Here is a 57,671-nt window from a genome sequence, read left to right on the forward strand (position 1 = left end):
GGAATCCGGTGGGTGCGCCATCCGTCACACCGAGTATGTCGGCCGGCACAATCAAGCCGGCGAGCAGCCCGGTGATCGTGCCGAGCACGAGACCCACCGTCACCGCCTTGAAGATGTCGCGGGTGAGGAAAGCCACGATCAGCATGATCGCGATCGGGATGAGCATGACGAGGGCGATCGGGTTGGAGCTGGCGTCGAGAATGGCGGATGCGCCGCCCTGCGCTTCGCCGCCGCCACCGAAGATCAGGAAGAGAATCGCGCTGATGCCGGCGGCCAGCAGTGCGTAGCGGGCGCGGGAGGAGACAACACCGGAGATATCGGCGACGCCTTCCTTGCGACGAAAGCGCTGGGTCGATGACGAGATGATCGTGGTGTCGCTGATCGGGGCCAGGTTGTCACCGAAGATTGCGCCGGAGAGGATGGCACCGGCGAGCAGTGCCGGGTCGGCACCGAGTAGAACACCGGCCGGGTAGAAGATCGGGAATGCGGTGAACATGGTGCCGATCGACGACCCTGTGGACATCGCGACGACACAGACCGTGACGAACGCGAACAGGGTGAAGCCTGCACCGCCGATGCCCAAGGTCGTGCCGATCCAGACGAATCCGCCCGAGACGTTCGTGGCCTTGACGAGCGCCGAGAACATGCCGATCACGAGCAGGATGACGACGATCGAGACCGACGTCGGGCTGCCGATCCCGCGCATCACCGCGTCCCAGAATGCACCGTAGTTGCGGGCGAAGACGGCACCGATCAGCAGGGCAACGATGCCGCTCATCGCGAGGGCGGTCATGTCGAACGCCTTGAAGACGACGAAGAACAGAACACAGAGCGAGAGGAAGACGGCGATGGGCACGAATGCCATCAGCCACCCTCCTCGGAAGGTCAGGCGCGGGTGCTGGGTCATACAAGTTCCTCTCGTCACTGCACTGTGAGCTCCGAGCGACAATAGCCAGGAGTGTGCACTCAGTATCCACAAGTCGAATAGAAAATGCAATACAACTGCACATCGTTTATTCTTGAGCTCATCGAGCGACTGCGCTCGCGAACCCTTAAGTTCGGCCATTTTTGAGCAGTTTTGCGTCGTCAGGCGCGTCTTTCCGGCCTTTCCGATGCTATCCGCTGTCCGTTTTCGTGCAGTTAGAGTGCACATGAGTGTGCAGCATGTGTGTAGAGTGTCGTCATGATCGGAACCAGATTGAGAGAGCTCAGAACCGCACGTGGCCTGAGCCTGCGCAGTCTCGCTGCGGAGACCGGCCTGTCGGCCACCCTGCTCAGTCAGATCGAGCGCGGGGTCACCGAACCGAGCCTCAAGTCGCTGCGCCTGGTCGCCGATGTCTTCGGCCAGTCAGTCGCGATGCTCTTCGACGAGGACGCCGTGCCGGCCGTGCATATCAGCCACGCCGGCGAACGCTCGAAGATCACCTCACCCAGGGGGCACATCCAGTATGAACGCCTGATGCCGGGCAACGCCCAGCTGGCCGTTCTGCGCGGTGTGCTCGAGCCGGGTGAGTCGTCGAGCGACGAGCCGTGGTCGCACGTGGCCATCGAATGCGCCTATGTACTGACCGGCGTGCTCACCGTGATGGTCGGCGACGCCGCCCACGACGTGGTCGCCGGTGACGCGATCACGATCGATTCGCGCCAACCCCACCGCTACTGCAACACCACACACCACACGGTGGAGTTCATCCTCGCGGTGAACCCGCCTACGCCTTAGGAGGATCAGAGTGGATCGCAACTCAGTTCAGTGGACCGGATACATTCCGGCCATCACCACCCCATTTGATGAAGAGGGTGCGCTCGACTTCGGCGCCTTCGAGACCCAGCTGGGCTGGCTCATGGAGCAGCGCATGCACGGCGTCATCCTCGGCGGCACGACCGGCGAGTGGTTTGCCCTCAACGATGACGAGCGCGCGCAGCTATTCACCGAAGGCGCCAAGAATGTTGACGGAGCCATGTGGGTGCTCGGCGGATGCAACGCGTTCACTCAGCAGGAAGCCATCCGTCACGCGCACGCAGCTGAAAAGGCCGGCCTCGATGGAATCCTCATCACTCCCCCGCCCTATGTCGTGCCCACGCGCCGCGAGATCGTCAAGTTCTACCAGGATGTGTCTGACGCCAGTGACATCCCGATCTGCATCTATAACTGGCCGCGCGGCTGCATCGTCGACCTCGACACCGAGCTGCTCACCGAACTGGCCGCGATCGACAACGTCGTGGCCATCAAGAACTCCACCGGCGACACCAAGGCGTTTCTCGACGGTCTCTACGCGCTCAGCGGCAGCGTGCGCTACTTCGGCATTCCGACGAGCCCGCTCGGCGCCGACCTGGTCGAGCTCGGTTACGGCGACGGCCTGATGGGATCGGGCGCTCCGCTCGGCTCCGACCACCCCGACTTCTGGCGCGCCCTCGCCGCCGGCGACAAGACCCGTGCCCTCGAGCTCGGCGCCCGCGACCGTGTCGTGATGCAGCGCTGGTTCACGCAGGACTACGGCGCCCAGTTCGGCAACGCCCAGGCGATCATGAAGACCGCGCTGCGTCTGCAGGGTGTGCCGGCCGGTTTCGTGCGCGACCCGCTGCTCGAGCTCACCGTCGACGAGGTCAGCATCGTCGAAGAGACTCTGAACAGCCTTGGCATCGAGACCGTTTCCCTGTGATGACTGAGCACCGCGACGTCGTCGTCGTCGGGGGTGGGCTGTTGGGCGCTGCGCTCAGTTGGATGCTCGCCCGCGACGGCGTCGACGTGGCCCTGCTCGAGCGCGACCAGCTCAACCAGCATGCCTCCGGGCAGAATGCCGGCAGTCTGCACTTTCAACTCGAATACCGCATGCTCGAGCACGGCCTCGAAGCCGCCCGGCAGGCCGCCGAGGCGATGCCCCTGCACCTGGATGCGGCCCGGCTCTGGGCCTCCCTCGGCGACGAGCTGGGCGAGAGCCTCGGCGTCGTGCAGAAGGGCGGGCTGATGCTCGCCGAGACGGCCGCGCAGGCGGCCGTGCTCGAGCAGAAGTCCGAGCTGGAGCGCTCGTGGGGTCTCGACGTGACGCTGCTGAGTGGCGATGAGGTGCGTGAGATTGCGCCGTACCTCTCCGATTCCGTCGTCGCGGCGGCCTATTGCCCGATCGAGGGCAAGGCCGACACCCGCACCGCGGGGCCTGCTCTGGCGCGGGGTGCCGCGCGACTCGGCGCAGACATCCGCACCCGCACCCGTGTGGTGTCGATGACGCGCGCGGGTGCGTCGTGGCTGGTCGGCGTCGAGACGACTTCGCCCGACGGCACGTTGCTCAAATCGGAGATCCGCACGGAGGCCATCATTCTGGCCGGAGGCGTGTGGACCACGGAGCTCGGCGAGATGCTGGGTGCGAGCCTGCCGACGATCGCCCTGGCGCTCACCATGACGGTCACGTTGAAGACCGAGAAGTTCATTCCGCACCTGGTGCAGCATGCCGGCGCCAAGTTGTCGCTCAAACAGTCGCTCGACGGCAATGTGCTGATCGGCGGTGGCTGGCCGGCCCGGCTGCCGGTTGATCGCCAGGGCAATCCCGATCTGAATTCTCGGCCGGAGTTGCTGCGGGCTTCTGTGGCCGGCAATGCGCGTGCGGCGATCGGTGTGGTTCCGCGCGTCGCTGCGCTGCCGGCGCTCCGCACCTGGGTGGGCACCACCACGGTCACGCCCGACCAGCTGCCGCTGGTTGGTTCGGTGCCGGGCTGCCCTGGCGTGTTCGTGGCCACGGGTGGCTCGGCGTTCACGCTCGGGCCGAGCTTCGCCCGAGTGCTCAGCGAAATGGTGCAGGGGCGCCCGCCGAGCATGGATCTCTCCCCCTACGACCCGAGCCGCTATGGAGGTGTTCATGTCTGAGGATGTTCGTGTGACCGAGGGTGCCGTGTCGGTAGGTGCAACGCCTGCGAGTGGTACTTCGTCGGCGGGTGCTGCTCCTGCGAGTCGCCGGCTGGACGCCCACCGCGGCGTGCCCGTCGAGATCACGTTCAACGGCGTCGCCGTGTCATGCTTCGATGGTGAAACCCTGGCCACCGCGCTGCTCGCCGACGGTGTCACCGAATTCGGCACCACGCGCACCGGCGCTCCCCGCCAGCCGCTCTGCAACATGGGCACCTGTTTTGACTGTGTCGTCGTGGTCGATGGCGCTCCGCTCACCCGCTCCTGCCTGACATATGCCGTCGACGGCATGAACGTCGAATCGTCCCGAGGTGCCTGAGTTGTCTGATCACATCACGTCGTCTCCTGCGTCGGTTCCTGCTGTGTCCTCTCCCTCTGAATCGCCTCAGGCCATGTTCGATCTCGCCATCGTCGGCGCCGGTCCGGCCGGCATTTCCGCCGCCCTCGCCGCATCTGCTGCGGGCGCCCGTGTCGTCGTCGTCGACGAGCAGCGTCGCCCCGGCGGGCAGATCTTCCGCCAGCCGCCGCGCGAGTTCGTCGGTAGCAAACCCAAGTTCTCGGCCGGCTACCCCTGGGCGTACGACCTACTCGAGCAGGCGGATGCTGCACCCGGCATCACCTGGAAGCACGAGTCGACCGCGTTCGGCGTCTTTCGCGACCGCGCCGAGGGCAGCCTGCAAGGCAACGCCGACCCAAGCCCCGAGGGCATCCAGCTGGCGATCAGCGGACCCGGCGGCGCCGAGCGCCTCCCCGTGCGCCGCCTCCTGATCGCGACCGGTGCCTACGACCTGCCCGTCGCGATTCCGGGCTGGACGCTCCCCGGCGTGATGATGGCTGGCGCCGTTCAGGGCTTCATCAAGAGTCAACGTCTGCTCGTGTCGGAGCGCCTGGTGTTGGCCGGGTCGCATCCGTTGCTCCTCGTGGTCGCCGACCAGCTGCGCGCATCCGGGGCCGATATCGCGGAGATCGCGTTCGCGCGCGGCCTCCCTTCGATTCGTGAGGCGTTCGGCGCCCTTCCCGCGGCGCCCGGACACACGCGACTGTTCGCCGAGACCGGCGTGGCCGTGGCCCGCCTGCTCGCGGCCGGAGTGCGCATCAGCACGAACACGATCGCCACGAGTGCGCTCGGCACCGACCGTGTCGAGGGTGCCGCGCTCGCCCGCATCGACAAAGACTGGAAGGTCACGGGCGCCCCGCGCTCGGTTCAGGCGTCAACCCTGGTGCTCGGCTACGGCTTTCAAGCCTCGACCGAGCTTGCTCGGCAGGCCGGCTGCACCATGCTCTACAACTCGGCCAAGGGCGGGTGGATCGTCGCGCATGATCAGAACATGGCTACTTCGAGCCCGGGCATCTATGTGGCGGGTGAGCCGACCGGGGTCGCCGGGGCGGAGCAGTCGCGGGCGGAAGGACACCTGGCCGGTCTGGCGATTGCGCAGGAGCTGGGGTTCGGGCGTGCTCGTACCCGTGCCCGCGCTCGTGCCGGTGATCGAGCGGCGCCGCTGACTCAGGCCTCTGACGACCTGACGAGCGCCGTGGATACTGCCCGCAAAGACGTGCACCACGCGCAGAGGTTCTCGACGGTCGTGCAGCGCATGTTCGCGCCGAACCGCAAGGGCCTGGCCGCACTTGCGACGCCGGAGACGATTGTCTGCCGCTGCGAGCTGGTGACGCAGGACGACGTGTCGACGGTGCTCGCGCACAACCCGCATCTCTCGTCGGCAAGTGGCGTCAAACTGGAGTGCCGAAGTGGGATGGGTCCGTGTCAGGGGCGCTATTGCGAGACGACAGTTGCCTCGTTGGTGGCCGCAAAGCGCGGGCGTTCGATGGCGGATGTCGGCAGCTTCACGGCGCATGTGCCGGTGAAGCCGGTGCCGGTGAGTGCGTTGATGGTGTTGGACGATCAGTAGGCACTTAAGCCGCTACCTACTGGCAGACATCGAGAAAGGCAGATAGTCGCCGACGTACTCTTCATGCGCCGCATCGCCCGCGGTGACCCCGCGAACGAGCGTGCATCGGCTGCCTAAAGCTGTTCAACGAACCATTCCAAAGCCTGCTGAATCTCTTGTCGTGCGCTCTTCGAGCCCAGAATCTCGATGGGAAAGGTCGGTCGTTTCATCAATTTGTTCGCAGTGATTTCAATGCCTCGGATTCCCAAAAGGTGAGTCCGGAACTCCTCACGCAACCCTTCGGAATCGAACGGATGACGCGCAGCCATATGTTGAAACACGACCTCGACAGTGCCAGATGGATAGATGGCAAAGGGCCACACTCGCTTGTGGCCCGGGATCTCTGGTCCCATTAGAAACGCAGTCACTTGATCGGCGACTCCGAAGGTGACTTCCCCTCCGAGTTCTTCCCAAGAGCGCAGAAGTTCGATCACTCCATGAACAGCTGCGGCATCAACGTTTTCACGCAACTGCGACAAAAATCGTTCTTCGTCCCCCGTTGAAGCAACCACCTCGTCGGCCGCTGCCCCGATGCCGATCGCTGCGGCCAGCGCCGAGGCGTGCAGTCGGCTCGATTGCTCGGCGCGACCCATGGCATCGAACCGCAGTCCTTCTAATTCCAATACTTCTTTTGCGTCGCGGCGATCCTTTGGGTCGATCCACTGGAAGCCGGGTGAAATTGTGCCCGCAGCTTGCAGTACCCGCCAACCTCCCGGAATGAACACGGTCGCCAAATGTTGTCCCATCGGCACCGGGTGGGTGCCGATGAGCGCGGCGAGGTCGCCATAACTAGTCCAGCTTCCGGGCGGTATCGCCATCACCGCTTCGTGCGCCACTGACCACTGCACCCCGGTGTCGACTAGGTCGAGAGCCTCCGCTGGCGCTTCCCACTCCAAGATCGCGCGCTCTGCAAGCTCCACACCTCGCTCGAGGATCTGCTGACGTCCCCATACTTCCTCGTCCGCAATCATGCTGTTGAGGCGGATGCCGCTCAATCGAAGTTCATCACGCTTGTGAGAGAACTCCCGGTTACTGAGTTCAGAGTTGTAGGCCGTCAGAGTGAGATTGCCCAGGGTGTGCACGAGTGATTCATGAACCTCGTCGACAGTCTCCCCCTCACCGAGACACTCATTCAGCGCTGCACGCCAGCCCGGAGTTAGCGTCTGCGGCAGTACGTGTTCGATCGTTGCCTTACTCACGTCAACCGCTTCTTTGCTACCGAAGGACTCATCCAGCCATTTAAGGATCAGCTTCTGCTGGTTCGCCCGACCGTGAAGGTAGAGAGGCTGCTCTAGCACAGCCTTGCGCACGCGCTCGTCACTTCCGTAGTGTTTGCGGCCGCTCGCGAGGTACTCCATCATCGTGCGATTAACGGGGACGCCTGGGCGTAGCTCGGCCCCAGCTTGCAAGAGAACTCGGTTGATTCCTGCACCTGGTCCTCCAACAAGAACTCGGCGAACGAGGAACGATTCGATGATCGCCATCGCCTTGGAAACTTCCAAAGTGGTCGCTTCATCTCGGTCACGCATCGCGAGCAAACGGAGGATTACCGGATCAACTGTCGTGGTACCCCACTCTTTGAGCCGTTGAAGTCGGAGACGAACTGAAATGTCTTTCTCCAGCTCAGGCTCACGCATGGACATAAGGAGCTTCGAGAGAGCCTCAAAACGAGTAATCTCCGCCTCGATCTCAATGGCAGTCAGCTTCTGTAGTCGAGCGTGCTGAAATGTGTAGATCTCTGCTTGTTTGAGAGTTGGCGCATCTGCGACAGCGTCGAGCCAAAACAGAAGCTCGAGATCGGAAGGACTCAGGCGTCGCTGCATCGGTAGCCACCACGAGTTGTAGACGTCCTCACCTCGACGCCCGAGCCGCATAAAGAGGTAGTTCCGAAGCAAGTCACCTTGCGTAAGCCGCAGGCCCGTGTTATTCAATGATTCAAAGATGCGGTAGACGTTGTCCGCATCCTTCGCTGTGATTGACACGAAAGCCAATCCGTCGAGCACAGCATCTTGAATCCGCTGAATATCGTGCGGGTCGTCGGGATCGTCGGCAATCTCCAGCTGTCGGCGAAAGAATCGGTAGGCGTCGCCCACGCCAGATCTTGAGTCAGCCCCACTAGCACGATCGACAACAGCTCGGAAATTGTCGCGATCTGCTTGAGTGGGCAGCAGTTTGAGTCGGTCGTCGCCTGACTTGTACCGATCTGCAATGTACTGCTCGTGGATCTGATCAGCGAGCATGGGCTGCCCAGGATTGTGGTCGCGCACATAGTCCCTGAGCGCGCAAAGCAGGATCGACAGCGTGGTGAGGCGCTGCTGACCGTCGACAACCAGAAATTGGAGTCCGTTCGGCCCGACATCACCCAACGCAAGCACCAACGAACCCATGAAGTGTGACGCTGTCGGATCAGTTTGGCGGTCATCAGCCAGCTTCAGGATGTCGTCCCACAGGCGGTCTCGTTGCTTCGGCTCCCAGGCGTAAGGCCGCTGATACAAGGGCACGAGATACTGTTTTCCGCCCTCGAGGATCTGTCGAACTCGGGTTTCCTGCACGTCCAATTTGAGTCCCTACTTCTGGTTGCGTGTGAGTAGAGTATCGGCGTTCTTGTCGGAAGCGGAGAAGACTCGAGTCGTAAGGCAAGAGCGGACGACCATGATGCCGAAGAGTCCGGCGAGGCAACCGTTCGTTCCGCGCGGCCTGCGGCAAACGGGACGATCGAGGCTGCGGCGATCAGGGCGAGTGCGGATTGACCTTCGAACGGTGCGCCGCCGGCATTGTGGAGGTCCCGGGTATCGCAAGCCTCGAAGGAAGTGTCTGCTCGCCGAAGGTGTGTTTTCAGGATCTGCCGCTGGCGACCGCTCGATCAAGCGCAGCCGATCGCACGATCTTCCCCTAGCGATCGATCTGCTTGCCGTTTTGTGCATCAGCATCGGTGCACTCCAGCCCGAAGCCCTGTCCTGCACTCGGCAAACCTTGACGGGGCGCGCACGTCGCCCCTCGACTCCCGGCGACCTATACTTCCCTAGCGGATGAGGACGTTCTGAACCCGCTCCGCATCCATAGCGCTGGCCGGCGTAGCAGCGACTTCACTGATCTGGTGCCGAGCGCTTTGCGCACCATTTGCACTGAAATCGTTGTCTCGTTTGAGGCCGCTTGGGCGTGAATTCCGTCGTAACTCGTTGCCATCGATGCTCGAGCGATATGTCGATCCGATCGATGAAACGACGCACCCACGTTGGCGTCCGGGCTGCCTGCCACACTTGGCTTCTCGAGTCGGCCGAACGGAGCTAGAAATAAAGTTCACAATATTTACTTCACAGACTTGACACGCGAACCTGGGCATCGTACTGTTGTTCACACAGGGAAGTTCACATGAAAGGCGGGAAAAGAAATGAACAATCGCGGGATTCATCTCATCGATATTGAGAACCTCGCCGGACACTCTGCGCTGACGCCCGCGTCGGCGCGGTGGGCGGCCGCGGGTTACCGGAAAGAAGCCGAGCTCCACCGCGGAGACCTCGTCATCATTGCGACGAGCCACCGAAACGCCTTCGCCGCCGCCGCAGCGTTTCCCGCGGCCAGGTTGCTCCTTGGCAGCGGCCCGGACGGCGCAGACAAAAAACTACTCGAAGTTATGCGTGAAGAAGCGCTTAATGTTCGATTTGACAGGCTTGTCATTGGGTCGGGCGACGGGATCTTTAGCTTCGAGGCAGCTCGGCTCGCCGCGCACATGCACGTTGCCGCGGTGGGACTCCCAGGACATGTCGCGCCCCGGCTCCGCATGGCCTGCCACGCCACTCGGTACTTTGGTTCACACCACGATAATTTCAGGATGTCCGCATGAGTAGCAACAGCCCTCAGGGTTCATTTACCGACGACGAGCTCGTAACATTGAGCTGGCTTGCAGAGACTGCGCTTGCCCAGCCCTCGACGGTGAGCAACTGGCGGAGGCGCGACCCCAGTTTTCCCGAGCCGGCAGGAGGAACGAGCGCGCGACCTCTGTTCAAGAGGAATGAGTTGCTCGAGTGGGGGCGCCGTACCGATCGCCTTGACCCGTCACGGGTAGTCGCGGACCGTACAACTGCAGAACGGGCTTCGGCGGTACTCAATGCCTTCCGTGGAACGGTGGCTCCCCGAGAGTATCTGGATGCGGCGATCGCCGTATTCGAGAATTTGTACGGGACGGCGAAGCACCCATATGCGGGCGTGTACGGCGCATTGTTCGACAGTCCAGTGGTCGATGAACTCACCGCTGCAGCGCGGCCAATCATCAATGGAGTGGAGCCCTCGGACCTTTTCGAGGCAATTCTTCAACAGGTCGCAGCAAAGGGGCTCGGGCGCGAAGATCACCAGACGCCGGTGTGGCTCGCCGGCTTCATGGCAGTTCAAGTGGCGGCCTCGGCCTCGTCTATCATCGACCCGGCAGCCGGGATAGGAACCTTGTTACTCACGGGCTTGCGTTCGCTGGGGGCCACCTCCGCTACGGCATTCGACATCAACTCGGCCGCACTTCGCATCCTGAGGCTTCGTGCGATGCTCGCGGGAGCCGATGTCACTGTTGAGATGCGAGATATTGTCGGCGACCCGCCTTTCCCGCTTCCGAAGGCGGAGGTAGTGCTCCTCGACCCGCCATTCGGATTGAGGAATCTCGGAAAGGAGCTGCGGGATGACCCACGATTCGCTGCCTTCGCCCACGGTTCCGCCTCCGGTGACGGTCTCTGGGTGCAGATCGCGCTCTCGCATCTCCGTGGGGGAGGCACGGCAGTGGTTCATGTCATCGGGTCCGCTGCTTTCAGCCCACGAGATCGACAATTTCGCGATGAACTCGTATCTTCGGGCGCAATACTGGCCGTCATCGGGCTCGAAGGCGCGCTTGCCCCGCGCAGTACGGTTCGCTCGAATATTTGGGTCCTCGGAACGCCAACAGGAACCCCATCTTCCACGGTTCGATTCGTGGATGCAGGGCGCGTTCGCCCTGAGGAGCTTGTCGGGTTACTTGGAAATGCGCTTGATTTGGACTTGTCTATTCCAGCGGCCGAGTTCGACTGCGCCGACGTCAGTCGACTGGAGCTGCTCCGCGCAGAGTCAGTGCTCAACCCGACGCGTTGGACGGCCACCCAGTACGCGGAGCGCGAGGCGCTGACCGACATACGTCGGGCCAAGATCATGCTCGAAGACATCGAACGAGAAGCGCGCGTGCTGGGCGACACTCGTCTGAACGTCGCGGTGCCTGACTTTGCCGAGCCGCCGATTCGGGCCATTTCTCTGCGAGAACTTCGAGATCGAAAGATGGCTCGACGACTTCGCCAAGTGAGTGATTCGCGACCCGCTGGCGAACTCGCTCACGTCGAGTCGTTGCCCGTGATCACGACTCGAGAACTGCGCGAAGGATTCAACTCTGACGCGGCCGGGCGGGTTCCGAATACAGCCGTTGGCGAGGAACTCCGTTACGGAGACATACTCTACGGAGAGGTCGGCGAGAATTCGCAGATCAAGGTCTGGACGAACAGCGACGCATGGGTGCTCGGCCGAGGTGTAGGTGCTTACCGACTCGACACTGACGAACTTCTTCCCGAGTATGTCGCAGCACTGCTGACGAGCACACAGGCCGGCGCGTTCAACACGGGCACCACAATATCCAGGCGAAACGTGGACCTGGTGCCAATCCCGCTCATTCCCATTGCACAGCAGCGCGAGATCACAGAGACATTGCGGGCGCTCCGCGGGGCGGAAGAGCGAGCAGCCACCCTTGCGGGTCAGCTCGCTACGGTGCAGCGGACGCTCATCGATGTCGCTGCTGCCGGATACCTTTCAATTGCGCACCAGGGGCAATCATGACGCCTCAGACTTCGCGACTCCCCGTCGCCGAAAACCTCTATCTTCAGAACTAGCCCGAAAGGCCCACATTGAGTAACAACCACGCGACCTTCATTTGGTCGATCGCGGACATCCTCCGCGGTAGCTTCAAAGCACACCAGTACGGCGACATCATCCTTCCATTCACTGTGCTGCGGCGACTCGACGCCGTGCTCGCACCTACGAAGAAAGCCGTGTATTTGGCAGTGACCGAAGCGAAGGAGCAGGGGATGCCGGTGCGAGCCGCGCTGCTCAAGAGCAAGGCCGGCCACAGCTACAGCTTCTGGAACGAGTCCCGCTTCGACCTGAACGCGACACTGGGCGATGCCGACAACCTGGCAGACAGCCTTCTCGAGTACATCAACGGCTTCAGTGAGAACGTGCGCGACATCTTCGTGAAGTACAAGATCGACGACCGTATCGCCGAGCTCGAGGAGCACGGTCTCCTCTTCCTCGTGACGCAGGATTTCGCCAAGGTCGACCTCAGCCCGGCCGTTGTGCCGAACGAGGAGATGGGCCACATCTTCGAGGAGCTCATCCGCAAGTTCGCCGAAGCCTCGAACGAGACGGCCGGTGAGCACTTCACCCCGCGTGACGTGATTGAGCTCATGGTCGACCTGCTTCTTGCGCCGGATGCCGAAGCGCTCGCGACCCCGCACATCGCCCGTTCCATCTACGACCCGACGGCGGGAACTGGCGGCATGCTGAGCGTGGCCGAAGACCACATCCGGGCCATGAACCCCACGGCAACCCTCACCCTGGCCGGGCAGGAGATCAACCCGCAGTCCTATGCGATCTGCAAGGCAGACATGACGGTGAAAGGCCAGTCGGTCGACGCGATCGTCTTCGGCGACACGCTGCGCAACGATGGTCACGAGGGCAAGACCTTCAACTACGGCCTCTCGAACCCGCCGTTCGGCGTCGATTGGAGAAAGCAGCAGAAAGACGTCGCCGAGGAGCACGACCGCCGCGGATTTGCGGGGCGCTTCGGGCCGGGCCTGCCGCGCGTCTCGGACGGGTCGATGCTCTTCCTCATGCACCTCGTCTCGAAGATGCGGCCTGCGGATGCGGCGGGCGCCGGTGGACGCGCCGGCATCGTGTTGAACGGCTCGCCGCTCTTCACCGGAGGAGCGGGGTCGGGTGAGTCGAACATCCGCAAATGGATCCTCGACCGTGACCTGCTCGAGGCGATCGTCGCCCTGCCGTCCGACATGTTCTACAACACCGGCATCGCCACCTACGTTTGGATTCTCTCCGCGGCGAAGAGCCCCGAGCGCAAGGGTAAGGTACAGCTCATCGACGGCACGAAGCTGTTCAAGAGGATGAAGAAGGGTCTCGGCTCCAAACGCAACAAGCTGGGCGCCGCCGACATCGCCGAGATCGTTCGCCGCTACGGCGCGTTCGAGAAGTCGAAGACCTCGAAGATCTTCGACCGGGAGGCGTTCTTCTACCGCACCATCACAGTGGAGCGCCCACTCCGCCTGAACTGGGCGCTCACCCCCGAGCGGCTGGCCAGTGCCCGCGACGTGAAGTCACTGGCCAAGATCGACCTCGACTGGAACGCCCTCGCTGATCGAGTAGTGACCGAGCGAGGCGAGGTCGCGTGTCGAGAGTCCGCAACCGACCTGCCGGCATTCACCAAGCAAGTAAAGGCCTTCCTTACTGGCGCCGGCGTTACACTCACTACGGCACAGCTCAAGGCGTTCATCGCCGCACTGAGCGAGCGCGACGACACCGCCCCGGTTGTCACCGACGGCAATGGGAAGCCCGAGGTCGACTCCTCGCTGCGCGATACCGAGAACGTGCCGTGGAACGAAGACATCCACGAGTACTTCGCCCGCGAGGTCGCCCCTTTCGCCACCGACGCGTGGATCAACGAGTCAAAGACGAAGGACGGCTGCGAGATTTCATTCACGCGGCACTTCTACGAGTACGTGCCCCCACGCCCTCTCGAAGACATCGACCGCGACCTCGACGCCGTCCTCGGACGCATTCGCGCTCGCCTCGAGCAGGTGCGCGCGTGAGCCTGAAGCCCTATCCGGGGTACAAGGACAGTGGACTTCAGTGGCTCGATTCAGTCCCAATCGATTGGTCGATCGCCAAACTGAATCAGTTCTTTCAGCTTCAGCATCGCGCGGTACGCAAGGTAGACAACACTGTCACTGCGTTTCGCGACGGACAAGTGACTCTTAGGAGCAATCGGCGGTTGGATGGATTTACCGAAGCCGACAAAGAGATTGGCTATCAAGGGGTGCGTCCGGGCGATCTCGTTATCCACCAGATGGATGCGTTTGCCGGTGCGATTGGTGTCTCGGATTCCGAAGGGAAGTCCACTCCGGTGTACTCGGTCTGCGCTCCAATCGGAGAAGCGTCTTCGTACTACTTCGCGTATCTTCTGAGGCATCTCGCGAGGACTGGGTACATCGAGGCGCTGGCAAGAGGAATCCGCGAACGTTCGACTGACTTTCGATGGGCAACCGCAAAACAACTGGAACTGCCCGGACCACCGCCAGCTATTCAGCAGGCAATCGTGGAATTCCTCGATCGGGAGACTGCGGAGATCGATGCGTTCATCGCGGATCAGGAGGAGCTGATCGCCCTGCTGAATGAACGCCGCGCCGCTACGATCTCCCACGCCGTCACCAGGGGTCTCGACGCATCCGCTCCGATGAAAGACACTGGCGTCGAATGGTGGGGCGAGATACCGGCGGGTTGGAGACTCACTCCATTGAGGTTTGCGGCGAACTTTCAAGAGGGCCCAGGAATTGGCGCGGTGGATTTCCGCGACGAGGGCATCCCGTTGATTCGGGTCAGCGGGGTTCGTGCGCGCTTTGCGTCATTGAACGGCGCAAATCATCTCGAACCCGAAATGGTTCGCGCACGATGGCAGCACTTTCAGATTCGGGAGGGAGACCTGCTCATCAGCGCAAGTGCGAGCATGGGCACTGTTTCAGAAGCCGGCCGTGAAGTAGCCGGGGCCGTTCCGTACACCGGGATCATAAGAATGAATCCGACCCGGCTTCTGACGCGTGATTTCCTACGTTTGTGCCTGCAATCGGCCATGTATGTAAATCAGATTGATCGTCTCAAGACTGGCTCGACAATTCAGCATTATGGACCGCAGCATTTGCGGGAGATGTATCTGCCAGTGCCCCCTCTTGTTGAGCAGAGGGAAATTTCCGACTTAGTCGCATCGGAGGTGGCAAGAATTGACGCGGCGACTGCCGATGCTCACGAAGCAGTCAAATTGTCGCGGGAGCGCCGTGCCGCGCTCATTTCCGCGGCAGTGACGGGCAAGATCGATGTACGCAACCACGGAGGGGTGGAGTAGTGGGCATTCAGCATGAGGGGGCGTTCGAGGACGAGTTCGTTGAGCATCTGGCCGCCAACGGGTGGGAGTACTCGCCCAACGATGACGGATACGACAAGGCGCGGGCACTCTTCCCCGCCGATATTTTTGCTTGGCTCGCCGAGACGCAGGGTGGTGAGCTCGCGAAGATCGTGAAGCCCGAGTCATCCGTTGCCCTACAAGACAAGGCGCGGACACAGCTGCTTGACCGCATCGCGCAGGCCCAAAGCACYGACCCCATGAACGGTGGAGGCACGCTTAACGTGCTGAAAAAGCCGATTGGTCAGGGGAATGCTAGATACTCGCTATTCCAGGCGCGGCCAGCGACCATGCTGAATCCTAAGCTCGGTGAGCGGTACGCCGCCAACAGACTACGCGTGATGCGGCAGGTCGAATACTCGTCGAAGAACGCCAACCGCATCGACCTCGTCCTCTTCGTCAACGGTCTTCCCGCCGCTTCGATCGAGCTCAAGACCGATCTCACCCAGAGTGCACAGGCCGGGCTCAAGCAGTACGCGCACGATCGTGTGCCGACGGGCGAACCGCTGCTCGAGTTCGGGCGCGGTGCGCTCGTGCATTTCGTTGTCTCGAACGAGCTCGTCTACATGACCACCAAGCTCGACGGGGCAAACACTCGTTTCCTGCCCTTCAACCGTGGCAAGGGCAACGGTGCTGGCAACGACCCGATCCATGGCACCAGCCCCACCGCCTTCTTCTGGACCGAAACCCTCGGCCGCGACGCTTGGCTCGACCTGCTCGGTCGCTTTCTTCACTATCGGTTCGACGAGAAGCGCGATCCTATCGACGGCAAGAAGAGCTACGACCGTTCCCTGCGTTTTCCGCGTTATCACCAGTGGAGGGCCGTCACAAAGCTTGAACGTGCCGTCCTCGACGAGGGCGTCGGAAACACCTACCTGATCCAGCACTCGGCTGGCTCGGGCAAGACCGACTCGATCGCATGGACCGCACACAGGCTCGCGTCGCTGCACGGCCCGGATGAGCAGAAAGTGTTTGACGGTGTCATTGTCGTCAGCGATCGCCAGGTTCTCGATGGGCAGCTACAGCGCGCGGTCGAGCAGCTCGAAACCACGCCCGGTGTGTTCCAGCCGATCACCAAGGGTGCCGAAGACTCCAAGTCGAAGCAGCTCGCCGAGGCACTTCTTGCGCGTACGCAGATCATCGGCGTGACCCTCCAGACGTTCCCGCACTCGCTGAGCGTGATCGAGGCGAACGAAGGCCTGCGGGGTCGGCGCTACGCCGTTATCGCTGACGAGGCGCATTCCTCGCAGTCGGGCGAAGCGGCGGCATCGCTCAGGCAGCTGCTGACGGCCGGCAAGGCGGGCGCAACGTCGTTGGCTTCGGTCGGCACAATGTCTTCCGACGCTACGAGTGACATGATCACGGACGAGCTTGCGGAAGCAGCCGACTTCGACACCGAAGACGTACTTGCAGACCTCATGGCGCGCAAGGTTGGCATCGGCACGATCTCGTTCTTTGCATTCACGGCGACGCCGAAAGGAAAGACCGTTGATCTCTTCGGCCGGGCAGATGCGAACGGGGTCAAGCGGGAGTTCGATCTGTACTCGATGAAGCAGGCGATCGAGGAGGGCTTCATCCTGGACGTACTGAAGAACTACCTGTCCTACGACCTGGCGTTCACCATTGCGCAGGCCGGCGAGACGGATGTTGAGGTCGACGTGTCGAAGGCGAACTCGGAGGCGATGCGGTGGGTGCGCCTGCACCCATACAACATTGCCCAGAAGGTCACCGTGATCGTCGAGCACTTCCGTGCAAACGTGCGTAGTGAACTCGGCGGGCGGGCGAAAGCCATGGTCGTTACTGGCTCGCGCAAGGAAGCTGTGCGCTACAAGCTCGCGATCGACAAGTACCTCGTCGATAACAAGCTCCAGGGGCAGCTCGGCGCGCTGGTCGCCTTTTCCGGTGCCGTCGCCGATACGGAGTCGGGCCCAGAAGAATTCACCGAGTCGAACATGAACCCGGGGCTGAAGGGTCGCAGGCTCGAGGACGCTTTCAAAGGTGACGAGTTCCAGGTGATGATCGTCGCGAACAAGTTCCAGACCGGCTTTGACCAGCCCCTGCTCGTAGGCATGTATGTCGATAAGAAGCTTTCCGGTATCACGGCAGTGCAGACGCTTTCGCGGTTGAATCGTGTTATCCCCGGCAAGGAGAACACATACATCATTGACTTCGTCAATGACCCTGCTGAGATTCTCGCGGCCTTCCAGACCTACTATGAGGACGCAGTTCTCCAGACCGAGTCAGATCCGAACGTCATCCACGACATGCTCGGCAAGCTCAGCTCAATCGGTATCGTCGACCCGCATGACATTGACGGTGTCGTCGACGCTTGGCTGAACAAAACCAGCCACAACCAGCTGTACTCGCACGTTGCAACGTCTCGCGACCGCTTTTGGGTGCGCTGGAACGACGCTACGGAGACTGAAGACGAGCTGGAGCTCGGCCGGCTCGAGGAGTTCCGCGGCACTGTGAACGCGTTCGTGCGCGCTTACGATTTCTTCTCGCAGATTCTCGACTACGGCAACACTGACATCGAGAAGTGGGCGATCTTCCTGCGGGTCTACCGCCGCGTGATCGAACGTGAGGAGGCTTTCGCTCCCACGATCAACGCCGACGACATCGTGCTCACCCACTACCGACTACGGAAACTGGAAGCCGCCTCATTCGGACTCACGTCCGGCACACCGGGGGAACTGTCCGGAATCACGGCCGCCGGCTCGGGTACCCCGCACGAGACCAAGTACGGGCTGCTACAGGAGGTCATCGACAAAATCAACACGCTCTTCACCGGCACGGGCATCGACGAGGTCGACGCGGTCAGCGTCACCGAGACGGTCTTCCGTCACATTGTCGAGAACGAGTCGATCCAGGCCGAGGCGATGGCGAACTCCTCGGTCGACTTCAACTCTTCCCCGACAATCTCGGCGGAACTTGAAGAGGCCATCTACGCGTCCGGAATCGGACACAACGCCGGTATCAAGGCATTGCTTCAGATGGGCGACCTCGCGCCGCTCGTGAACGTGCTGATCGCGATGGGGTTGTACGAGAAATCGCGTGTGGTCGCGACTACGGGATCGTGAGGATGGTCCGATCTGACGACGGTTGGCTGTCTCGAGGCGACGGTCGAAATTTGAAGTCGCGGACGCGGCAAATGAGCGCGGCATCGCAGCCCAAGTCTGACCTCAGGTTCGATCATGATCTGCCCGGGGGGTCGAAAAGAGGAACGGAGGGAATCGGCTTCCGCCTCGACCAGACGCGACCGTCGCGGCTCCCGGAATTGCTACGCATTTTCACCGCGATGTCAGCCCCCAACAACCAAGCTCAAGGAGTTTTGCGGTGACTCGTCTGGTGGTCTATCTCATTGGGCTCCTGGTTTCGATAGTTGCGATGGCAAATTCGGACCCAGGCGGTGTGGCCTTCACTTTGTCGAGTGGTCTCGCGATTGGCTTCGCAATACCTTTACTGGACACTCTGATTGTCCATTCTCAATTGCTGAAGATCATTTGTTACTCGGTCAGGACTTGGCGAACCCGCGTCCGTATCTCCGCGTCATACTTGTATCGCATTCACGTTGATGGCGAATACCTGCTCGTAAAGGGGAAGCGGTTCGACCAGTACCAACCAGTCGGGGGTGTCTACAAAGCGCATGTGTCGTCCTCGGGCGATCGCAAAAGCATGAAGATCTTAGGTGATGATCTGTTGCTCCCAGACACCGTGAGTGAGGGTGACTTGCGCGTGCGCATTCCGGGCAAGAACCTGGTTGCGTTCGTTCGGTGGTTTGAGTCAGAACGTGGGCGGGAGACCGACGGCTGGCGTGAGTTCTATGAAGAACTCGTCGCTACTGGCCTTCTTTCCCCGAAGGTCTTCCGATTCATAAAGTACGACCGAATCGAACGAATCTATCGTCCGATGAGATACAGCCCACAGGCGAAGAGCCAAGAACTGTTGATCGCTGACATCTTGGAAATTATCCCAACCTCCGAGCAACTTGAACAACTACGGCAGCTGAAGAAAAGTTCGGATGCTCGGATTCTGTGGGCTACTGAGGACCAAATTCGTCGTTTGGGGGCCGCGAATGGCTCAGTCGCCCAGACCACCCAGATAGCCCAAACAGCTGAGTGGACAATTGATGCCGGTGCTTGAGGGCACCGTGCCTTGCTTCGCTACAGAACTAATTGAACTTTCTAAGGGGAACAACTAGTGAGCCAGTCGAGTGATTTCAAGGCCTTTCTTGCAGACAAGGTCAATTTGAATCAGACCAGATTGAATTTACTCTCTCAGCGCGTGACTGCCATTGAGAATCATCTGACGAGCGATGAAGTGCTGGGTGAACATGTAACGGAGTTGATCCCGCAGGGCTCTTTTGCCCACGGAACCATCATCAAGCCGGTTGGTAGCAAAGAGTTCGACGCAGATGTCCTGGTTCCGATGCACGAGGTCGACGGTTGGGCGGCCAGCGATTACGTCCAGAAATTGTACGAGGCCTTTGGGCGCAGTACTACGTACAAGACAATGCGCTCGCGCAACAAGCGCTGCGTGACGATCGACTACGCGGGTGACTTTCACGTTGACGTAGTCCCGTTTGTGAGCCGGGATGGCTCCACCTTTGTCACTAACAGAAGCACAGGCATGTTCGAAGTTGCCGCCCCGGACGATTTCACGGAATGGCTGGAAGGAAAGAACCGGATCACGAATGGGAACCTGGTCAAGGTTGTCCGGCTTCTAAAATACTTGCGTGATCACAAGACCCGCTACGCAATTCCATCGGTAACGCTGACCGCCGCGCTGGCCTGGCACGTCAGCGAGAACGTGAAGGTCTTCAACCCAGATGCTTACAAAAACGTGGCCAACACGCTGCGAACGCTCTCAGACGCGCTGGTCGTTCAACTTGCCAGCTACCCGAACAGCGCTCCGTTCATCGCAGACCCAGGCACCAGTCGGAATCTCGCTGACCGCTGGCAGGACGACAACTACCGGACCTTCCGGACCAGGTTCACGTCGTATGCCGAAACGATTGGTAAGGCGTGCGACGAGCCCGACGACAGCGAGGCAGCGAAAATCTGGCGCAATCTTTTCGGGGACGATTTTGGCAGGGCTGCTGAGACCGTTGTACTTGCGTCGGCCACTCCTTCGAAGTCGGTGGTGCCGGCATCCGAGCGTTTCCTTGATCGCGATTTCAATCTCCCGGAAGCGCTCGACTCTGCCTACCGTTTTAGGACTGTCGGCTGGGTCGTCGCTCGGAAGGGTTTTCGCGATGGCTCTCTGCCGCAGCGCGGTAACCGGGTGGGGAAGCACCGAAGTTTGAAGTTCAAGATTGAAAACTCAAACATCCCTGAGCCATATGACCTGTACTGGAAGATTCGAAATTATGGCGAGGAAGCCGAGAACGCTGGCTCGCTGCGAGGCGATATCCACAAAGATTCCGGAACGCGCCGGTGGGCTGAGACGACCTTGTACATCGGCCGTCACTATGTCGAAGCGATGATCGTCAAAGGCGGAGTATGCGTCGCGAAAAGTCGCCAGGATGTCATTGTCATCTGATCTCGAGGGCCGGACATACTCAGCCGAGCAGCGGTGACATCTACGCTCAGTCGCCAACCATTACGGCGTATTCGAGGCACCTCTTCGGCGATAGTTGCGGCCCATTTCCGATGGGCTCCCGCAGAGGGACTCGATTCGTTAGTTGAATGCAGCGATTACTCCCGCTGGCCCGCGAACGATCACCTGATCTCCTAGTCGCCGATTTCGCAAGGTTTGACGGCCGCCTTCCGCCTCGTCGTCACTCTATCGACGAACGCATTTCGCATCAGAGCTATCTCCTCAGGCGAGGCATTCCGAGCGACGACCTCCCCGGTCGCGGCGATGAGCTTCACCATCGGCGAGTTGAGGGCTGAAGTCGATGGTGAGGTCGTGGATCCTGTCCCAGGAGTTCCCGTTTACTGGGGTTGGTCATCAGTTCTCCTCACTCTCACTGTTTCTGCCCCTTTCGAGTCACTTCGGTGGGAGCACACGGCTGGACTTCTCCTACCAGCGCCCCAGCACCCGCCCTACGTCGAAGGTGCCGTTCTGGGCGGTCCGATGACTCGATAGGCGGGCCAAGACATTTCCCTCCGCCTTGATGCGCTCGATTGGCATCACATAGGCATCGCGCAACTGTGGGCGTTAGTCGATTGAGGTCGTCGGCTCCGGCGGGCGCCGCACATGTCGTAGGTCATTGATGCACGACCGCAGCTGCATACGTATCAAACAGCGCGGTGATCAGGGGCGGGCCAAGAAGCATCGCCGCTACCGTCACGGCAGCGAGACCGAGCAACTTCCAGAGAGTGCGTCGCACACGCGCGGAGCGAACTTCGAGCTCGAGCGCCTTGAAATGCTCGAGAGCATTCTCGGTCGGAGGCAGAGCCGCCATTGCCCAGGTGCCGGGGTCGTCGAAGACGGCGGCGAGCTCGTGCACCTCGTCGGCACTCATCACGGTGGGGCGCGCCAGCAGCCAGCGCCACAGGCCGCCAGCGGTGAGCACCTTCACGTTCTCGGGCTGCTTCTTGATCGACAGTGACTTGGGGTTTACCAACGCAAGCACCGGCTGCGCGGGCGCAAGCTGCGGCATCCGCTCGGTCAGCATTTTGGAGACCCGCTTTGCTTCGAATTCGGCGTTGCGGATGTATTGCTGCTTCTGCCCAGACACCATCAGCGTGCGCCCRGCGACCCAGACGGCCTTGCCGTTGTGGTGCTTGGTATTGATGGTGAAGATGCCGCCCGGGCCGATGACCAGGTGGTCAATGTCAGCACCCTTCGTGCCAACAGGGAGGGCGTGGAAGACCGCCCAGTCCGGCGGCATCGCGTCCAGGATGGCGCCGACGACAATCTCGCCCTGGGCACCCAGATACCAGCTGGCGCTGTCGTCGCCGAGCGGGGAGTAACCGAAGAAGCGTCCGAATGCGGTGCGCTGCGGCGTCTCACTTTGATGCCGCAGCAGCTCCTCGACCACGGCCTGCGCGGCGAATTGTTGCCGCATGCGTGGTAGTTCGATGGTCATTGGTCCCCCTGTCCCCTGGGTTGAATCTAGTGGGCGGGGCGACACGGGTCGTAGCCCCAGTACGGGCCCCGACCAGCTGCAAACGCCGGCCATGCTCAGCGATCTACGCTACGAGCAACTGCACCTGACCTTGCTCACTGACCACCGGAATCCCGTAGTCGCGCGCCTTGCGTGCCTTTCCCGACAGAGAATCCAGATCGGCAGCCACGACGAGTTTGACCTTCTTGGTCACGGCCGGAGCGACCAAGAATCCGCGCAGTCAACTCGCTGTGCCAGTCGTCGCGCCCACACGACGTCTCCCCGGTCAGCACGATCCGGTCGCCGACTTCAAGGGCGAAACGCGGGATGCCGAGGGCGGCCGCCTCACCGGTGGTGTGCTCGGCGTGGCCACCACTGGCTGTGTGCGTGGCGTGCCTCGACGCGCTCGGCTGTTGGAGGGCATCCGTCAGCGCTCTCGCGGGAGGATCAAGAATTCTGTCGATGGTAGCCGGGTCGGCGATCTCGTCGGCGGTCAGGACCCCATCGGCCAGGCCACCCGTGCCGGCGACTCGAAATACTCGAGGTGCAGGGCGATGCAGGTGTTGCGGTCGAGTCCGAGGTCCTCCGCCAGCCCAACCAGAGCGCTGGTCTCATGTGCCGAAAGTGACCGGTCTAGCAGGCAGCGGTCGAGCAGGGCCAGGTGGTCGAGGTACTCGGTCGGGCCGCCGTACTCGGGCAGCTTGAGCGTGATGCGTTCGATGAAGTCGGCGGTCGTCAGCGTGGGTATTGCCTTAATCGCAACGCCGGCTCCCGCTGCATCCGCGGAAGCTGCTGCAGCGAGCTGCCTAAACACACGCTGGATGATTCACCGCGACCAGTTCCGAAGGGGCAGGAGGGCGCACCCAAGGTCAACGGCGAACCTCTCCCCCACAAGAAATGCCGATCTCCTTGGGGACGCATCGTCAACTCGCGAGAATCGCGACCCGGCCGTTCTCACCTGACGCCCAGCAGCTGCCATCTTCGGCGCATTCGACAGAGTCAAAACCTTCATTCAAGGGCAACCACTGCGCCCCATGATCGTAGCTGATGTCGCTTCCGCCCATCCCGACGGTCACGACGGTGTTTGGCCGGTGAGGGAAGACCGCAACCGCTGAGCGAAATCCGCGCGAAACGGGCCCGCCTGTTGCTTCCCATTTCGTGTTGCCCGATTCTGTCGTCATCATCGTCGTCATGTGAGGTAGACCTGGGTTGAGGTAGTTCCCTCCGACGGCAAAACCACGCCCCTCGCCAGTGAAGGTGAGTCCAAAGATTCCAGCCATCTCCCGTGAACCCATCACGGTCTCAGAAACCGTCCATGTCTGCCCATGATCGGCCGAACCAAAAACCCGGGCACGTTCAGCACCACCGGTCCCGAACCAAGCGGAGTTATTCCGCACCGCAAGGCAGCCGCCGCTCGCGGCGAATGCCCCTTCCCCCGGAAGTGCTTGCGGCATCGAGTCGGCAACCACTTTATGCCAGTTCCGGCCACCGTCAGTTGTTCGAAGGACCAAGAATCGCCCGTCAATCGGGTCTCCAAGGAGCAGCCCATTGTTACGGTCCGAAAACCGCAAACTGTTGAAATAGCTGTCGGGCTCTGTGCCCCGCATAACTTCGAGCCACGTGTTTCCACCATCTTCTGTCCGGTAGATGCGTGAGTCTGCGCCGATCCCGGCCGTCATCGCAAGAGCAGCGTGCGTGTCGAAAGCCGCAATCGCACGGAACTGCAGTTGTTCCGCGCCCTGTGGTGACACATTGTCCCAGTTGCGCCCGCCATCGATCGTACGAAGGATGACGCCGTCGTAACCCGCTAGCCAGACGATCTCCCGGTCAACTACAGCGAGTCCGCGAAAATGCGTGGAGTGCCCAGTGTCGACAAACTCCCATTGATAAGCGGGTGATTGTGTGCGGGTCACGCTAGCTCTCCACCACTCACCACGTCCTCATGGTTATGGACGAGCACCGGCTGCCACACCATATCCTCGGATGTTCCCGGGAGAGGCCCGCAAATACGGTCGAAGTTCGCAGAAACACGGTTCATCGCTCTTACTTTCCTCCGGGAACGGGCTCGCTCAGCACACGCGCCGGCGAGAAAATGTAATCGACTATTCACTATGCTCGTCGCAAGTTCCCCGGGTCGCGGGGTTAGATTAGCGGAAGTTTGTGCCCGTTGTCACGCGGAGTAGTTCGTTGGACCCGGCGGCGTGGTTGCGGAGCCGGTAAGAGCCCGCCCGTCAGCAGCAGCAGATGGCCCAGTTCGGTCACGAGCAGCGTCGGGCCGGCGAAGAACCGCATCATCGTGCCCCACTTGCTGCGGCCGCCATCGTCTACTGGTGGGTCACGACGCATTGGAAGGCCCACTGCCCCGAACGACACGCGCCGATGACCGCCGACTCGCCCGTGCCTCGGGATACGGTCGAAACTTCGTGCCGTTCGCCACCAGGAGTTCCATGCCCCACCCCACCCAGCCCGCTTCCGCTCAGCCTCGCAGCCCTTCGCCTCGCAAATCGCGTGCGCCGCGCAGCGGCTGGATCGTCGGGGCCATCGCCCTCCTCCTGCTCATTATCGGAGTGTCGACGAGCGGATACCCCGGGGTCCTGATGATGGGCGGCCTCATCACCCTTGTGACCGCCGCCTACGTGCTCGTCACCGGGCGGGCATCCTGGGCGCGTCTACCCTCACGCAAGTTCGCCGCCGCAGTGCTCGTCGCCGGCCTTGTTTCGACGGGCATCGGCGGTGCCCTGGCACCGGACACCGACCGTGCCGAGTCCAACGCGCTCGGAGCCTCGACGGCCAGCGGATCCGCGACCCCGGCGCCGGCGCCGACGCCAGCCGCTGGTGCGACTCCGACTCCGTCCAGTCCCCCGGTCGCGACGGCGTCCGCAGCCTCCGCCGCATCTGCCACCGAGTCGTCCGCCGCACTCGCCCAACTCGCCACCCTGCCGGTCAAGGGCAAGGCGCCGAAGACCGGCTACGACCGCGAGGGGATGTTCGGCTCCGCCTGGCTCGACGTCGACCGCAACGGATGCGACACCCGCAACGACATCCTCGCGCGCGACCTCACCGAGATTGCGAAGTCCGGGCGGTGCCGCGTGCTMACCGGGACCCTCACCGATCCTTACACCGGCACCCAGATCATGTTTGTGCGCGGCAACGCCACGTCGACAAAGGTGCAGATCGACCATGTCGTGGCCCTGCAGAATGCCTGGATCACTGGGGCGCAGCAGCTCACGCAGGAGAAGCGCGAAGCTCTCGCCAACGAGCCGCGCAACCTGCTCGCGGTCGACGGTCCGACGAACTCGGCCAAGGGAGCCGGCGATGCGGCGACCTGGTTGCCGCCGTCGAAGTCGTTCCGTTGTGCGTATGTGGCGCGGCAGATTGAGGTCAAGGCCGCGTATGGACTGTGGGTTGCACCGGCCGAGCATGATGCGATGGTGCGGGTGCTGGGTGCGTGCGGTGGGCAGGCTGTGGCTCCGGTACCGGTTGCGGTTCCTGAGCCTGCTCCGGCCGCTCCCGCTCCGGTCGTCGCGCCGGTTCCGGTTCCTGCTCCGGTCGAGCCCGCTCCCGCTCCGGCGCCTGCGCCTGCGCCGGCGCCAGCACCCGCGCCCGCGGACAATGTGCACCCCGGTTCGTTCTGCTCCACTCCCGGCGAGACCGGAGTCGCCGACAACGGCCGCACCTACACCTGCGGCAGCAAGGGTGCCGACGCGAACGGTAAGTACCACTGGAACGCGTAGCGGTCGCAGCCGGCATCCGTTTCAGCTGATCGTCAGTGCGCGCCACTGGGGTGAGGCCGACCATCTCGTTGGTCGAGGGCGAGCGAGCGAAGCGAGCCCGTTTCTCGAGACCTCGTGAGCTGACGTTCAGACGCAACCAGAGTTCAAGGGTCGGCTCGCGAGATCTCGAGACACGTCCGACTTCGTCGGGCGCTCCTCGATCAACGAGATGAGCAGACACCAAACGAGTGCATCTAGGCGACGGCCGCCCTCTGCGCACTCCGCGGCAGGAGTACGGCAGCGAGGATCGCCGTCACCAGATAGACCGCGCCCTGGATCTCCAGTAGCGGCACGGTACCGAGCCCCGACTGCAGCATCCCGGCCGCCAGCATCCCGATCGCCTGCCCAATCGCCATGACGAGGCCCAGCGCCGCGAAGACGCTCCCCCGCTCGCCATCGTCGCTGCCGAGCTGCAGGATGCTGACCAGCCCGGCCCCCATGAACACCCCGGGCGCACCGACGATCGCGAACAGCACGACATAGAGCCAGAGCTCATTCGTGATGAAGGGCAGATTCCAGGTCACCAGCGAAATGAGCGCAAACGCCGCCACGCCCATTACGCTCAGCTGCCGCATGTCGGCCTTCGCCGCGACGAATCCGAGCAGCAAACCGGCCGCGATCGCCCCGACCGCCTGCACGCCCCGCAGCAGCCCGACATCCGCATCCGACCCGCCCAGCGTCTCTGTGACGAAGAAGACGAAGAGCACCACGAAGAGGCCTTGCGCGATCGAGGCGGTGAAGCACACCACGAACGCGCCGCGCAGCCGGGGGTCTCTGAGCACCCGAGTGATGCTGGATTTCTTCTTCGCCGCACCGGATGCCTGCGGCCGGGAACGCGGAAGCGTCGCGACGAGCACGGCCGACGCCAGGTAGCTCACGAAGTCGACGGCGACGACCAGGCCGAGGTCGCCGATGGCGAGCAGCACGCCGCCGAGGGGGCCGCCGACGAGTCGGCCGAGGTTCTGATTGAGTCCGACGAGTGCGTTGGCCGAGACGATGCGATCGGAACCGACCAGATCGGGCAGCAGCGCATTCTTGGCCGGTTCGAAGGCGGCGCTGAACATGGCCTGCAGCACGATGACGAGGTAGACGAGCGGCAGATCGGCCTCGGTGCGCACGAACATCAGCGGGATCAGCGAGAGCGCCTGCCCCACGTTGACGGTGCACATGAGCGCCTTGCGGTCGAACCGGTCGACGAGCCGCGCGACGAACGGGGCGAGCAGGACCGCCGGGACGAGTTCCAGTAGGAACGCAAGCGACGTCGCCAGAGCCGAACCGCTGAGTTGCAGCACGACGAGCGGGAGTGCGATGAAGAGGAGCCAGTCCCCCGCATCCGAGATGAGGCCGGCCGTCCAGAGGCGGCGGAACGGGGCGATCGCGAAGGCGGAGGCGCCGCGGGGCGGGCCGCTGGGCGGGGTCGTCGCGTTGGAGGATGTCGAGCTGGAGGACATCAAGTTCGACGGCCCATCTCCATTACCGGACACAGAGCTTGCTGGGCTGAGACTGCCGGCCGTCGAGCGGTCTGCCGAGGTCCCGTCACCGGGCCATGACAAGCCATCTGACACGGAGCTTCCGCCGACCTTCGAGCCACCCGACAGTGTGTCGCCGTCCGATGCGGAGCCGCCGGAGGCGGGGCCGCCGGAGGCGGGGCCGCCGGAGGTGGGGCCGACGGAGGTGGGGCCGCCGCCTGCCGCTGCATCCGTCATGGCCGGCTGAACTGCGGTCGTGGGAACGCCGTCAGCGACAGGTGCGCGTGGCCGGCGTCGTCCGGGGCGTCGGTGCGGGTCGCGGCCAGGAACGGTCGGATCACCGCGTCGATCTGCTCGACGATGGTGCGGAGCTCGTCGGGCGTCACCTGGAGTCCGTAGGTCGCGTGCGCCTCGACGTCGCGCCACGCCTCGGGCACGGTCGCCCGCGTTCTCACGTGCTCGCGAGCCAGCTGGTAGTCGAGCTGCAGGGATGCCTCGAGCATGGCGTCCAGGCCGGGCTGTTCGCCGGAACCCTCGGGAAACTCATTGGTGAACCCGGTGATCGTCGCGCGCCACGGCCTCGTGCGGCCGTCGGTCGACTCTTCGGCCGCGACGAGTCCATGACTCGCGAGCACGCGGAGGTGGTAGCTGCAATTCGAGGGAGTGTCGCCGACGGCCCGGGCGCATTCCGAGGCGGTCGCCGCCCCGACCGACATCAGGTAGCCGAGCACGTCGAGCCGCACCGGATGCGCGAGGGCATCGAGCACCGCTGGGTCGGTGAGGTTCGGGCGGTGCTCGGGTGTGGGCTGCTGGGGTGTGGGCTGCTCGTTCATGCGTCACTCCTCGCGATCTGAAAGCGTCTTTCAGACTGTAGCCAGGGTCGGGGAGATCTGCAAGAGTCTTTCAGATATTGCGATGGTCTGGCGACGGATGCTGCGCGACCGCACTGCAGGACGCGTCGGGTGTCCGCGAAAACCGCAAGTGTCAGCGAATGCCGCACGATTTGTGCGGCCTACGGTGACAACCTGCCAGAACTTGCGGTTCTTCGCGACAGGCAGCTTTGCAAGACCGATGGTTCGGGTGGCTCAGACGGGAAAGGTCGCGGGGCAAGGTCGCGGGGTCTCGGCAGGGTCCACCACCGTGGTGGCGGCCTTTTTCTCGCTGGTTGAGGAGCGCCCGACGGAGTCGGACGCGTCTCGAAACCACGCGAGCCAATCCTTGAACTCGGGTTACGTCCGGAGGCCGGCTCGCGGGGTTTCGAGACGATCGCTGGCGCTCACTCCTAAACCAACGGGAAGGTCGACCGGTCTCGATGGGCGCGCCTAGAACCAGCTACTCAACCACGGCGTCACGGGCGAGTGGAACGCGGCGTCCACCGCATCCGCCGAACCCGCACGCAGCTCAGTGATCCGGCCGGCCCGCACGAGCGTGCGCGCCGAGACGCCTCCGAGATACAGCGCGCCGAGCTCGTTCACGCTCAGCGCGAGCGACGCCGCGTCAGCCGGAGCCGAACCGTCGAGCGGCGACACCGTGGCCGTTCCCGAGTCGTCGATCGAGACGAGCACGCGGCCGTGGGCGAACCCGAGCGGATCCGAAATGTCGAGCGCGATACGGCCGGGTGCGGCGTAGCGACGGGCTTCGAGCGCCGCGGTGACGTCGAGGATGCGCGCCCAGAGGTGGTCCCGGCGGCGCACGGCACGCACGGCCCGCGGATCGCTGACCTGCCAGACGAGCGGCTCATCGACCGTGCGCAACGGCGCCGACACCGTCGCCACCAGCGGCAACTCGAGCAGGTAGCGCCAGAGTCCTGCGTAGGCGTCATCCGTCACCGTGCGCAGGTGCTCCACCGTCGCCGTATGCGACGAAAAGTCGGCGGGATCACCTTTGAGCCGGTAGAGCGCGAAGCCCTGGGGCTGCCCGTCCGCGTCGTGGTAGATCACCGCGCGCAGGTTTTTGGACTCGCCCTTCTCGTCACCGAGCAACCCGATCAGCCGCCCCCACAGGTGGTCGTCGAGTTCGATCTCGCCGGGCACGGCGCGCCGGGCCCGCTCGGCGACGTCTCGACCGACCTCGTTCAGCTGCTCCAATGAAATGAATTGCACGCGACCGGATGCGGCGGGTCCCGTCCACGAGGCACGGCGCGTGTCGATCTCGAGGTCGGCCGTCATCGTGGTCGGGGAGAAGCCGAAGCGCGAGTAGATCGTGGCCTCCGACACCGTGAGGATCGCCAGCGGAACGCCGAGGCTGTCGGCGGTGCGCAGCTCGGCCTCGAGGAGCGCTCGCGCGATGCCACGGCGCTGGTGGGTGGGCGCGACGGTGACCGAGCTGATCGCCCAGCCCGAAACGCTCGTGTCGCCGGGCAGCGTCAGCGGGGTCGGCCAGGAACTGACGGTGGCGACGGGGGTGGCGGCATCCGTCGTGCTGTCGTCCCAGACGGCGGTCGTGCGACGGTAGGCGATGCGCTGCCGTTGTTCGTCGATGTACTTCTCGGCCAGCGCGCCGGCGTGGAACCCACGCATCTCCGCCTGCACCCAGGCCGCGAAGGCGTCCCGGTCGGAGGTGTCGACAAGGCCGAGCCGAAGCCCGCCGGCGTCGAGTCGTGCGAAGGAGTCGGCATCGATGGGCGCGTCTGCGAAGCTCATGCTCTCAGGCTAGCTTGCCCCGCTCAGCCAGACCCGCGAGACTGGGCGTCAGGGGCGGCGCCTCAGATGCCTCCCCAGAATGAGAGTGCACCATATGGCCGAGCCGTCCCGCGAACGAGTTGGCGTCTACATCGACTTCGACAACATCGTCATCTCCCGTTACAGCCAGTTGCACGGGCGGACCGCGTGGGCGAAAGACCGCGTGCGCCAACACGACGCGTCGAACGCGAATGCCGACCCGCAGGTCACGGCCCGCATCAAAGCCGCGACGATCGATCTCGGAGCGATCCTCGAGTACGCCTCCTCGTTTGGCTCGATCGTGATCAGCCGGGCCTACGCCGACTGGTCCGCGGCGGTGAACGCGGACTACCAGCAGCAACTCATCGACCGCGCGGTGGATCTGGTGCAGCTCTTCCCGACGGTCAGATCCTTGAAAAATGGGGCGGACATCCGTCTGGCCGTCGACGTGGTCGAAGACGTCTTCCGTCTCGACGACCTCACCCACATTGTGATCGTGGCCGGGGATTCCGACTACATTCCGCTCGCTCAGCGTTGCAAACGGCTCGGCCGCTATGTCGTCGGCATCGGCGTCTCCGGCGCGACGAGCAGTTCGCTGGCCGCGGCCTGCGATGAGTTCGCCGACTACGACACCATGCCGGGCATCAACATGAGCAGTGCAAGCGCCGGCCTGGTCAGCGGCAGCAGCCCGACCCGCAGCCGTTCGGTGCACGAAGTCGCGTTCGTCGCGCCCGTGCCCGTGACCGGCTCGGCCCCGATCACCAACACGGATGCCGCGGCGCCGGAACCGGCGAAGTCACGCGCCGCGTCGCGCTCGGCTGACAAAGACGTCGACAACGACCCGGACAACGGTGCGGGCAAAGACGCTTCCCAAGCCGAGGAGGAGCGCGCCACCCCGAAGGTGCGCAAAGCCGCGACCGCGCTGCTGCTGCGGGCGATGGAACTGCTGGCGAAGAACGACCTCGAATGGCAGCACGCGTCGGCGGTCAAGAATCAGATGCGCCGGATGGACCCGTCATTCCAGGAACAGGCGCTGGGATACCGCCAGTTCTCCGACTTTTTGAAGTCGCGCCACAACGTCGTCGAGCTGGAGCAGGAGACGCCGGCGAGTCCGATCATGTTGAGGTTGCGGGCGTAGCTCGCCGGCGGTCGAGGAGCGAGCGCTAGCGAGCGTCTCGAGACCTCGCGAGCCGACGTCTCAACGCACCCACCTCGTTGGTCGAGCCTGTCGAGACCACCGCCGGCCGATCCTCAGACTCGACCCAGGTTCAGAGATCGGCTCGGCTCGCGTGGTTTCGAGACGCGGCCTCCTCCGTCGGCTGCTCCTCAACCAACGACGTGGTCGAGGAGCTGCCGCGGCATGACCGCGAGGGCCTAGTCGTCGGAAACGAGAATGTCGACGGTGATGTTTCCACGCGTCGCGTTGGAGTAGGGGCAGACTTCGTGAGCCCGGTCGGCGAGCGATGCCGCAACATCCATCGGCACGTCGGGCAGAACGACCTCGAGCGTCACGGCGAGGCCGAAGCCGCCTTCGATCTGGCCGAAGTGAACCTGTGCGCCGACGCTGGAGCCGTCGATCGACACCTTTCGCTCACGCGCGGCCATCTGCAGCGCGCTGTGGAAGCAGGCCGCATATCCCGCCGCGAAGAGCTGCTCGGGGTTCGACCCGAGGCCGGATCCGCCCATCGCCTGAGGAACGGCAAGCTCGAGGTCGATGCGGTTGTCGGTCGTGGTGACGTGGCCGTTGCGGCCGCCGCCGGTCGCCAGAGCTTCTGCGGTGTACAGCGTGTTCATCGTGCTTCTTTCTTGTTGTTTGTCGGTTCGGAGCGAGCCGTTCCGACGAGGCAGATCTTGTTGAGGAGACGTCGCAGTTCGACGGCCTCCGCGTTTTCGAGTCCGAGGCGAGAGAAGAGTTCGGCCGGTACGGTCAGGGCCCTGCCTCGAAGCGCGGCACCTTCCTCGGTCAGTGCGATTCTGACGACGCGCTCGTCGTCGAGACTGCGCTGACGTGCCACGAGGCCTGAGGCTTCCAGGCGCTTCAGCAGGGGCGACAGGGTTCCGCTGTCGAGTCGGAGCCGACCGCCCAGCCAGGACACCGTGACGTCGTCCTGTTCCCAGAGCGCGAGCATGACCAGGTACTGCGGATACGTCAGCCCGAGCGGCTCGAGCAGGTCGCGGTAGACGCCGGTGACGGTCTTGCTGCCCGAATAGAGGGCGAAGCAGACCTGAGCATCCAGGGCCAGTGGGTTCACGGTCGACATCCAATTACGGTAACACGCAATTGAGTTGTGCACAATTTACTTTCGTGACAGGAACCGCCTGCGCCGCTGGGTACCGAATTCAGGAACGCACCCGGCGTGTCGCATCCGCTGCCGCGTGATTCAGCGGGCACGGATCACGCGACACACCTCCACTCCTAATTTCGGTACCGTGCGGGGCCGAGGGGCAGCTGACGGATGCGGCCGGTTGCGCCACGAGGTCGACTCACCGGGTTTCGAGACGCGTCCGACTCCGTCGGGCGCTCCTCAACCACCGACATGGAATTTCCACGTCTCACTACGACGCAAAACGCCTCCGCTCCAGGGTGGGAGCGGAGGCGTTAAGAACGCTGGGCTGCGGGCTACGCGGCGAGCACCGCCGCCAGGCTCTCGCGCACGATGGTGAGGCCGCGCTGCAGCTCGGCCTCGGTGATGGTGAGCGCCGGCAGGAATTTGAGCACCTCGTCGCGGGCGCCCGACGTCTCGATGACGAGTCCGCGTGTGAACGCCTCGGCGGCGACCTGACCGGCGAGGTCGGGGTGCGAGGTCGAGGCGATTCCGTAGATGAGTCCGCGGCCGCGCACGTCAAAGCCGAAGGTCGGGTTCGCCGCGGCGATCTCGAACAGGGCCACCCGCAGCAGCTCGGACTTCTCCGCGATCTCGTCGACGAAGAGCGTGTCGGCCCAGTAGGCGTCGAGGGCGACGCGCGCCGTGACGAAGGCGAGGTTGTTGCCCCGGAAGGTTCCGGTGTGGGCGCCGGGCTTCCAGACGTCGACCTCGCGGCGCATCAGCACGAGCGACATCGGCAGGCCAGAGGCGGAGATCGACTTCGAGACGGTGACGATGTCGGGAACGATGCCCGACTCTTCGAAGCTGAAGAATGCACCGGTGCGGCCGACACCGGCCTGGATGTCGTCAATGATCAGCAGGATTCCGCGCGCGCTCGTGATGGCGCGCAGGCGCTGCAGCCAGGCGGAGCTCGCCACGTTGATGCCGCCCTCGCCCTGCACCGCTTCGACGATGACCGCGGCCGGAAGGTCAAGACCGCTTCCCGAGTCGTCGAGCATCTTCTCGAAGAGATCGAGCGTGTCGACATCCGCGCCCAGGTAACCGTCGTAGGGCAGACGGGTCACGTTGTCGAGCGGGGCGCCGGCTGCCTCGCGGTACTTCTTGTTGCCGGTCGCGGCGAGGGCGCCGAGGCTCAGTCCGTGAAAACCGTTGGTGAAGGCGACGACGTTCGAGCGGCCGGTCGCCTGGCGGGCCACCTTGAGTGCGGCCTCGACGGCGTTCGCGCCGGTCGGGCCGGTGAACTGCACCTTGTAGTCCAGGCCGCGGGGCGCCAGGATGCGGGCTTCGAACGTCTCGAGGAAGGCGCGCTTCGCGCTCGTGGCCATGTCGAGTCCGTGGATGATGCCGTCGCGCTGCAGGTACTCGATGAGGGCCTGGGTGAAGAGCGGGTTGTTGTGACCGTAGTTGAGCACACCGGCGCCGGCGAAGAAATCGAGATACTCGCGGCCGTCATTCGTGACAAGGGTGGAGCCGCTGGCCGAATCGAAGACAACGGGGAAGGAGCGGATGTATCCGCGCACCTCCGACTCGATGCGGTCAAAAATCTCGAGGTCGCTCATGGCTACCCTTTCTGGTTTCGGTGTACCGCGTCAGCAGTTCGGATGCGGCGAGGCGAGCGTTGGTCGGGGTGCCGACTCGTGCGCTCGGTGGGGGTGTGACGCACCTGGCGACATCCGCCGTCGCGTCGTCGCCGCCCCCAGCCTACTTTCCGTCGGTGCCGCTCTGCTGAGCGCGCGCTGACTTCGCGCGTTCTGTCTGCGGCGGAACCTCCCGCACACCGGGCAGACCCGGCCCGATCAGCACCCGCCAGACCCAGTCGGCCGCGGTCTCGACCGGGGGGCGCGGCTCGCGATCGAGCCAGACCGCGATCACACCGAGCGCAGATCCGGCGATTCCTGCACCGACGACATCGGGTGGGAGCCCGTCGAACGCGCGCGACCCTGACGCGGCGACGCCGGCGCTGGCCGCGGATTCGAGGCGGGCGCGGATGCGACCTGCCGCCACCGAGGAGCCGCCCTCGCAGAGCACTAGTCGGTAGAGCGCCGCATTCGTCTCGAAGTGTTGCAGATAGGCGACGAGGTCGGCCGGCGGATGCTCAGGGAGCGGACCGTCGAATACGGGAACCATCGCACCCGCCTCCGATTCGACCATGTCGAGGGCGTCGGCGAGGAGGGTCTCCTTATCGGAGTAGTGCTGGTAGAAACTGCTCCGGTTGACTCCGGCGCGTTCGACGATGCCCGCGATGGTGATGTCGCCCGGCGGATGCTCCTGGGCGAGCGCGAGGAGCGCCTGCTGCAGACTGCGGCGGGTGCGTTCGACTCGGACATCCATGCATCCAGTCTCTCAGCATCCCGAGAGTTCTCCAACATCTGTTGGTTTTCCGACATTCGTCGGATAGCCTGAAATTACGCGTGAACCGCGACAAAACGCTCTGGAAGGACACTCACATGGCAACGGATCCGAAGCCTCTCACCGGCAACAGCACCATCGGCGAATGGCTCGCCCACCCGGAGGGCGGAGCGGCGGTGCGCGGCCTGCTCGCCGCGTCGGGCGCCGATGAAGCATCGCTCGCCCCGGTACTCGGGCTGCCGCTTCAGCAGCTCGTCGCGCTGAGCCAGGGACAGATGCCGCAGTCGGTCATCGATGAGCTCGTGAAGTCGGTCAACGGCGGCGTCATCCCCGAGACCGAGGCAGCCGGCTGGCAGGAGAAGGTCAGCACCGGTCGTTTCGCCGGCAAGACGGTTGTCGTCACGGGTGCTGCCTCCGGCATCGGACGCGCGACAGCCACCCGCATCGCCCGTGAAGGCGGCCGTGTCGTGGCCGTCGACATCTCGGCCGACAAGCTAGCCGAGTTCGCCGCATCCGTTGCCGCATCAGTTCCGGGCGCCGAGATCGTGACCGTGGCCGGTGACATCACCCAGCAGGCATCAGTGGATGCGATCATCGCCGCAGCCGGCGACCGGATCGACGGCCTGGCCAACGTGGCCGGCATCAACGACGACTTCTCGCCGTTGCACGAGACCAGCGACGCCATGTGGGACCGCGTCATCGGCGTCAACCTGACCGGAACGTTCAAGCTCACCCGTGCCGTTCTGCCCGCGATGATGGCGGCCGGCTCGGGTTCGGTCGTCAACGTGGCCAGCGAGGCCGGCCTCCGCGGCAACGCGTCGGGCAACGCCTACACGACCTCGAAGCACGCTGTGGTGGGCCTCACCCGCAGCGCCGCTTTTATGTACGGACCGCAGGGCATCCGTGTGAACGCTGTCGCTCCGGGAGGCGTGGCCACCGGCATCCCGTTCCCCCCGCACGTGTCCGAGGCCGGCTCGGCTCGCCTGCACCCGTTCCAGATGGCGATTCCGTCGCTGGCAACCGCCGAACAGCTCGCGGCGTCGATCACCTTCTTGCTCAGCGACGACGGCGTGAACATCAATGGCGTCGTGCTTCCGTCTGACGGCGGCTGGTCGGTGCAGTAGCACCGTCTCGGTGGTCGAGGAGCGAGCGCTAGCGAGCGTCTCGAGACCCGGCGAGCCGATCCTCAGACGCAACCACGTCAAGAGATCGGCTCGCGAGATCTCGAGACGCGTGCTCGCAAGCTCGCGCGCTCCTCGATCAGCGGACGGGCCGTCAGACCAAGCTGGAAACGAGTGACCCTTCGAGCGAGAGCGACCGGCGCACCTCGAATGCTCCGTGGTACGAGTGCTCATCGAGCATCGCGAAAATGAGCACATCGTCATCGGTGAACCCGTCTCGGAGCGCCTCTCGAATGAGATCCGACGGGCGAGCCGGGTATTCCATGGCGGAGAGAAAATTCTCCATCTGTCCGTTCAGTGTCATCGTGGTCCCCTTCCGACGATTATTGAGAATATCTCGGGTGCCCGACGACTTCAACGCCTTGAAATCGTCGGGCACCCCGTGTATCGGAACACCCTCGGTCGGGGAGTGCGCAGGTGCGCGGGTTGCGCGCCGTCATTTCTCAGCACGCGCGCGGCTGGGCTGCACCCGCGGCGGCTCCCCCGGCATCTTCGGAAAATCGGGCGGGAACGGCAGCTCGCCGAGGCCGTCTTCGAGATCGCGTTCCCACCAGAGCAGCAGGTCGCCGATGCTGCCCGGATGCGCATGCAACTTCGCCCACGGATCGCTCATTTTCTGCAGCCGATCCGGCACGGTCGCAATGGTGAGCTCCCGCGGGTTGATGTTCTCGAGTTCATCCCAGCCGATCGGGCACGACACCGATGCGTGCGGCACGGCCCGCGGGCTGTAGGCGCCGGCCATGGTGCGATCGCGGTTGGCCTGGTTGAAGTCGACGAAGATACGGGCGCCGCGCTCCTCCTTCCACCAGGACGTCGTGACCTGATCGGGCATCCGTCGTTCGAGTTCGCGAGCAGCGGCAATCACGGCATGCCGCACGTCGAGGAACTCGTGTGTCAGCTCGATCGGGGCCGCCAGGTGCAGGCCGCGGTTGCCCGAGGTCTTGATGAACGTGGTCAGGCCGGCCTCGGCGAGCACCGCACGCATTTCGAACGCGACGGGTATCGCATCGTCGAAGTCGGTGCCGGGCTGCGGGTCGAGGTCGATGCGCAATTCATCGGGATGGTCGGAATCCTCGGCGCGCGCCGGCCAGGGGTGAAAGACGATCGTGTTCATCTGCACGGCCCAGACGGCGGCGGCCGGTTCATCGATGACGAGCTGCGGATGCGTGCGCCCGCTCGGGTAGGTCACCATCACCGAGCGCACGAAGTCGGGGGTGCCCTTCGGCGGATTCTTGGAGAAGAACTGGTCGCCGTCGATGTTGCCGGCGAAGCGCTGCAGCGAGATCGGGCGGTCGCCGTTGGCCGTGACGAAGGCGTCGCCGATCGCGACGATGTAGTTGGCGAGGTCAAGTTTGGTGAAACCGGGTTCGGGCCAGAGCACGCGGCTCGGGCTGGTGAGACGCATCTCGCGTGGGGTGCCGGTACCGGTACCTGTTCCTGTTCCGCTGTCGGTTCCGGTTCCGCTGCCGGTTCCTGTTCCGCTGCCGGTTCCTGTTCCTGTTCCTGTTCCGCCCGGGACCGTCACCATCACCACTTCGCTGACCATGCGGCACACGCTACCCGCGCCGCTCGAACGAGTCACCCCCTCCCGCGGCACCGGCGTCCTCAGTTCCTGGCGCCCATCGTGTGTGCGTGCCTGCGTGCCTGTGTGGCTAACTCCGGTAATTCGCGGGCTGCGACATCCGCACCCGCATGATTCCGCGCCTCGCTCGCGTCGACGCGGCAGATTACCGGAGTTAGCCACCGAGCCGGGCGCGAAGGGGTGCCCGTCGGCCGGGGTGCACACCGATCCTGCGAAGGTGAACGCCCGCGTTCCCCTGCTGTTCACCGCACGTTTCAGCGCCGCCGCCACTCTGAGTTCGAGCCCGTTGTGGGCGCCATCGACATGCTACGAAAGGCAGCCGAATGCGAACGACCTGGCGCGGCCCCACCGCCGCCCTCCTGACGTCTCTGGTGGTGCTCACGCCACTGACCGGGGCGCTAAGCCCGGCCTCTGCCGCACCTGATGCCCCGAGCGTGCGCATCAACGAACTCGAATCCAACGGCGGAACCCCCGGCGACTGGATCGAACTGATCAACACCGCCTCCTCAGCAGCGGATGTCTCCGGTCTGGTTCTCAAGGACAACAACGACACGCACACCTTCGTCATCCCCGCGGCGACCACGATTCCGGCCGGCGGATACCTCGCCCTCGACGTCGACGTCTCTTACGGCCTGGGTGCTGCCGACTCCGCGCGACTCTTCGCCGCCGACGGCACGACACTCATCGACAGCTACAGCTGGACCGCTCACGCCGCGACCACCTACGGCCGCTGCTCCGACGGCACCGGCGAGTTCGTGACCACGACCACGGAGACGAAGGGCGCCGCCAACGACTGCAGCGTGCCTGTTCGCGTCAACGAGGTCGAGTCGAACGGCGGAGCTCCCGGCGACTGGATCGAGCTGAAGAACCTCAGCCCTCGGGCGACGGATGTCTCGGGCCTGATTCTCAAGGACAACAACGACACGCACAGCTTCGTCATCCCCGCGGCGACCACGATTCCGGCCGGCGGATTTCTCGCCCTTGACGTCGACGTCTCCTACGGCCTGGGTGCTGCCGACTCCGCGCGACTCTTCGCCGCCGACGGCACGACACTCATCGACAGCTACAGCTGGACCGCTCACGCCGCGACCACCTACGGCCGCTGCCCCGACGGCACCGGCGAGTTCGTGACCACGACCACGGAGACGAAGGGCGCCGCCAACGACTGCAGCGTGCCCGGCACCGATCCCGGAACGGATCCAGGCCCCGGAATCCCCGCCCCCTCGCCTTGGCCCGGTGGCAGCACCATCAGCACGGTTGATGCCGCAGGCTACTTCGGAACCAATCTCAGCGGCCTGGCCTATCAGGCATCCGGTTCGTCGGCGCCCGGCACGATCTGGGCAGCCAAGAACGGCGTCGGCACGATGTATCAGCTCGCCTGGAACGGCACGAGCTGGGCCCCGGTCACGACGAATGGCTGGGCCGCAGGCAAGCCGCTGCACTACGTCGACGGCACCGGCGATGTCGACGCCGAAGGCATCGCGTTCACCGATGCCGGTGCGGCCGGTGGCATGTTCGTCTCGTCCGAACGCAACAACAATGCGAGCAAGGTCAGCCGCCCGTCGGTGTTGCGCTACGACGTGACCGGTGCCGGCCCCGCTCTGTCGGCAACGATGGAGTGGAACCTGGTCGCCGATCTGCCGGTGGTCGCTCCCAACAGCGGCCTCGAAGCCCTCGCCTGGGTGCCCGACAGCTTCCTCGTGGCGCAGGGACTCGTCGATGAAAGCACGACGAAGGCCTACGACCCCGCCGTATACGCGAACCACGGCGACGGACTCTTCTTCGTGGGCCTCGAGGCGAACGGCACGGTCTACGCCTACGCCCTCGACCAGGTGACCGGTGGGTACCACCGCGTCGCAACGATCGCCAGCGGTTTCCCCGGCGTGATGGACCTTGAGTTCGACGCCGAGCGCTCGGCACTGTGGGCTGTCTGCGACGACACCTGCGACGGCCGCAGTTCCCTTCTGCAGGTCGCAAAAACCGGTGAACGTGCCGGTCACTTCGCCGTGACGGCGGTCTACGAGCGCCCGTCGGGTATGCCGAACGTCAACAATGAGGGATTCGCGCTCGCACCGCAGAAGCTCTGTGTCGACGGCGTGAAGCCGGTCTTCTGGTCTGACGACAACGGCACGGATGGCCACTCGCTGCGTCAAGGAACGATCGCGTGTACTCCGGCGCCGGTCGACCCCGTAGATCCGGTTGATCCGGTTGATCCGGTTGATCCGGTTGATCCCGTTGACCCGGTTGACCCGGTCACTCCCGTCGCTCCGATCCCTGTTCCGGCCGACTCGCTCACCGATGCAGCTCGCGGTCCCGTCACGGCGCCGAAGTCTGCCCACGCCGGCGACTCCATCGTCGTGACAGTGGGAGTGCCATCGGCCGGCGCGACAGTTGATCTGTGGTTGCACTCCACCCCGGTTCACCTCGGACGCAACGTGGTCGGCGCCGCCGGAACCGCGAGCGTGACGATTCCGGCATCCGCTCCGATCGGCGCACACCGCATCGCAGTCGTTGCCGCGAACGGCACTCTGATCGGCTGGACCGCCATCAGCATCACGGCGTCCTCGACCCCGGGAGAAGCGCCGGGATCCGGCGCCGGCACCGGCGGGTCAGGTACATCCGCGTCCGGAACGGTCTCACCGACGTCCGGACTCGCGTCGACGGGTGCCGATGTCCTGGCACCGGTGTTCGCGATTCTCTTGCTGCTCGCTGCGGGAAGCATCCTTCTCATCGTGCGTCGTCGGGGCCTGCCCGAGTAGCCGCCTGACCAACTCGCAGCACACTCAGCGCGGCCCGGGCTTCTCAAGCCCGGGCCGCGCTGTTCGCTTTGCTGCTGCACTTCCCGTTGCCGATGCCGAGTCCGATTTGCCTCGTGGCTAACTCCTGCAATTCCCGGAGTTTGATCTCCGAAGCCGCGTAATTCCGGGGCGGCAACCAACAGATGCGGCGGATTGCCGGAGTTAGCCACACAGCGCAGCCAGAATCAGCCAGACCGACCGAGAGCTCTGGTTTGGTTGTGGCTCAGGTGCGCAGTGTGGCTAACTCAGGAAATCTGGTCGGCCGCGGCGTCCGCACCCTTATGTTTCAGGGCTCCTCGCAAACGGATGCGACGGATCTCCTGAGTTAGCCACACCGACCGTCGGTGACGTAGCGCCCTCCGGCCGATGCCAGGTCGCTCGCTTAGGCTGAAGCCATGACTGACTCTGCCGCCACCGAATCGACAACCACTGCATCGACGTCCACCGAATCCGCGACCACCGACGAAGCTCAGCGCATCACGATGTTCGGCGCCGAATGGTGCGGCGACTGCCGCCGTTCGAAGAAGCTGCTCGACGGACTCGGCATCGACTACGACTATGTCGACCTGATGGTCGTCGACGACGGAGCCGACCGCGCCCACGCGATCAGCGGGCGCACCAACATCCCGGTCATCGTGTTTCCCGACGAGACTCACGTCGTCGAGCCGAGCGATGCCATCGTGCGCGCCAAGCTGACGGAGCTCGGGCTCATCAGCTGAACGGCGTGCGGGTGGCCGACGGATGCCGCACCCCGGCCCGCCGACTCCGGCCGCCCGGCCGGTAGACTTCTGAGTGATTCAGTGGTGTCGGCGGTTCAGTCGACATCCATCACCGCAGGCCAGACTGACTGAAGTTCTCGCGCCGATCGCCGACAGAGGAGCGAGATGTCCACGACACGGCTGCCCTCCGAGTCGGCGACCGAGCCGGGCGCGGCATCCGTATCGTCTGGCCCGTCCGCTTTCGATGCACTCGCATCCGATGCCCTCGCCGCAGACATCCCAGCTTCCGACCTTCGCGGCTCCGATGCTCCTGCGTCGGCCGGCCCCGACGCGAGCATCCGCCGCACGCCTCGCCTGCGCCTCGCGCTGATTCTTGGCACCGCCCTCGTCGTCGGCCTCGCGATCGCCGTACCGGTTCTCCACGTCACCGCACAGAGCTCCTACGACGCCGCACGGGAATCGCTGGCCTTCAAACAGTCGACCGTCGAGCCGATGGCCGCTGCGATGAGATCCAACCTGACCGATGCGAAGACACTCCTCGATGAGAGCAACGGACACGTGCTCGACGAGAACCCGCGCAGCCAACTCGCCGCAGCGATCGTCGAGGCCGACCGGCGGATGGGCGTTGTCGAGACGGAGATCGCGCAATCCGAGGCGGCGGCGAAAGTCACACCGAACACCAGCATCCTGCTTGCCGGGTTCGGGTTGCGTCAGGGCATCGCCACACTCAATTCGTTCAAACTCAACGACGCCGGGGAGCTCGCCTCGATCGAGTCGACGCTCAGCCCGGCGATGAACGCCGTCACCGGCGCCGTCGCCGCGTGGACGGCCGAGCAGAAGCGGCTGCGCTACACCAAGGATGTTTACGCGGCCGGCTGGTATCCCGAGCTTGATGCCTGCCGCGGTTCAGTCGACGTGACCGCGCGCTACGGCGTCGCCACCATCGCCGAGCACTGGAGTTGCGGCGGCCGCGACTTTCCCGACGAGGCCGGAACTCTGATCGAGCTGACCGGACTACACGCCGGAACGTATCGGGTCGAGGGCATCAAGGCGATGCTCAACCAGGCGACGGCGACGACCGCCGATCTCCCGACCGGCTACGACCTGCTCTACCAGACCTGTCAGAACGGTCAGTCGTCGACGATGTCGATGACGGCGCTGACGAAGGTCAGCTGACGCGAGCGGTCCCGGCACTGGTCCCGGCACCGGCCCGGCACCGGCACCGGCCCAGCTGKACGTGGCCAGCGGTGAACTCGTTCCGCAACGTCGAATGACCAGTTCACGCGTCGTCTGGTTCCCGGGCGCTCGCCCGCTGGGTAGTCTGGCACCACCATCACCCGACGCATCCGAGTCGTGAAAGTCGGCAGTAATGACCACCCCAACCTCACCGCCACCGCCGCCGCCACCACCGCCGCCGCCTGCATCGCCCGCGCCGCAGGCTCCCCACGGTCTCTCCACGGCGAGCAAGATCGTGCTGTTCGTGGTGACGCCGCTTGTGCTGCTCGTTCTCCTCGCGGGAGGGGTCGCCGTCGGGCTCAGCCTGTTTCGAGGAGCACCGATTTCCGAGACTGCCGAGGCTGTTGCCGAGCAGAGTGTCTCCGTCGGGATTCCGTCTGCCGAGCCGAGTTTCAGCCCCAGCCCCGACGGCCTGGTGCACGTCAGCATGACGGGCACCTTCGCCGGGTCACGCCCCACGCTCACCGTCACGTCGGACAACGGGATCACCACCGTGAGCGGCGGCTGCCCCGACGGCTGGCTGTTCTCCCGCTGCAACGTCACGGTCTCGGTTCAGCTGCCTGCTGAGCTTCCGCTCACCGTGCAGGGCACCAATGGCAGCATCAGTCTCATCGGGCTCGACGGCGACATCGACGTGGCGACATCGAACGGCCGCATCAAAGCGGCGGCGACCTCAGGCGATCTGAGCCTCCGCACCGTCAACGGGGCGATTCAGGTGATGAATACGACCTCGAGTCGACTCACCGCGAACGCCACCAACGGCAGCATCGAGCTGGAGTTCGATGACGCTCCATCCGCCGTCTCGGCAACCACCACAAACGGGCAAATCACCGTGCGGGTGCCCGACGACGCCAGCCGCTACTTCATCGATGCGCAGACAGTGAACGGCCAGATCAACACGGATGGCGTGTCCAGCGACCGCACCGCCGAGCGCACGATCACGGCGAAGACGATCAATGGCGCCGTCACCGTGGAACGGTCGGGTCAGTAGGCGGGTTGAACGAACATCACCATCCCGGTGGTCGAGGAGGCCGCCCGCGGCCGTCTCGAGACCTCGCACGCCAACGTTCAAACGCAACCCCAGTCAAGAGATCGGCTCGCGAGGTTTCGAGACGCTCGCTGGCGCTCGCTCCTCAACCACCGAGACTGCAAACTGACTAGAAGAGCGTGTAGCCGCCGTCGACCGTCACGATCGAACCCGTCATGAAGCTGGAGGCATCGCTCGCCAAGAAAACCGCGACCGGGCCGAGCTCGGCGGGCATCCCGTAGCGTTTCATCGCCGCCGGTTCGACGCACCACTCGCGGTATTCCGGCTGATCGACCGGCGACATCTCGGTCAAGAAATAGCCGGGTGCCATCGCATTGACCCGGATGCCGTGGGGCGCCCACTCCGCCGCCAATGCCTTGGTCAGCTGATGCACCGCGGCCTTCGACGCCAGATACGGCGCCTGCCAGCGCGGCCGGTTCACGATATCGGCCGACATCGACCCGACGTTCACGATCACCCCGCCGCCGCGCTCCTTCATGCGCCGACCGACCGCCCGGCTGACGTGCCAGAGCCCGTCGACATTGGTGGCCATCACGTCGCGCCATTCGGAATCGGCCAGGTCGAACGCGGCCCCGCTGACCCCGATGCCGGCGTTGTTCAGCAGCACATCGATCTCACCGAACGACTCACTGACCAGGGCGACGGCGCGCTCGACGTCCGCAACATCGGTCACCTCAAGCTGCACCCCGTACGCGCGGATGCCGAGCTCACGCAACTCTGCCGCCGCGACCTCCGCCGCGCCCCGCGTGCGTGCGGTCACCGCGACGGCCGCACCGGCCTCGCCGAGTGCCTGGGCCATGGCCCGGCCGAGCCCGCGACTCCCGCCGGTGACCAGGGCGACCTTGCCGGCGAGCGAGAATGCCGCGAGAGCGTTCATGGGAGTTCAACCGTTCTGCCGGCGGTGAGGGATTCGCGCGCGGCGAGTGACACATCGAGAGCGAGAATCGCCGATTCCGTGGGACAGAGTGTCGGCGACGCACCGCTCTCGACACACTGCAGGAAGTAGGCGGCCTGGGCGGCATACGGGGAGTCCGGCGAGGCCGCTGAGTATTCGTAGTACTCCGACCCGACCGCGCCGGTGAGCGTCAACGCGCTCGTGAAGGAGTAACCGACCGGCATGGCATTGCAGGTCGTGACGGTGCCCATGCCCCCATCGGCATATGTCACGGTCGTCTCGATGAACCCGGGCTCCTCCCCGCGCACCGCCGTGACCGCGACCGGGGTGCCGAGATACAAATTCAGCTGGTCGAAGTCGTGGATGGCGAAGTCGACGAGCACGCCGCCCGAGGCCGATTCGTCGGTCATCCAGGTGTCGCCCTGGCGCGGCGTGGAGAGACGGCTGGCGTGCACCGCAAGCACCTCGCCGAGGCGACCGTCGGTCACGCTCTCGCGCAGCATCCGATAGCCCTCAAAGAAACGCACGACCTGGGCGACCATGAACGTGCCCGGGCTCTCTTCCGCCACCTCGGCCACGCGCACCGCCTCGGCGTGAGTGAGTGCGATCGGCTTCTCGAGCAGCACGCTCTTGCCGGCGCGCAACGCACGGATGGCGATGTCGGCATGCGTCGGGGTCGGCGTGCACACCGAGAGGATGTCGACGGCCGGGTCGGCCAGCACAGCGTCGAGGTCGGTCACGAACCGGGCGTTCGGCGCATCCGCCAGCGGGGCACCCGGGCGAGGGGTGCAGACATACGCGATCTGCTCGCCGAGCCCGAGAGCAGACCAGGCCGCGGCGTGCGCCTGCGCCATCTTGCCCTGGCCGATCAGCGCGATCGAATGCGATCCGGCCCCGCTCACGCCTGCCCCGCTCATGCTGTGGCCAGGCTCTCGTTGATCACCGACGGGTCGAAGAGATGGTCGAGGATCACCCGGCCGGCCCCGATCACGCCGCCGCGCGCCTTCGTCTCGCTCACCGCGATCTCGAGATAGTCGGTGGCCATCGGAAGACATTCGGTGTAGATCGCCGAACGAAGCCCGGCCACAAAAGCCTCGGCCTCACTCAACTGGCCGCCGAGCACCAACCGCTGCGGGTTGAAGAAGTTCACGATCGTGGCGAGCACGCCGCCGGTGCGGGTTCCCGCCTCACGCAGCATCTGCGTGGCCAGAGGATGACCGAGCTGGGCGAGTTGCAGCACCGCCGCGGTGTCGGCGACGTCGACGCCGGCCTTGCGCAGGCTGTCGACGATCGCGGCTCCCCCGGCCACGGCGTCGAGGCAGCCCCAGCGCCCGCAGGTGCAGAGCGTGTGCGGCGCGTTCGGCACGGCGACATGGCTGATGTCCCCCGCCATTCCGCGGTGGCCGCGATGCAGGGCCCCGGAGGCGATCACGCCGCAACCGATGCTGGAGCCGGCTTTCACGAAGACGAGGTGGTCGACCGGCTCGGTGAGGCTCGCGTGTTCGCCGAGCGCCATCAGGTTCGCGTCGTTGCCGACCAGCGAGGGAACCCCGCTGAGCCTGCGCAGCAGCGCGGCCGCGTCGACGCCGTTCCAGCCGGGCATCCGCGAGGGCGACACCAGCTGACCGGCGTGGGACTCGACCGGCCCCGGCAGGCCGACGCCGATCCCGCGCAGGCGCTGACCGGGGCCCGCCGATTCGGCGACCATCTCCTCGGCCTGAGCCACGATCCAGCCGAGGATACGCTCGGGCCCGTCGCCGATGTCCATGTCGCGGTGGCGTTCGGCCAGCATCGTTCCCGCCATGTCGAACAAGGCGAACGACGCGTGGCGGGCGCCGAGGTCGACGCCGAGCACCGCGCCGGTATCCGGATTGACCTCAAGCTGACGCGGGCGGCGTCCGCCGCGGGAGTCGCCGCGGCCGGCTTCGCGCAGCAAGCCGCCGAGAATCAAGGCCTCGACCCGAGAAGTGGCCGTCGATGGAGAGAGTCCGGTCGACCGGGCGATGTCGGCGCGGGACGACGAGGCCCCGGAGCGCACCAGGTTGAGGATGCCGCCCGGCGAGGAGTCATGGCTGAAGACGGGAGGGGCAACGGAGGTCATCGTCATTGAGCCAATCCTGGAGGAAGCGGGTATTTGACTTTACTGTATCAACTTCCTGCATTTCTGGAGTAAGTAAATCCACTATTGCATAAACTGTTGTTTCAACTTACGATTGCGTGATTGCTGGATCGACGACGATACGAGGACTTCATGGCTGCGGCACCCGGGCACGACTCACGCCCCACCGACACGACTTCGACCGGGCACCCCATGGTGAACCTGGCCGGAGTCAACAAGCACTTCGGACCGTTGCACGTGCTGAAAGACATCAGCCTCACCGTGCAGCCCCGCGAGGTCATCGTCGTGGTCGGCCCGTCGGGTTCCGGCAAGTCCACCCTCTGCCGGGCCATCAACCGCCTGGAGCCGATCGACTCCGGCGAGATTCTGATCGACGGCACGGCGCTGCCGCGTGAGGGCGCCGCCCTGGCCGACCTGCGTGCCGACGTCGGCATGGTCTTCCAGTCGTTCAATCTCTTCGCCCACCGCACGGTGCTCGACAACGTCACTCTCGCGCCGATGAAGGTGCGCAAGATGAAGAAGGCCGCGGCCGAGGCCGAAGCCATGGCATTGCTGAAGCGGGTCGGCATCGCCGAGAAGGCCCACATGTACCCGGCCGAACTGTCGGGCGGCCAGCAGCAGCGCGCGGCGATCGCGCGTGCGCTGGCCATGCATCCGAAGGTCATGCTCTTCGACGAGCCGACCAGCGCCCTCGACCCCGAGATGGTCAGCGAGGTTCTCGACGTGATGGTCTCGCTCGCCCAGGAGGGAATGACGATGGTCGTCGTCACTCACGAGATGGGTTTCGCCCGCAAGGCCGCCGATCGCGTCATCTTCATGGATGCCGGTCAGATCGTCGAGCAGAACACCCCCGCCGCCTTCTTCGACAACCCCCAGACCGAGCGTGCGCGTTCGTTCCTGGCCTCAGTGCTGTCGCACTAACAACGCTGTCGCACTCAGGCCCCCTCAACCACACCTCACCAAAATGCCAGCGGCCCTGCGTCGCAACGGTTCCCCACCAAAGAAGATAGGAAAAACCATGTCATTGCCCTCCTCACTGCGTCGGAGGCTCCCCGTTGCGGGTGCTGTTATCGCCGTTGCCGCGCTCGCGCTGACCGCCTGCTCGTCCGGCGGTTCCGCCAGCGTTCCCGGTGGCACCTCGAGCTCGGGCAGCGACGCCGCCGTGTCCGCCGTGTTCAAGGATGCCCCGGTCGCTGCAGACTCGCTGATCATCCCCGACTCGACCATGGCCAAGATCAAGGCGCGCGGAAAGCTGATCGTCGGCGAGGCGCTTGACGCCCCGCTGCTCTCCCAGCAGGACCCGACCGACCCGACGAGCGTCACCGGCTTCGACGCCGACCTGGCGAAGCTGCTCGCGATTTACATCCTCGGCGAGCCCAACGTCGAGATCGTGCCGCCGGCATCCGAAACCCGTGAGGCGCTTCTCGCCAACGGCACCGTCGACGTCGTGTTCAACACCTACACGATCACCGAAGAGCGGGCCACGCAGGTCGACTTCGCCGGCCCGTACTTCAGCTCCGGCCTGGCCGTTGCCGTCAAGTCGGACAACAAAGACATCAAGGGCATCGATGACCTCGGCGGCAAGACCGTGATCGTCGGCGCGAACACGCCGGCCGTCACCGAGGTTCCCGCGCAGCAGCCCACCGCGACCTTGCTCACCTTCGGCACCGACCCGCAGGCCGTGCAGGCACTCGTGCAGGGACGCGGCGACGCCTACGTGCAGGACTACACCCTGCTCGCCAGCGACGCCCTCGCCAACGACGGTATGAAGGTCGTCGGCCAGCCGTTCACCACCGAGCCCTACGGCATCGGCCTCAAGCACGGCGACGCCGACTTCAAGAGCTTCGTCAACAACTGGCTGCTTGAAATCCAGAAGGGCGGCCAGTGGGGTCAGGCCTGGAAGAACTCGCTCGGAACGGTTGTCGACTCCGACATCCCGACTCCCCCGGCCATCGGCTCGGTTCCCGGCTCCTAATCAACGGCGGCAGCGCCAGCGAACGGCAAAGTGATGAATAACATTCTGACTCCCGAAACCATCGGGCTCCTGCTTCAGGCGCTCGGCACGACGCTCATGATGGCCGTCGTCGCCGGCATCGGCTCCCTGATCCTCGGGGTGCTGGTGACGATGGCCCGGGTGAGCCCCATCCCGATTCTGCGGTGGGCCGCCTGGTGCTACGTGCAGTTCTTCATCAACGTGCCGCTGCTGGCGCTGCTCATTCTGGCGGTGTTCGCGCTGCCGGATGCCGGTCTGATCGCCCCCCTGACGCCGACGGTCATCATCGTGCTCACCGTCTACGAGGCCGCCTATGTGGCCGAGGCGGTGCGCAGCGGTGTGAACACCGTCGGCGTCGGGCAGGTCGAAGCGGGCCGGGCGCTCGGCTTCTCCCTGCTGCAATCGTTCCGTTTCATCATCATTCCGCAGTCGCTGCGCGCCGTCGTGCAGCCGCTCGGCAACGTGATGATCGCCCTCGCCATGAACACGGCACTCGCTGCCGTCGTCGGCGTCGTCGAGTTCACCAGCGAGGTCAACAAGCTCAACCTCGTCTTTGCACAACCCATTCAAATCTTCACCGGCGCAGGCCTCGTCTACATGGCGATCGCACTCGTGATCGGACTCGCCGCAGGCCGGATCGAACGAAGGGTGGCGATCGTCCGATGACCAAGTCACGACACAGTGCCGCAAGCTTTCTCTACGAAGAACCTGGTCCCCGCGGCCGACGGTCGATCCTGATCGGTTCCATCATCAGCGCCCTCGTGCTGGTCGGTGTGTTCGCCCTCGGCCTCTATCAGTTCGGTTCGAACGGCCAGCTCGACGCCGAGAAATGGGCGCCTTTCACTCAGTGGCCGATCTGGGAGTTCCTGCTCGTCGGCTTCCTCGGCACTCTCGCCGCAGCCGCCATCGTGGCGGTGCTCGGCTCCGTCCTCGGCATCATCCTGGCCCTCGGCCGGATCAGCCCGGTGAAGCCGGTGCGCTGGCTGGCCACCGTCTACATCGAGATCGGCCGCACCGTTCCGGTGCTCCTGCTGATCTACCTGATGCTGTTCGGTCTCCCGCAGCTCGGCATCAACCTTCCCACCCTGTGGAAGCTGGTTGTCCCGCTGACCATCGCGAACTCCGCGGTGTTCGCCGAAATCATCCGGGCCGGCATCCTGAGCCTGCCGCGCGGGCAGACCGAGGCGGCGCTCAGCCTGGGACTGCGTCAGTGGCAGACCATGGCGTTCGTCGTGTTGCCGCAAGCCCTCCGCAACGTCGTGCCGTCGTTGGTCAGCCAGCTGGTCAGTCTGCTGAAGGACACCTCGCTCGGCTATATCGTCGCCTACACGGAGCTGCTCTACCGCGGCCAGGTGCTGTCGACCTTCAACCACCTGCTCATTCAAACGTTCCTCGTCGTCACCCTGATCTACCTGGTCTTCAACGGCAGCCTGTCGGCTCTCGCCTCGCGGCTGCAGAAGCCCACGCGGCGGCGCAAGCCGATCGGACCGCTCGTCACGGCGCTGCCGATGCCGATCGGGCAACCAGAGAGTGAAGTCCGTGCGTAAGTCACCCTTGGTCGAGCTCGCCGCCGTGCGGCGCTCCGGCCTGATCGAGAGCCGTCACTTCGGCTCGCTGATCGCCCTCAACCCAGACGGCCAGGTCGTGCTCGCCCTCGGCGACCCCGATGCCGAGATCCTTCCGCGCTCGACGGTCAAGCCGTTGCAGGCTCTCGCCTGCCTCACCGCCGGCGCCCCACTCGTCGGCGCAGAAATCGCAATCGCGTCGGGCAGCCACACCGGCGAAGACGAGCATGTGCGCGTCGTGCGCGGCATCCTGCAGAAAGCTGGGCTCGACGAGTCAGCGCTCGGTTGCCCGGCCGATCGGCCCGAGAACGAGGCGACGTTCGAGCAGATGATTCGCTCCGGCGAGCCGCGCTCGGCGATTCGGATGAATTGTTCGGGCAAGCACGCGGCGATGCTGCTGACCTGCGCCGTGAACGACTGGAGCACCGACGACTATCTCGACCCGGCGCATCCGTTGCAGCAGCACATCGCAAAAACCATGGCGTCACTGACCGGTGTTGCACTCACACACACCGCCGTCGACGGCTGCGGCGCCCCGTTGTTCGCCACCTCCGTGCACGGAATCGCGACGGCATTCCAGCGTCTCGTGCTGGCGGATGCCGTCGAACCGGCCGGTCATGTCGCCGCGGCGATGCGGGAGTTCCCGTTCTACGTCGGCGGCAGCGGTCAGGCGAACACCGAGCTGATGCGTGCGCTGCCCGGAGTGCTCGCCAAGGGCGGCGCCGAAGGCGTGATCGGGGTCGCGGCAGCCGACGGCTCAGCGGTGTCGATGAAGATCATCGACGGCAGCCCCCGCGCCACGACGCTGATCGCCCTGCGCATACTCGACTTCGTGGGCGTCTCTGTCACCGCCGCTCAGGCTCTGGCTGAGGTGCCGGTTCTCGGCGGCGGGCAGCGGGTCGGCGAAATCGTTCCCGGCGCTGACCTGCAGGCCGCGATCTTTGCGGCGGAGGCTGCAGCGTGAGCGAACAGGTAGTTCTCGCCGTCGATCTCGGCGGCTCCTCGATGAAGGGTGCGCTTGTCACCGAGCACGGCGAGACGCTCGTCACCGAGACCCGGCTCACGCCCGAGATCGACATCGTCGAGGCGCTCATCGAACTTCTTCACTCGTTGGAGGCGACGGCATCCGTTCGCGGGCTGCAGGTCATCGCCGCGGGCGTCGTCACACCCGGCATCGTCGACGAGCAAGCCGGGGTGGTGCGGTATGCCTCGAACCTCGGCTGGAAAGACCTGCCACTGCTGCACCTGCTGCGCGCCCGGCTCGACATGCCGGTGGCGATCGGGCATGACGTTCGGGCGGCCGGCTTGGCCGAACAGCTCCTCGGCGCCGCGCGCGGGGCCGACGATTTCGTGCTGATTCCGATCGGCACGGGAGTGGCTGCCGCACTCGTCTCGGCGGGTGGCACGCTCACCGGAGCGACCGGGGCGGCCGGAGAATTCGGGCACATTCCCGTGGTTCCGGGCGGCGAATTGTGCACCTGTGGGCAACGCGGCTGCCTCGAAGTGTATGTCTCGGGTGCCGGTCTGGCACGACGCTACCAGGCGCGCGGGGGCGAGGCGCTCAGCTCGAAGCAGATCGTCGCGCGCCTCGGCGCCGACCCTCATGCTGATGTGGTCTGGGCTGAGGCCGTGCAGGTGCTCGCGCAGGGGCTTGCGATCCTGACGCTGCTACTCGACCCGCGTGTCATTGTGATCGGCGGCGGTTTCGCGCATGCCGGCGAAGCGTTGTTCGGGCCGTTGCGTGACGCGCTGACGGCCGGGCTGGCCTGGCGGGAGGCGCCACGCGTCGTGCAGGCGCTGCTCGGCAGCGAGGCGGGCCGGATCGGCGCGTCGATTCTGGCGTTCCGCGCGGCGGGCCGGGGCGATGTTGTCGACGGGTGGACGGTCGCGGAGGCTGTGGCGGTCTAGGTCCGACCGTGCCGGTGGTCGAGCCTGTCGAGACCCGGCGAGCCGATATTCAGACGCAACCCGCGTTCAAGGATTGACTCGCGAGGTTTCGAGACGCGGCCGACTCCGTCGGGCGCTCCTCAACCACCGGCGCTTGCGACTAGGCCACGTCTGCCAGGCAACCCTCCGCCGCGACCCAGCCGAGCATCGCGCACTTCACGCGCATGACGAACTTCGAGACGCCCTGAAAAACCACGGCGTCGCCGAGCACGTCTTCGTCGGGTTCGCCGACTCCGCGTGAGCGCATCATCTCGCGGAACGCATCGATCGTCGCCTGCAGTTCCGCCGTCGTCAGTCCGGGGGCCAGACCGGCCAGCACGGATGCCGACGCCTGCGAAATACTGCACCCCGCTCCGCGCCAGGCGAGCGCGGCGATCCGGTCGGTGCCGGGCTCCAGGGCGATCTGCAGGGTGATCTCATCGCCGCAGGTCGGGTTGCGTTCGAAGCGCACGGCATCCGCGTGCTCGAGCTCGCCGAATCCGGTGCGGAGCTTTGAGTGGTCGAGGATGACCTGCTGGTACAGGCCGGCGAGGGCGTCGCTCATGAGGTTTCTCCGAAGTAGGGGCGCACCTGCGCGACGGCGGCGAGAAAACGGTCGACCTCGGCCTCGGTCGTGTAGAGGTAGGCGCTGGCGCGGGTGGTGGCGGTGAGGCCGAGGCGGCGGTGCAGGGGCTGGGCGCAGTGGTGTCCGACGCGCACCGCGATGCCGAGGGCGTCGAGGTACTGGCCGACATCGTGCGCGTGAACGCCGGCGACGTCGAAGCTGGCGAGCCCCGCGCGCGGAACACCGAGCCCGGGGCCGACCACACGGATGCCCGGGATCTGCGCGAGGCCGGTCAGCATCCGTTCGGCGAGTTCTTCTTCGTGGGCTTCAACACGGTCAAGTCCCACCTCGTCGAGGTAGCGCACGGCGGCGGCGAGGGCGATCGCCTGGGAGACCGGCTGGGTGCCGGCTTCGAAGCGTTGCGGGGCCGGGAGGAAGTCGGAGCTTTCCATGGTGACGGTCGTGATCATCGAGCCGCCGGTGCGGAACGGCGGAAGCGCGTTCAGCAGTTCGGTGCGCCCGTAGAGTACGCCGATGCCGGTCGGGCCGAGCATTTTATGGCCGGAGAAGGCGGCGAAGTCCACGTCGAGGGCGACGACGTCGAGGCGACGGTGCGGTGCCGACTGGCAGGCGTCGAGCACGACGAGCGCGCCGACGGCATGAGCGAGTGCGACGAGTTCGGCGACCGGAGCGACGAACCCGGTGACGTTCGAGACGTGGGCGAAGGCCACAACCCGGGTCTTCTCACCGATGACCGCTTCGGCGTCGGCGACCGTATAGATGCCGTTGTCGTCGACCGGGATGAAACGCAAGGTCGCGCCGGTCGTCGCGGCGAGCTCCTGCCAGGGCACGAGGTTGGCGTGGTGCTCGGCCTCAGTTACGACGATTTCGTCGCCTGCGGTGAGCGCGAAGCGGCGAGCGGATGCTCCCCCACGGCCGTGACTGGCGTTGGCCATCCCATAGGCGACGAGGTTGAGCGCGTCGGTGGCGTTGGACGTCCAGACGATCTCGTCGGGCTGCGCACCGACGAAGGTGGCGACGGTCTCGCGCGCGTCTTCGTAGGCTTCGGTGGCCAGGCCGGCGAGCGTGTGCGCGCCGCGGTGCACGGCCGCGTTGCTGTGGATCAGGAAGTCGCGTTCGGCATCGAGCACAACCAGCGGGCGTTGCGCGGTGGCGCCGGAGTCGAGGTAGGCGAGCGGGTGCCCGTTGACGGTCTCGGCGAGCGCGGGGAAGTCGGCCCGGATCCGCAGGATGTCCTGCTCGGTCAGGCGCGACGGGGCGGCCGGTGCGGCGGCGCTCGGCGCGGTTTCGCGCTCGGAGGTCGACTCGGTGGTGGTGCCGGCGGCGGGTTGTGACACGGAATGCCTTTCGTAGCGACCTGGATGGCGGGTCGCCTGCTACAACCATTCTCCCCGTGTTCCTGTTCCGACGCATCCGGATCAGCTGTGTGTGACGACATTCGGCCGCCACCCGCGTGCTTGGTGTGTGGCTAACTCCTGCAATCCGGCCGGCCGCGCGAAAACTCCCGCATGATTCCGGGGGCCGGATGCGCGACATCCGGAAATTGCAGGAGTTAGCCACCGGCAGCCCGCCACACGAACCGGCCAACCAATCGCAGGGCCGACATCCCCGCGCACGACCATGCCGCGAGGGTTGTGTGGTTAGTTCAGGAAATCCGGCTGGCCACCCCGGATCCGCCGCGTAATTCCGGGGCCCCGCCACGCCACAGCCGAAAATCTCCTGAGTTAGCCACCACCTGCACGCCCGCACGAGCCGGGCAGCCAACCAACCCCGGCTTCAGCCGTACCGGCCTGCCACACGGGCTGTGTGGCTAACTCCTGCAATCCGGCCGGCCGCGCGAAAACTCCCGCATGATTCCGGGGGCCGGATGCGCGACATCCGGAAATTGCAGGAGTTAGCCACCAACCCGCACGACAGGGAGGCGATCGAGACGGTCGCCGGTGAGAATCATTGAGGGCGTGTGCGTGGGAATAGTGAGCGGCGCGTGTGCGTGGGAATAGTGAGCGGCACCGGCGCGCTGAGCCGAGTATGGACAAACGCATCGGCTTTCTCTCGTTCGGGCACTGGCAGGCGATCCCGGGTTCGCAGGTGCGCACGGCGCGCGACGTTCTGATGCAGAGCATTGAGCTCGCGGTCGCCGCCGAGGAGATCGGCATTGACGGCGCCTACGTGCGGGTGCACCACTTCGCGCAGCAACTCTCCTCTCCGTTCCCGTTGCTGGCGGCGATGGCGGCTCGCACCAGTCGCATCGAAATCGGCACGGGTGTCATCGACATGCGTTACGAGAACCCGCTCTACATGGCCGAAGAGGCCGCAGCGACCGATCTGATCAGCGACGGACGTCTGCAGCTCGGCATCAGCCGCGGTTCACCCGAACCTGCGCTGCGCGGCTATGAGGCATTCGGTTATGTTCCCGCCGACGATCGAACGGATGCCGACGAAGCGCGGGTGCACACCGAACTGTTCCGCGCGGCGATCGACGGCGCCGGGGTCGTGCTCCCCAACCCGCAGATGTCAAGGTCGGTGGCTCCGCTGTCGATTCAGCCGCAGTCCCCCGGACTCCCCGACCGAATTTGGTGGGGTTCCGGCACCCGCAAGACCGCGGTCTGGACTGCCCAGCAAGGCATGAATCTGATGAGCAGCACCCTCCTCACCGAAGACACCGGCGTGCCGTTCGACGAGTTGCAGGCTGAGCAGATCGCGCTTTACCGCGCCGCGTGGGCCGAGGCCGGCTGGCCGCGCGAGCCGCGCGTGTCGGTGAGCCGCAGCATCCTGCCGATCACGACCGCAGAGGACCGCGAGTATTTCGGCTCGATGGCGGCCGGCGAGCGCAGCGATCAGGTCGGCTACCTCGACGGCGGGCTCGCCCGCTTCGGCAAGACCTACGTCGGCGAGCCCGACCAGATTGTGGCCGAACTGGTTCAGGATGCGGCGGTGCAGGCCGCCGACACCATCCTGCTGACGATCCCGAATCAGTTGGGGGTCGACTACAACGCACATCTGCTCGACACGATCGCGCGGCACATCGCGCCGGCGATCGGCTGGCGCAACAAGAAATAGCACTTGTTGTGTCGGCGGATCATGCAACGATCGCGGCATGACATCCATACAACGCATCCGGCCCGCCGGGCTCGTCGTGAGCCCGGCCTTCAGCCACGTGGCCGTCGTTCCACCAGGCGCAACAACGATCTATGTCGGCGGACAGAATTCCGTTGACGAGGCGGGCGCGCTCGTGGGCGCAGACGACGTGGCAGCGCAAGCGACGCGTGCCCTCAGAAACGCGGTGACCGCGCTTCACGCTGTCGACGCGACTGTTGATGACGTCGTGCAGTGGACCGTCATGTTCCTCGACGGGGTCGATCTCCGGGCCGCGTACGGGGCAATCGCCACGGAACTGGCATCCGACGAGCCACCACTGGTGATGGGTGTACGAGTTGCGGGACTCGGGGTACCGGGTGCACTCGTGGAGATCAGCGCCATCGCCGCTGTCGTGAGGTGACACCTCCCCATACGACTCGGCGGACAGCCACACCGATAGTCGAACTGCTCGACGCTGACCGTGGCTGCTACACGCGTCAGTGGTGGAACGTGGCGCTACGCGCTGAAGCGAACCGGGGTCATACGTTTTCGCCAATGAACTTCAGAGTCATATGAGCCTGAAGTTCATTAGCGAAAATGGAGCCCCTGCCGCCCGCGCTGGCAGTGACAGCAAAACCGCACGACACTCTGAGCCGCACGACACTCTGAGCGCTGACGACCATCCCGGTGATCGAGGAGCAGCCGACGTAGGAGGCCGCATCTCGAGATCCCGCGAGCCGATCCCTGAACTTGAGTAGCGTCTGAGGGTCGGCTCGCTAGGTCTCGAGACGCGTGTTCGCAAGCTCACGCGCTCCTCGACCAACGAGATGGGCGGCGCCCTAGAGCTCGACCTCGCGGTCGCGGTGCGCGATCAGCGCCTCGATGACGAGAGCGTGATCCTCCCGCTGCGGGAGCCCGGAAACACCAACAACGCCGACCTGCATCCCGTTCACCCGAATCGGGAACGCCCCACCGTGAGCCGCATAGTCGCTGATGTTCAGGCGCGAATCGACGTCGAAGTTCGCGCCGCGCGACCGGAAGTCGGTGCCGACGGCCAGCGAGGAATGTCCGAATCGGCGCACCACCCGAAACTTGCGCTCCAGCCAGTCGTCGTTGTCGGCGGATGCCCCGGGCAAGCCCGCGTGGAACACCCGCTGGTCACCGAGCATGATCGCAATCGCGACGGGGTGCAGTCGCTCACTGGCGAGTTCGACGAGGTGGGTGCCGACGGTCCAGGCATCCGCATGGGTGAACGCGGCGAACTGGATGTCGCGCTCCTGCTCGAGAAGAGTGGCCAGGGCCGCCTCTTCTGCGTGACGGTCACTCATGTGACTCCTTCTGGTTGGGCGGTGCGGCACGATCGATCAAGAGCGCGTGCATCGCGGCGGCACCTTCCAGCGTAGGCCTCGCCGCCGCGCGGGTCGGGCGTCGCGACGCGGGCCGCCGCCGACGCGCGTTGCGGCGTTCAACCCGCGCGGCGGCATCCGGAAACATCGTTCACCTCAGATGGTGAAGTCAGATGGTGAAGCCGTCCCCTGACACCGGAGCCGGTTGCTGGCCCCCGGGCTCCAGCCCGTTGGGCGTCACCGCATCGCTGTAGGTGGCGTTCACCAGAATCGGCATGTGGTCCGAGGTTCCCCGCGGAAGAGTCTCGATGCTGTCGATGGACAGCCCGATCGACGTCGCCAGGTCGTAGTGCCCACGGAACACCTTGTAACGGGTATACGTCCTGCTGTCACTGAGCGTGAGGTCGTAGCCGCGGGACTGCACATTCTCGCTCAGGTTTTCCTTGAACAGCGGATAGTTGTAATCGCCCACCATGAGGGTCGGCAGTCCCGGCCCGAGTGTGTGCAGTTCCTCGTGCGCCGAACGGATCTGATTGCGCCGCAACGAATTGCGCGCGGTCAGCGGTGCCGCATGAAATGAGGCGACGACGAGCTCGCGATCCGCCGCATGATCCTTCAGCCGGGTGCCGATCAGGCGCTCGTGCGCGGGGGTGAGCAGCCGGTCGTGGAGTGACTTCTTGAGCGCGAACGTGCGCGTTTGGACCGCAGCGAAGCGGTCCCGACGGTAGTACAGCGCGAGGCCGAGCCGGTTGCGCGAGGTGGCATCGGCCAGGTGCAGTGTGCTGATCTCCGCCGGCAGCGCCAACGTGTCCGCCTCTTGCAAACAGAGCATGTCGGGGTTATACCGATTCACCAGCGCCTCAAGCTCGACGCTCGCCC

49 protein-coding genes (2 of these 49 only partly in view) are annotated in these 57,671 nt (G+C 64.8%); 27 read left to right on the plus strand and 22 right to left on the minus strand.

The annotated features are described in order from the left end of the window. Positions 1–865, minus strand: the 5' portion of a protein-coding gene (locus tag AB4Y63_RS05430; protein WP_441790024.1) for a Na+/H+ antiporter NhaC family protein. The gene continues 572 nt to the left of window position 1, outside the view; the window shows 865 of its 1,437 coding nt (coding positions 1–865); the start codon lies at positions 863–865; the stop codon falls past the left edge of the window. 318 nt (positions 866–1,183) lie between these two features. On the opposite strand from AB4Y63_RS05430, the gene AB4Y63_RS05435 reads away from it, so the two are divergent. The 5 genes from AB4Y63_RS05435 (at position 1,184) to AB4Y63_RS05455 (ending at position 5,805) form a co-directional block, all read left to right on the plus strand. Then, positions 1,184–1,720 (plus strand): helix-turn-helix domain-containing protein, encoded by a 537-nt coding sequence (locus AB4Y63_RS05435; protein ID WP_441790025.1) that lies wholly within the window; start codon positions 1,184–1,186, stop codon positions 1,718–1,720. Positions 1,721–1,730: 10 nt separating this feature from the next. Continuing rightward, the gene (locus AB4Y63_RS05440; RefSeq protein WP_441790026.1) at positions 1,731–2,660 is read left to right on the plus strand and encodes a dihydrodipicolinate synthase family protein; all 930 of its coding nucleotides are present in this window, start codon (positions 1,731–1,733) and stop codon (positions 2,658–2,660) included. Then, complete coding sequence (locus AB4Y63_RS05445) at positions 2,660–3,859, plus strand: NAD(P)/FAD-dependent oxidoreductase (RefSeq protein ID WP_441790027.1); 1,200 nt, start codon at positions 2,660–2,662, stop codon at positions 3,857–3,859. Before AB4Y63_RS05440 ends, AB4Y63_RS05445 begins: the two co-directional genes overlap by 1 nt. Next, entirely contained in the window at positions 3,852–4,217 is a 366-nt protein-coding gene (locus AB4Y63_RS05450) for a (2Fe-2S)-binding protein (RefSeq protein WP_441790028.1), read from the plus strand. Before AB4Y63_RS05445 ends, AB4Y63_RS05450 begins: the two co-directional genes overlap by 8 nt. A 73-nt stretch (positions 4,218–4,290) precedes the next feature. Then, on the plus strand, positions 4,291–5,805 hold the full coding sequence (locus tag AB4Y63_RS05455; RefSeq protein WP_441790029.1) for an FAD-dependent oxidoreductase: 1,515 nt from the start codon (positions 4,291–4,293) through the stop codon (positions 5,803–5,805). A gap of 113 nt (positions 5,806–5,918) precedes the next feature. On the opposite strand, the gene AB4Y63_RS05460 is transcribed toward AB4Y63_RS05455, so the two are convergent. Then, the gene (locus tag AB4Y63_RS05460; RefSeq protein WP_441790127.1) at positions 5,919–8,396 is read right to left on the minus strand and encodes a GmrSD restriction endonuclease domain-containing protein; all 2,478 of its coding nucleotides are present in this window, start codon (positions 8,394–8,396) and stop codon (positions 5,919–5,921) included. Between the two features lie 839 nt (positions 8,397–9,235). Here AB4Y63_RS05460 and AB4Y63_RS05465 point away from each other — a divergent pair. The 7 genes from AB4Y63_RS05465 (at position 9,236) to AB4Y63_RS05495 (ending at position 20,629) form a co-directional block, all read left to right on the plus strand. Next, on the plus strand, positions 9,236–9,688 hold the full coding sequence (locus AB4Y63_RS05465) for a hypothetical protein (RefSeq protein WP_441790030.1): 453 nt from the start codon (positions 9,236–9,238) through the stop codon (positions 9,686–9,688). Continuing rightward, on the plus strand, positions 9,685–11,682 hold the full coding sequence (locus tag AB4Y63_RS05470) for an N-6 DNA methylase (RefSeq protein WP_441790031.1): 1,998 nt from the start codon (positions 9,685–9,687) through the stop codon (positions 11,680–11,682). The genes AB4Y63_RS05465 and AB4Y63_RS05470 overlap by 4 nt, the downstream gene beginning before the upstream one ends. A gap of 68 nt (positions 11,683–11,750) precedes the next feature. Continuing rightward, positions 11,751–13,724, plus strand: a complete 1,974-nt coding sequence (locus AB4Y63_RS05475; RefSeq protein WP_441790032.1) for a type I restriction-modification system subunit M — start codon at positions 11,751–11,753, stop codon at positions 13,722–13,724. Next, positions 13,721–15,031, plus strand: coding sequence for a restriction endonuclease subunit S (locus AB4Y63_RS05480; RefSeq protein ID WP_441790033.1), 1,311 nt, complete (start codon positions 13,721–13,723; stop codon positions 15,029–15,031). Before AB4Y63_RS05475 ends, AB4Y63_RS05480 begins: the two co-directional genes overlap by 4 nt. Then, positions 15,031–18,168 carry a type I restriction endonuclease subunit R gene (locus AB4Y63_RS05485; RefSeq protein WP_441790034.1) on the plus strand — a complete coding sequence of 1,046 codons (3,138 nt, stop codon included), beginning with the start codon at positions 15,031–15,033 and terminating at the stop codon, positions 18,166–18,168. The genes AB4Y63_RS05480 and AB4Y63_RS05485 overlap by 1 nt, the downstream gene beginning before the upstream one ends. Before the next feature lie 256 nt (positions 18,169–18,424). Beyond that, on the plus strand, positions 18,425–19,231 hold the full coding sequence (locus AB4Y63_RS05490; RefSeq protein ID WP_441790035.1) for a hypothetical protein: 807 nt from the start codon (positions 18,425–18,427) through the stop codon (positions 19,229–19,231). Positions 19,232–19,288: 57 nt separating this feature from the next. Further along, on the plus strand, positions 19,289–20,629 hold the full coding sequence (locus AB4Y63_RS05495; protein WP_441790036.1) for an SMODS domain-containing nucleotidyltransferase: 1,341 nt from the start codon (positions 19,289–19,291) through the stop codon (positions 20,627–20,629). 670 nt (positions 20,630–21,299) lie between these two features. On the opposite strand, the gene AB4Y63_RS05500 is transcribed toward AB4Y63_RS05495, so the two are convergent. From AB4Y63_RS05500 to AB4Y63_RS05515, 4 genes are all read right to left on the minus strand, one after another. Then, on the minus strand, positions 21,300–22,124 hold the full coding sequence (locus tag AB4Y63_RS05500; protein ID WP_441790037.1) for a nuclease-related domain-containing protein: 825 nt from the start codon (positions 22,122–22,124) through the stop codon (positions 21,300–21,302). 103 nt (positions 22,125–22,227) lie between these two features. Further along, complete coding sequence (locus tag AB4Y63_RS05505) at positions 22,228–22,356, minus strand: hypothetical protein (protein ID WP_441790038.1); 129 nt, start codon at positions 22,354–22,356, stop codon at positions 22,228–22,230. 279 nt (positions 22,357–22,635) lie between these two features. Next, on the minus strand, positions 22,636–22,956 hold the full coding sequence (locus AB4Y63_RS05510; protein WP_441790039.1) for a hypothetical protein: 321 nt from the start codon (positions 22,954–22,956) through the stop codon (positions 22,636–22,638). Between the two features lie 109 nt (positions 22,957–23,065). Then, positions 23,066–24,055: a WD40/YVTN/BNR-like repeat-containing protein gene (locus AB4Y63_RS05515; protein WP_441790040.1), complete on the minus strand. Its 990-nt coding sequence runs from the start codon at positions 24,053–24,055 to the stop codon at positions 23,066–23,068. Positions 24,056–24,589: 534 nt separating this feature from the next. On the opposite strand from AB4Y63_RS05515, the gene AB4Y63_RS05520 reads away from it, so the two are divergent. Further along, a complete protein-coding gene (locus tag AB4Y63_RS05520; RefSeq protein WP_441790041.1) occupies positions 24,590–25,876 on the plus strand; it encodes an HNH endonuclease family protein in 1,287 nt (428 codons plus the stop codon). A gap of 233 nt (positions 25,877–26,109) precedes the next feature. Here AB4Y63_RS05520 and AB4Y63_RS05525 read toward each other — a convergent pair whose 3' ends face one another. From AB4Y63_RS05525 to AB4Y63_RS05535, 3 genes are all read right to left on the minus strand, one after another. Then, positions 26,110–27,621 carry an MFS transporter gene (locus AB4Y63_RS05525; RefSeq protein WP_441790042.1) on the minus strand — a complete coding sequence of 504 codons (1,512 nt, stop codon included), beginning with the start codon at positions 27,619–27,621 and terminating at the stop codon, positions 26,110–26,112. Continuing rightward, on the minus strand, positions 27,618–28,217 hold the full coding sequence (locus tag AB4Y63_RS05530; protein WP_441790043.1) for an ArsR/SmtB family transcription factor: 600 nt from the start codon (positions 28,215–28,217) through the stop codon (positions 27,618–27,620). The genes AB4Y63_RS05525 and AB4Y63_RS05530 overlap by 4 nt, the downstream gene beginning before the upstream one ends. A gap of 489 nt (positions 28,218–28,706) precedes the next feature. Then, positions 28,707–30,026: a GNAT family N-acetyltransferase gene (locus tag AB4Y63_RS05535; RefSeq protein WP_441790044.1), complete on the minus strand. Its 1,320-nt coding sequence runs from the start codon at positions 30,024–30,026 to the stop codon at positions 28,707–28,709. 94 nt (positions 30,027–30,120) lie between these two features. On the opposite strand from AB4Y63_RS05535, the gene AB4Y63_RS05540 reads away from it, so the two are divergent. Then, the gene (locus tag AB4Y63_RS05540; RefSeq protein ID WP_441790045.1) at positions 30,121–31,182 is read left to right on the plus strand and encodes an NYN domain-containing protein; all 1,062 of its coding nucleotides are present in this window, start codon (positions 30,121–30,123) and stop codon (positions 31,180–31,182) included. Between the two features lie 236 nt (positions 31,183–31,418). Here the strand turns inward: AB4Y63_RS05540 and AB4Y63_RS05545 are convergent, their stop codons facing one another. From AB4Y63_RS05545 to AB4Y63_RS05560, 4 genes are all read right to left on the minus strand, one after another. Next, positions 31,419–31,838, minus strand: a complete 420-nt coding sequence (locus AB4Y63_RS05545) for an organic hydroperoxide resistance protein (protein ID WP_441790046.1) — start codon at positions 31,836–31,838, stop codon at positions 31,419–31,421. Beyond that, complete coding sequence (locus AB4Y63_RS05550; protein WP_441790047.1) at positions 31,835–32,305, minus strand: MarR family winged helix-turn-helix transcriptional regulator; 471 nt, start codon at positions 32,303–32,305, stop codon at positions 31,835–31,837. Before AB4Y63_RS05550 ends, AB4Y63_RS05545 begins: the two co-directional genes overlap by 4 nt. Positions 32,306–32,664: 359 nt before the next feature. After that, positions 32,665–33,930 (minus strand): diaminobutyrate--2-oxoglutarate transaminase, encoded by a 1,266-nt coding sequence (ectB, locus tag AB4Y63_RS05555; protein WP_441790048.1) that lies wholly within the window; start codon positions 33,928–33,930, stop codon positions 32,665–32,667. A 142-nt stretch (positions 33,931–34,072) separates the two neighbouring features. Further along, a complete protein-coding gene (locus AB4Y63_RS05560) occupies positions 34,073–34,702 on the minus strand; it encodes a TetR/AcrR family transcriptional regulator (protein WP_441790049.1) in 630 nt (209 codons plus the stop codon). 116 nt (positions 34,703–34,818) lie between these two features. Between AB4Y63_RS05560 and AB4Y63_RS05565 the strand changes: the two genes are divergently transcribed. Continuing rightward, positions 34,819–35,844, plus strand: coding sequence for an SDR family NAD(P)-dependent oxidoreductase (locus tag AB4Y63_RS05565; protein WP_441790050.1), 1,026 nt, complete (start codon positions 34,819–34,821; stop codon positions 35,842–35,844). Between the two features lie 151 nt (positions 35,845–35,995). Here the strand turns inward: AB4Y63_RS05565 and AB4Y63_RS05570 are convergent, their stop codons facing one another. After that, complete coding sequence (locus AB4Y63_RS05570; RefSeq protein ID WP_441790051.1) at positions 35,996–36,205, minus strand: hypothetical protein; 210 nt, start codon at positions 36,203–36,205, stop codon at positions 35,996–35,998. Positions 36,206–36,337: 132 nt separating this feature from the next. Continuing rightward, positions 36,338–37,306, minus strand: a complete 969-nt coding sequence (gene ligD, locus AB4Y63_RS05575) for a non-homologous end-joining DNA ligase (protein ID WP_441790128.1) — start codon at positions 37,304–37,306, stop codon at positions 36,338–36,340. 500 nt (positions 37,307–37,806) lie between these two features. Here ligD and AB4Y63_RS05580 point away from each other — a divergent pair, with 500 nt between their 5' ends. The 4 genes from AB4Y63_RS05580 (at position 37,807) to AB4Y63_RS05595 (ending at position 43,227) form a co-directional block, all read left to right on the plus strand. Beyond that, positions 37,807–40,242, plus strand: a complete 2,436-nt coding sequence (locus AB4Y63_RS05580) for a lamin tail domain-containing protein (protein WP_441790052.1) — start codon at positions 37,807–37,809, stop codon at positions 40,240–40,242. A gap of 521 nt (positions 40,243–40,763) precedes the next feature. Next, a complete protein-coding gene (locus AB4Y63_RS05585; protein ID WP_441790129.1) occupies positions 40,764–41,000 on the plus strand; it encodes a glutaredoxin family protein in 237 nt (78 codons plus the stop codon). 165 nt (positions 41,001–41,165) lie between these two features. Next, positions 41,166–42,176: a hypothetical protein gene (locus AB4Y63_RS05590; RefSeq protein ID WP_441790053.1), complete on the plus strand. Its 1,011-nt coding sequence runs from the start codon at positions 41,166–41,168 to the stop codon at positions 42,174–42,176. Between the two features lie 193 nt (positions 42,177–42,369). Continuing rightward, positions 42,370–43,227, plus strand: a complete 858-nt coding sequence (locus tag AB4Y63_RS05595) for a DUF4097 family beta strand repeat-containing protein (protein ID WP_441790054.1) — start codon at positions 42,370–42,372, stop codon at positions 43,225–43,227. 166 nt (positions 43,228–43,393) lie between these two features. Here AB4Y63_RS05595 and AB4Y63_RS05600 read toward each other — a convergent pair whose 3' ends face one another. From AB4Y63_RS05600 to AB4Y63_RS05610, 3 genes are read right to left on the minus strand one after another with little or no spacing between them, the layout of a single operon-like run. After that, positions 43,394–44,161: an SDR family NAD(P)-dependent oxidoreductase gene (locus tag AB4Y63_RS05600; protein WP_441790055.1), complete on the minus strand. Its 768-nt coding sequence runs from the start codon at positions 44,159–44,161 to the stop codon at positions 43,394–43,396. After that, positions 44,158–45,096: a Gfo/Idh/MocA family protein gene (locus AB4Y63_RS05605; RefSeq protein WP_441790056.1), complete on the minus strand. Its 939-nt coding sequence runs from the start codon at positions 45,094–45,096 to the stop codon at positions 44,158–44,160. Before AB4Y63_RS05605 ends, AB4Y63_RS05600 begins: the two co-directional genes overlap by 4 nt. Continuing rightward, complete coding sequence (locus tag AB4Y63_RS05610; RefSeq protein WP_441790057.1) at positions 45,093–46,286, minus strand: ROK family transcriptional regulator; 1,194 nt, start codon at positions 46,284–46,286, stop codon at positions 45,093–45,095. The genes AB4Y63_RS05605 and AB4Y63_RS05610 overlap by 4 nt, the downstream gene beginning before the upstream one ends. A gap of 144 nt (positions 46,287–46,430) precedes the next feature. On the opposite strand from AB4Y63_RS05610, the gene AB4Y63_RS05615 reads away from it, so the two are divergent. From AB4Y63_RS05615 to AB4Y63_RS05640, 6 genes are all read left to right on the plus strand, one after another. Further along, a complete protein-coding gene (locus AB4Y63_RS05615) occupies positions 46,431–47,219 on the plus strand; it encodes an amino acid ABC transporter ATP-binding protein (RefSeq protein WP_441790058.1) in 789 nt (262 codons plus the stop codon). A gap of 97 nt (positions 47,220–47,316) precedes the next feature. Then, positions 47,317–48,273, plus strand: coding sequence for a glutamate ABC transporter substrate-binding protein (locus AB4Y63_RS05620; protein WP_441790059.1), 957 nt, complete (start codon positions 47,317–47,319; stop codon positions 48,271–48,273). Positions 48,274–48,306: 33 nt separating this feature from the next. Further along, positions 48,307–48,957 carry an amino acid ABC transporter permease gene (locus AB4Y63_RS05625; protein WP_441790060.1) on the plus strand — a complete coding sequence of 217 codons (651 nt, stop codon included), beginning with the start codon at positions 48,307–48,309 and terminating at the stop codon, positions 48,955–48,957. After that, positions 48,954–49,838, plus strand: a complete 885-nt coding sequence (locus tag AB4Y63_RS05630; RefSeq protein ID WP_441790061.1) for an amino acid ABC transporter permease — start codon at positions 48,954–48,956, stop codon at positions 49,836–49,838. The genes AB4Y63_RS05625 and AB4Y63_RS05630 overlap by 4 nt, the downstream gene beginning before the upstream one ends. Further along, positions 49,831–50,820, plus strand: a complete 990-nt coding sequence (locus AB4Y63_RS05635) for an asparaginase (protein WP_441790062.1) — start codon at positions 49,831–49,833, stop codon at positions 50,818–50,820. Before AB4Y63_RS05630 ends, AB4Y63_RS05635 begins: the two co-directional genes overlap by 8 nt. Further along, on the plus strand, positions 50,817–51,764 hold the full coding sequence (locus AB4Y63_RS05640) for an ROK family protein (RefSeq protein ID WP_441790063.1): 948 nt from the start codon (positions 50,817–50,819) through the stop codon (positions 51,762–51,764). Before AB4Y63_RS05635 ends, AB4Y63_RS05640 begins: the two co-directional genes overlap by 4 nt. A gap of 139 nt (positions 51,765–51,903) precedes the next feature. On the opposite strand, the gene sufU is transcribed toward AB4Y63_RS05640, so the two are convergent. Beyond that, positions 51,904–52,347, minus strand: a complete 444-nt coding sequence (gene sufU, locus AB4Y63_RS05645; protein ID WP_441790064.1) for a Fe-S cluster assembly sulfur transfer protein SufU — start codon at positions 52,345–52,347, stop codon at positions 51,904–51,906. After that, positions 52,344–53,615, minus strand: a complete 1,272-nt coding sequence (locus tag AB4Y63_RS05650; protein ID WP_441790130.1) for an aminotransferase class V-fold PLP-dependent enzyme — start codon at positions 53,613–53,615, stop codon at positions 52,344–52,346. Before AB4Y63_RS05650 ends, sufU begins: the two co-directional genes overlap by 4 nt. 781 nt (positions 53,616–54,396) lie before the next feature. Here AB4Y63_RS05650 and AB4Y63_RS05655 point away from each other — a divergent pair. Both AB4Y63_RS05655 and AB4Y63_RS05660 read left to right on the plus strand, forming a co-directional pair. Next, positions 54,397–55,428 (plus strand): LLM class flavin-dependent oxidoreductase, encoded by a 1,032-nt coding sequence (locus AB4Y63_RS05655; protein ID WP_441790065.1) that lies wholly within the window; start codon positions 54,397–54,399, stop codon positions 55,426–55,428. 37 nt (positions 55,429–55,465) lie between these two features. Then, positions 55,466–55,867 carry a RidA family protein gene (locus AB4Y63_RS05660; RefSeq protein ID WP_441790066.1) on the plus strand — a complete coding sequence of 134 codons (402 nt, stop codon included), beginning with the start codon at positions 55,466–55,468 and terminating at the stop codon, positions 55,865–55,867. 418 nt (positions 55,868–56,285) lie between these two features. Here the strand turns inward: AB4Y63_RS05660 and AB4Y63_RS05665 are convergent, their stop codons facing one another. Together AB4Y63_RS05665 and AB4Y63_RS05670 are read right to left on the minus strand one after the other, a co-directional pair. Continuing rightward, positions 56,286–56,774: a heme-degrading domain-containing protein gene (locus AB4Y63_RS05665; protein WP_441790067.1), complete on the minus strand. Its 489-nt coding sequence runs from the start codon at positions 56,772–56,774 to the stop codon at positions 56,286–56,288. A gap of 187 nt (positions 56,775–56,961) precedes the next feature. Further along, positions 56,962–57,671: the 3' portion of an endonuclease/exonuclease/phosphatase family protein gene (locus AB4Y63_RS05670; RefSeq protein ID WP_441790068.1), read on the minus strand. Its footprint extends 34 nt past the window's final position; only the last 710 of its 744 coding nucleotides appear in the window; its start codon lies off the right edge, out of view; the stop codon is at positions 56,962–56,964.

Origin of the sequence: Leifsonia sp. YAF41 (genome assembly GCF_052113185.1) — a bacterium.
In the GTDB taxonomy this organism is placed as follows: Bacteria; Actinomycetota; Actinomycetes; order Actinomycetales; family Microbacteriaceae; genus Cryobacterium.

What these genes read in the sequence shown, in the direction of transcription:
- AB4Y63_RS05435 (WP_441790025.1), top strand. Translation starts at nt 1,184, where the DNA reads ATGATCGGAACCAGATTGAGAGAGCTCAGAACCGCACGTGGCCTGAGC.
- AB4Y63_RS05445 (WP_441790027.1), top strand. Translation starts at nt 2,660, where the DNA reads ATGACTGAGCACCGCGACGTCGTCGTCGTCGGGGGTGGGCTGTTGGGC.
- AB4Y63_RS05450 (WP_441790028.1), top strand. Translation starts at nt 3,852, where the DNA reads ATGTCTGAGGATGTTCGTGTGACCGAGGGTGCCGTGTCGGTAGGTGCA.
- AB4Y63_RS05455 (WP_441790029.1), top strand. Translation starts at nt 4,291, where the DNA reads ATGTTCGATCTCGCCATCGTCGGCGCCGGTCCGGCCGGCATTTCCGCC.
- AB4Y63_RS05465 (WP_441790030.1), top strand. Translation starts at nt 9,236, where the DNA reads ATGAACAATCGCGGGATTCATCTCATCGATATTGAGAACCTCGCCGGA.
- AB4Y63_RS05470 (WP_441790031.1), top strand. Translation starts at nt 9,685, where the DNA reads ATGAGTAGCAACAGCCCTCAGGGTTCATTTACCGACGACGAGCTCGTA.
- AB4Y63_RS05525 (WP_441790042.1), bottom strand. Translation starts at nt 27,621, where the DNA reads ATGACGGATGCAGCGGCAGGCGGCGGCCCCACCTCCGTCGGCCCCACC.
- AB4Y63_RS05530 (WP_441790043.1), bottom strand. Translation starts at nt 28,217, where the DNA reads ATGAACGAGCAGCCCACACCCCAGCAGCCCACACCCGAGCACCGCCCG.
- AB4Y63_RS05535 (WP_441790044.1), bottom strand. Translation starts at nt 30,026, where the DNA reads ATGAGCTTCGCAGACGCGCCCATCGATGCCGACTCCTTCGCACGACTC.
- AB4Y63_RS05540 (WP_441790045.1), top strand. Translation starts at nt 30,121, where the DNA reads ATGGCCGAGCCGTCCCGCGAACGAGTTGGCGTCTACATCGACTTCGAC.
- AB4Y63_RS05545 (WP_441790046.1), bottom strand. Translation starts at nt 31,838, where the DNA reads ATGAACACGCTGTACACCGCAGAAGCTCTGGCGACCGGCGGCGGCCGC.
- AB4Y63_RS05550 (WP_441790047.1), bottom strand. Translation starts at nt 32,305, where the DNA reads ATGTCGACCGTGAACCCACTGGCCCTGGATGCTCAGGTCTGCTTCGCC.
- ectB (WP_441790048.1), bottom strand. Translation starts at nt 33,930, where the DNA reads ATGAGCGACCTCGAGATTTTTGACCGCATCGAGTCGGAGGTGCGCGGA.
- AB4Y63_RS05560 (WP_441790049.1), bottom strand. Translation starts at nt 34,702, where the DNA reads ATGGATGTCCGAGTCGAACGCACCCGCCGCAGTCTGCAGCAGGCGCTC.
- AB4Y63_RS05565 (WP_441790050.1), top strand. Translation starts at nt 34,819, where the DNA reads ATGGCAACGGATCCGAAGCCTCTCACCGGCAACAGCACCATCGGCGAA.
- AB4Y63_RS05570 (WP_441790051.1), bottom strand. Translation starts at nt 36,205, where the DNA reads ATGACACTGAACGGACAGATGGAGAATTTTCTCTCCGCCATGGAATAC.
- ligD (WP_441790128.1), bottom strand. Translation starts at nt 37,306, where the DNA reads ATGCGTCTCACCAGCCCGAGCCGCGTGCTCTGGCCCGAACCCGGTTTC.
- AB4Y63_RS05580 (WP_441790052.1), top strand. Translation starts at nt 37,807, where the DNA reads ATGCGAACGACCTGGCGCGGCCCCACCGCCGCCCTCCTGACGTCTCTG.
- AB4Y63_RS05585 (WP_441790129.1), top strand. Translation starts at nt 40,764, where the DNA reads ATGTTCGGCGCCGAATGGTGCGGCGACTGCCGCCGTTCGAAGAAGCTG.
- AB4Y63_RS05590 (WP_441790053.1), top strand. Translation starts at nt 41,166, where the DNA reads ATGTCCACGACACGGCTGCCCTCCGAGTCGGCGACCGAGCCGGGCGCG.
- AB4Y63_RS05595 (WP_441790054.1), top strand. Translation starts at nt 42,370, where the DNA reads ATGACCACCCCAACCTCACCGCCACCGCCGCCGCCACCACCGCCGCCG.
- AB4Y63_RS05600 (WP_441790055.1), bottom strand. Translation starts at nt 44,161, where the DNA reads ATGAACGCTCTCGCGGCATTCTCGCTCGCCGGCAAGGTCGCCCTGGTC.
- AB4Y63_RS05605 (WP_441790056.1), bottom strand. Translation starts at nt 45,096, where the DNA reads ATGAGCGGGGCAGGCGTGAGCGGGGCCGGATCGCATTCGATCGCGCTG.
- AB4Y63_RS05610 (WP_441790057.1), bottom strand. Translation starts at nt 46,286, where the DNA reads ATGACGATGACCTCCGTTGCCCCTCCCGTCTTCAGCCATGACTCCTCG.
- AB4Y63_RS05615 (WP_441790058.1), top strand. Translation starts at nt 46,431, where the DNA reads ATGGCTGCGGCACCCGGGCACGACTCACGCCCCACCGACACGACTTCG.
- AB4Y63_RS05620 (WP_441790059.1), top strand. Translation starts at nt 47,317, where the DNA reads ATGTCATTGCCCTCCTCACTGCGTCGGAGGCTCCCCGTTGCGGGTGCT.
- AB4Y63_RS05625 (WP_441790060.1), top strand. Translation starts at nt 48,307, where the DNA reads ATGAATAACATTCTGACTCCCGAAACCATCGGGCTCCTGCTTCAGGCG.
- AB4Y63_RS05630 (WP_441790061.1), top strand. Translation starts at nt 48,954, where the DNA reads ATGACCAAGTCACGACACAGTGCCGCAAGCTTTCTCTACGAAGAACCT.
- sufU (WP_441790064.1), bottom strand. Translation starts at nt 52,347, where the DNA reads ATGAGCGACGCCCTCGCCGGCCTGTACCAGCAGGTCATCCTCGACCAC.
- AB4Y63_RS05655 (WP_441790065.1), top strand. Translation starts at nt 54,397, where the DNA reads ATGGACAAACGCATCGGCTTTCTCTCGTTCGGGCACTGGCAGGCGATC.
- AB4Y63_RS05660 (WP_441790066.1), top strand. Translation starts at nt 55,466, where the DNA reads ATGACATCCATACAACGCATCCGGCCCGCCGGGCTCGTCGTGAGCCCG.
- AB4Y63_RS05665 (WP_441790067.1), bottom strand. Translation starts at nt 56,774, where the DNA reads ATGAGTGACCGTCACGCAGAAGAGGCGGCCCTGGCCACTCTTCTCGAG.